At 71.9% G+C, this 57,069-nt stretch carries 48 protein-coding genes (1 of these 48 cut by a window edge); 22 read left to right on the forward strand and 26 right to left on the reverse strand.

Annotation, left to right across the window (positions count from 1 at the left end; all coding sequences use genetic code 11):
• On the forward strand, positions 1 to 2,333 hold the 3' portion of the coding sequence (locus tag ABZ851_RS11030) for an ATP-binding protein (protein WP_361124788.1). It extends 304 nt beyond the left edge of the window; 2,333 of the gene's 2,637 nt are visible here — the last part of the coding sequence; the start codon falls outside the window, past its left edge; it ends in the stop codon at positions 2,331 to 2,333.
• A 121-nt stretch (positions 2,334 to 2,454) separates the two neighbouring features.
• On the opposite strand, the gene nucS is transcribed toward ABZ851_RS11030, so the two are convergent.
• The gene (gene nucS, locus ABZ851_RS11035) at positions 2,455 to 3,117 is read right to left on the reverse strand and encodes an endonuclease NucS (protein ID WP_042148800.1); all 663 of its coding nucleotides are present in this window, start codon (positions 3,115 to 3,117) and stop codon (positions 2,455 to 2,457) included.
• 249 nt (positions 3,118 to 3,366) lie between these two features.
• Between nucS and ABZ851_RS11040 the strand changes: the two genes are divergently transcribed.
• A complete protein-coding gene (locus ABZ851_RS11040; RefSeq protein WP_361124790.1) occupies positions 3,367 to 3,759 on the forward strand; it encodes an SCO5389 family protein in 393 nt (130 codons plus the stop codon).
• 192 nt (positions 3,760 to 3,951) lie between these two features.
• On the opposite strand, the gene ABZ851_RS11045 is transcribed toward ABZ851_RS11040, so the two are convergent.
• Complete coding sequence (locus ABZ851_RS11045) at positions 3,952 to 5,001, reverse strand: LLM class flavin-dependent oxidoreductase (protein WP_361124792.1); 1,050 nt, start codon at positions 4,999 to 5,001, stop codon at positions 3,952 to 3,954.
• Positions 5,002 to 5,187: 186 nt separating this feature from the next.
• Between ABZ851_RS11045 and ABZ851_RS11050 the strand changes: the two genes are divergently transcribed.
• On the forward strand, positions 5,188 to 5,535 hold the full coding sequence (locus tag ABZ851_RS11050; RefSeq protein WP_336050223.1) for an ATP/GTP-binding protein: 348 nt from the start codon (positions 5,188 to 5,190) through the stop codon (positions 5,533 to 5,535).
• An 80-nt stretch (positions 5,536 to 5,615) separates the two neighbouring features.
• Here ABZ851_RS11050 and ABZ851_RS11055 read toward each other — a convergent pair whose 3' ends face one another.
• The 7 genes from ABZ851_RS11055 to mce all read right to left on the reverse strand — a co-directional run bounded on the left by ABZ851_RS11055 (position 5,616) and on the right by mce (position 16,495).
• Positions 5,616 to 6,986, reverse strand: a complete 1,371-nt coding sequence (locus ABZ851_RS11055; protein WP_361124794.1) for an ABC transporter permease — start codon at positions 6,984 to 6,986, stop codon at positions 5,616 to 5,618.
• The gene (locus ABZ851_RS11060) at positions 6,983 to 8,254 is read right to left on the reverse strand and encodes an ATP-binding cassette domain-containing protein (protein WP_361124796.1); all 1,272 of its coding nucleotides are present in this window, start codon (positions 8,252 to 8,254) and stop codon (positions 6,983 to 6,985) included. The genes ABZ851_RS11055 and ABZ851_RS11060 overlap by 4 nt, the downstream gene beginning before the upstream one ends.
• Before the next feature lie 277 nt (positions 8,255 to 8,531).
• Positions 8,532 to 9,305 (reverse strand): ABC transporter permease, encoded by a 774-nt coding sequence (locus ABZ851_RS11065; RefSeq protein WP_336050228.1) that lies wholly within the window; start codon positions 9,303 to 9,305, stop codon positions 8,532 to 8,534.
• 3 nt (positions 9,306 to 9,308) lie between these two features.
• Complete coding sequence (locus ABZ851_RS11070; protein WP_361124799.1) at positions 9,309 to 10,352, reverse strand: ATP-binding cassette domain-containing protein; 1,044 nt, start codon at positions 10,350 to 10,352, stop codon at positions 9,309 to 9,311.
• A 192-nt stretch (positions 10,353 to 10,544) separates the two neighbouring features.
• Complete coding sequence (locus ABZ851_RS11075; protein ID WP_088800086.1) at positions 10,545 to 11,483, reverse strand: cellulose-binding protein; 939 nt, start codon at positions 11,481 to 11,483, stop codon at positions 10,545 to 10,547.
• Between the two features lie 113 nt (positions 11,484 to 11,596).
• Positions 11,597 to 15,847 (reverse strand): polarized growth protein Scy, encoded by a 4,251-nt coding sequence (scy, locus tag ABZ851_RS11080; protein ID WP_361124801.1) that lies wholly within the window; start codon positions 15,845 to 15,847, stop codon positions 11,597 to 11,599.
• Positions 15,848 to 16,054: 207 nt separating this feature from the next.
• The gene (gene mce, locus ABZ851_RS11085; protein ID WP_088800090.1) at positions 16,055 to 16,495 is read right to left on the reverse strand and encodes a methylmalonyl-CoA epimerase; all 441 of its coding nucleotides are present in this window, start codon (positions 16,493 to 16,495) and stop codon (positions 16,055 to 16,057) included.
• Between the two features lie 174 nt (positions 16,496 to 16,669).
• On the opposite strand from mce, the gene ABZ851_RS11090 reads away from it, so the two are divergent.
• Positions 16,670 to 17,845 carry an acetyl-CoA C-acetyltransferase gene (locus ABZ851_RS11090; protein WP_088802353.1) on the forward strand — a complete coding sequence of 392 codons (1,176 nt, stop codon included), beginning with the start codon at positions 16,670 to 16,672 and terminating at the stop codon, positions 17,843 to 17,845.
• 72 nt (positions 17,846 to 17,917) lie between these two features.
• Complete coding sequence (gene meaB, locus ABZ851_RS11095) at positions 17,918 to 18,877, forward strand: methylmalonyl Co-A mutase-associated GTPase MeaB (RefSeq protein WP_361124803.1); 960 nt, start codon at positions 17,918 to 17,920, stop codon at positions 18,875 to 18,877.
• Between the two features lie 269 nt (positions 18,878 to 19,146).
• Here meaB and ABZ851_RS11100 read toward each other — a convergent pair whose 3' ends face one another.
• On the reverse strand, positions 19,147 to 19,857 hold the full coding sequence (locus ABZ851_RS11100; protein ID WP_361124805.1) for a PepSY domain-containing protein: 711 nt from the start codon (positions 19,855 to 19,857) through the stop codon (positions 19,147 to 19,149).
• Between the two features lie 110 nt (positions 19,858 to 19,967).
• Here ABZ851_RS11100 and ABZ851_RS11105 point away from each other — a divergent pair, with 110 nt between their 5' ends.
• Together ABZ851_RS11105 and ABZ851_RS11110 are read left to right on the forward strand one after the other, a co-directional pair.
• Entirely contained in the window at positions 19,968 to 20,681 is a 714-nt protein-coding gene (locus ABZ851_RS11105; RefSeq protein WP_361124807.1) for a response regulator transcription factor, read from the forward strand.
• A gap of 4 nt (positions 20,682 to 20,685) precedes the next feature.
• The gene (locus ABZ851_RS11110) at positions 20,686 to 22,089 is read left to right on the forward strand and encodes a HAMP domain-containing sensor histidine kinase (RefSeq protein ID WP_361124971.1); all 1,404 of its coding nucleotides are present in this window, start codon (positions 20,686 to 20,688) and stop codon (positions 22,087 to 22,089) included.
• Between the two features lie 57 nt (positions 22,090 to 22,146).
• Here the strand turns inward: ABZ851_RS11110 and ABZ851_RS11115 are convergent, their stop codons facing one another.
• The 4 genes from ABZ851_RS11115 to ABZ851_RS11130 all read right to left on the reverse strand — a co-directional run bounded on the left by ABZ851_RS11115 (position 22,147) and on the right by ABZ851_RS11130 (position 24,832).
• Entirely contained in the window at positions 22,147 to 22,623 is a 477-nt protein-coding gene (locus ABZ851_RS11115; RefSeq protein WP_088800097.1) for a MarR family transcriptional regulator, read from the reverse strand.
• Positions 22,624 to 22,740: 117 nt separating this feature from the next.
• Positions 22,741 to 23,514, reverse strand: coding sequence for an AIM24 family protein (locus tag ABZ851_RS11120; protein ID WP_088800099.1), 774 nt, complete (start codon positions 23,512 to 23,514; stop codon positions 22,741 to 22,743).
• The gene (locus ABZ851_RS11125) at positions 23,511 to 24,194 is read right to left on the reverse strand and encodes an AIM24 family protein (protein ID WP_361124810.1); all 684 of its coding nucleotides are present in this window, start codon (positions 24,192 to 24,194) and stop codon (positions 23,511 to 23,513) included. Before ABZ851_RS11125 ends, ABZ851_RS11120 begins: the two co-directional genes overlap by 4 nt.
• Positions 24,194 to 24,832 carry an AIM24 family protein gene (locus tag ABZ851_RS11130; RefSeq protein ID WP_088800102.1) on the reverse strand — a complete coding sequence of 213 codons (639 nt, stop codon included), beginning with the start codon at positions 24,830 to 24,832 and terminating at the stop codon, positions 24,194 to 24,196. Before ABZ851_RS11130 ends, ABZ851_RS11125 begins: the two co-directional genes overlap by 1 nt.
• Before the next feature lie 252 nt (positions 24,833 to 25,084).
• Between ABZ851_RS11130 and ABZ851_RS11135 the strand changes: the two genes are divergently transcribed.
• The gene (locus ABZ851_RS11135; RefSeq protein WP_361124812.1) at positions 25,085 to 25,435 is read left to right on the forward strand and encodes a DUF3817 domain-containing protein; all 351 of its coding nucleotides are present in this window, start codon (positions 25,085 to 25,087) and stop codon (positions 25,433 to 25,435) included.
• A complete protein-coding gene (locus ABZ851_RS11140; protein WP_129294148.1) occupies positions 25,432 to 25,743 on the forward strand; it encodes an MTH1187 family thiamine-binding protein in 312 nt (103 codons plus the stop codon). Before ABZ851_RS11135 ends, ABZ851_RS11140 begins: the two co-directional genes overlap by 4 nt.
• Before the next feature lie 53 nt (positions 25,744 to 25,796).
• Here the strand turns inward: ABZ851_RS11140 and ABZ851_RS11145 are convergent, their stop codons facing one another.
• Positions 25,797 to 26,777 (reverse strand): DUF5937 family protein, encoded by a 981-nt coding sequence (locus ABZ851_RS11145; RefSeq protein WP_361124815.1) that lies wholly within the window; start codon positions 26,775 to 26,777, stop codon positions 25,797 to 25,799.
• Between the two features lie 78 nt (positions 26,778 to 26,855).
• Here ABZ851_RS11145 and ABZ851_RS11150 point away from each other — a divergent pair, with 78 nt between their 5' ends.
• The 5 genes from ABZ851_RS11150 to ABZ851_RS11170 all read left to right on the forward strand — a co-directional run bounded on the left by ABZ851_RS11150 (position 26,856) and on the right by ABZ851_RS11170 (position 32,643).
• On the forward strand, positions 26,856 to 28,160 hold the full coding sequence (locus tag ABZ851_RS11150) for an MFS transporter (protein ID WP_361124817.1): 1,305 nt from the start codon (positions 26,856 to 26,858) through the stop codon (positions 28,158 to 28,160).
• A gap of 46 nt (positions 28,161 to 28,206) precedes the next feature.
• Positions 28,207 to 29,730 (forward strand): hypothetical protein, encoded by a 1,524-nt coding sequence (locus ABZ851_RS11155; protein WP_361124819.1) that lies wholly within the window; start codon positions 28,207 to 28,209, stop codon positions 29,728 to 29,730.
• A 70-nt stretch (positions 29,731 to 29,800) separates the two neighbouring features.
• Positions 29,801 to 30,310: a MarR family transcriptional regulator gene (locus ABZ851_RS11160; protein ID WP_336050247.1), complete on the forward strand. Its 510-nt coding sequence runs from the start codon at positions 29,801 to 29,803 to the stop codon at positions 30,308 to 30,310.
• Between the two features lie 85 nt (positions 30,311 to 30,395).
• Complete coding sequence (locus ABZ851_RS11165; protein WP_336050249.1) at positions 30,396 to 30,728, forward strand: DUF3817 domain-containing protein; 333 nt, start codon at positions 30,396 to 30,398, stop codon at positions 30,726 to 30,728.
• A 214-nt stretch (positions 30,729 to 30,942) separates the two neighbouring features.
• Positions 30,943 to 32,643, forward strand: a complete 1,701-nt coding sequence (locus tag ABZ851_RS11170) for a methylmalonyl-CoA mutase family protein (protein ID WP_336050250.1) — start codon at positions 30,943 to 30,945, stop codon at positions 32,641 to 32,643.
• Between the two features lie 42 nt (positions 32,644 to 32,685).
• Here the strand turns inward: ABZ851_RS11170 and ABZ851_RS11175 are convergent, their stop codons facing one another.
• Complete coding sequence (locus ABZ851_RS11175; protein WP_361124822.1) at positions 32,686 to 34,089, reverse strand: HAMP domain-containing sensor histidine kinase; 1,404 nt, start codon at positions 34,087 to 34,089, stop codon at positions 32,686 to 32,688.
• Entirely contained in the window at positions 34,086 to 34,808 is a 723-nt protein-coding gene (locus tag ABZ851_RS11180) for a response regulator transcription factor (protein ID WP_361124824.1), read from the reverse strand. The genes ABZ851_RS11175 and ABZ851_RS11180 overlap by 4 nt, the downstream gene beginning before the upstream one ends.
• Positions 34,809 to 34,865: 57 nt before the next feature.
• On the opposite strand from ABZ851_RS11180, the gene ABZ851_RS11185 reads away from it, so the two are divergent.
• Both ABZ851_RS11185 and ABZ851_RS11190 read left to right on the forward strand, forming a co-directional pair.
• Positions 34,866 to 36,029: a UDP-N-acetylglucosamine--N-acetylmuramyl-(pentapeptide) pyrophosphoryl-undecaprenol N-acetylglucosamine transferase gene (locus ABZ851_RS11185; protein ID WP_361124826.1), complete on the forward strand. Its 1,164-nt coding sequence runs from the start codon at positions 34,866 to 34,868 to the stop codon at positions 36,027 to 36,029.
• Positions 36,026 to 37,027: an SDR family NAD(P)-dependent oxidoreductase gene (locus ABZ851_RS11190; RefSeq protein WP_361124828.1), complete on the forward strand. Its 1,002-nt coding sequence runs from the start codon at positions 36,026 to 36,028 to the stop codon at positions 37,025 to 37,027. The genes ABZ851_RS11185 and ABZ851_RS11190 overlap by 4 nt, the downstream gene beginning before the upstream one ends.
• Positions 37,028 to 37,085: 58 nt before the next feature.
• Here the strand turns inward: ABZ851_RS11190 and ABZ851_RS11195 are convergent, their stop codons facing one another.
• A complete protein-coding gene (locus ABZ851_RS11195; RefSeq protein ID WP_336050256.1) occupies positions 37,086 to 37,730 on the reverse strand; it encodes a TetR/AcrR family transcriptional regulator in 645 nt (214 codons plus the stop codon).
• Positions 37,731 to 38,134: 404 nt separating this feature from the next.
• On the opposite strand from ABZ851_RS11195, the gene ABZ851_RS11200 reads away from it, so the two are divergent.
• The 4 genes from ABZ851_RS11200 (at position 38,135) to ABZ851_RS11215 (ending at position 42,309) form a co-directional block, all read left to right on the forward strand.
• The gene (locus ABZ851_RS11200; RefSeq protein ID WP_361124830.1) at positions 38,135 to 39,109 is read left to right on the forward strand and encodes a tetratricopeptide repeat protein; all 975 of its coding nucleotides are present in this window, start codon (positions 38,135 to 38,137) and stop codon (positions 39,107 to 39,109) included.
• 611 nt (positions 39,110 to 39,720) lie between these two features.
• Entirely contained in the window at positions 39,721 to 40,338 is a 618-nt protein-coding gene (locus ABZ851_RS11205) for a DUF6230 family protein (RefSeq protein ID WP_086716891.1), read from the forward strand.
• Between the two features lie 131 nt (positions 40,339 to 40,469).
• Positions 40,470 to 41,036, forward strand: coding sequence for a DUF6114 domain-containing protein (locus ABZ851_RS11210; protein WP_361124832.1), 567 nt, complete (start codon positions 40,470 to 40,472; stop codon positions 41,034 to 41,036).
• The gene (locus ABZ851_RS11215) at positions 41,026 to 42,309 is read left to right on the forward strand and encodes a hypothetical protein (RefSeq protein ID WP_361124834.1); all 1,284 of its coding nucleotides are present in this window, start codon (positions 41,026 to 41,028) and stop codon (positions 42,307 to 42,309) included. The genes ABZ851_RS11210 and ABZ851_RS11215 overlap by 11 nt, the downstream gene beginning before the upstream one ends.
• Before the next feature lie 110 nt (positions 42,310 to 42,419).
• Here ABZ851_RS11215 and pyk read toward each other — a convergent pair whose 3' ends face one another.
• The 3 genes from pyk to pta all read right to left on the reverse strand — a co-directional run bounded on the left by pyk (position 42,420) and on the right by pta (position 47,284).
• Positions 42,420 to 43,847 (reverse strand): pyruvate kinase, encoded by a 1,428-nt coding sequence (gene pyk / locus ABZ851_RS11220; RefSeq protein WP_336054829.1) that lies wholly within the window; start codon positions 43,845 to 43,847, stop codon positions 42,420 to 42,422.
• A 61-nt stretch (positions 43,848 to 43,908) separates the two neighbouring features.
• Positions 43,909 to 45,144, reverse strand: a complete 1,236-nt coding sequence (locus ABZ851_RS11225; protein ID WP_361124836.1) for an acetate kinase — start codon at positions 45,142 to 45,144, stop codon at positions 43,909 to 43,911.
• Positions 45,145 to 45,187: 43 nt separating this feature from the next.
• Positions 45,188 to 47,284, reverse strand: a complete 2,097-nt coding sequence (gene pta, locus ABZ851_RS11230; RefSeq protein WP_361124838.1) for a phosphate acetyltransferase — start codon at positions 47,282 to 47,284, stop codon at positions 45,188 to 45,190.
• A 230-nt stretch (positions 47,285 to 47,514) separates the two neighbouring features.
• Here pta and ABZ851_RS11235 point away from each other — a divergent pair, with 230 nt between their 5' ends.
• Positions 47,515 to 48,540 carry an ATP-dependent 6-phosphofructokinase gene (locus ABZ851_RS11235; protein WP_361124840.1) on the forward strand — a complete coding sequence of 342 codons (1,026 nt, stop codon included), beginning with the start codon at positions 47,515 to 47,517 and terminating at the stop codon, positions 48,538 to 48,540.
• 91 nt (positions 48,541 to 48,631) lie between these two features.
• Here the strand turns inward: ABZ851_RS11235 and ABZ851_RS11240 are convergent, their stop codons facing one another.
• The 5 genes from ABZ851_RS11240 to ABZ851_RS11260 form a co-directional block, all read right to left on the reverse strand.
• Positions 48,632 to 51,178 (reverse strand): ABC transporter permease, encoded by a 2,547-nt coding sequence (locus ABZ851_RS11240; protein ID WP_361124842.1) that lies wholly within the window; start codon positions 51,176 to 51,178, stop codon positions 48,632 to 48,634.
• A gap of 81 nt (positions 51,179 to 51,259) precedes the next feature.
• Positions 51,260 to 52,060, reverse strand: coding sequence for an ABC transporter ATP-binding protein (locus ABZ851_RS11245; RefSeq protein WP_361124844.1), 801 nt, complete (start codon positions 52,058 to 52,060; stop codon positions 51,260 to 51,262).
• Positions 52,061 to 52,305: 245 nt separating this feature from the next.
• Entirely contained in the window at positions 52,306 to 53,016 is a 711-nt protein-coding gene (locus tag ABZ851_RS11250; RefSeq protein WP_361124846.1) for a helix-turn-helix transcriptional regulator, read from the reverse strand.
• Positions 53,017 to 53,098: 82 nt separating this feature from the next.
• Entirely contained in the window at positions 53,099 to 53,779 is a 681-nt protein-coding gene (locus tag ABZ851_RS11255) for a response regulator (RefSeq protein ID WP_361124848.1), read from the reverse strand.
• 46 nt (positions 53,780 to 53,825) lie between these two features.
• Entirely contained in the window at positions 53,826 to 55,487 is a 1,662-nt protein-coding gene (locus ABZ851_RS11260; protein WP_361124850.1) for a sensor histidine kinase, read from the reverse strand.
• A gap of 166 nt (positions 55,488 to 55,653) precedes the next feature.
• On the opposite strand from ABZ851_RS11260, the gene ABZ851_RS11265 reads away from it, so the two are divergent.
• Positions 55,654 to 57,060, forward strand: a complete 1,407-nt coding sequence (locus ABZ851_RS11265) for a cation:dicarboxylase symporter family transporter (RefSeq protein WP_361124852.1) — start codon at positions 55,654 to 55,656, stop codon at positions 57,058 to 57,060.
• Positions 57,061 to 57,069 lie beyond the last annotated feature (9 nt).

The following is a 57,069-nucleotide window of genomic DNA, read 5'->3' on the forward strand; positions in this document are numbered from 1 at the left end:
GCGTGCTCGAAGAGCGCACCGAGGACACCGAACGCCTGGTCCGGCTGCTCTCCCGCGGCCGCTCGGTCCGCGTCACCGGCCCCTCCGGCTCGGGCCGCACCCGGCTGCTGGACGCCGTCGCCACCGCCTGCGCCGACCTCGCCCCCGACGGCGTCATCCGGCTCTCCGGTTACCACCGCACCGTCACCGACCTGCTGTACGCGCTGTTCGCCGCCGTGTACCGGGCCCCGCAGCACCGCCCCGACCGGCCCGAACTGCTGCGTATGATCGCCGAGATCGGTGCCATCGTGGTCCTGGACGACCTGGAGTTCGGCGGCGCCGCGCTCGACGAACTGCTCGACGCCACCCCCGAATGCGCCTTCCTGATCGCCGCCACTCCCGACGTCGCGGCGCCCAGCCCCCGCTCGCACCTCGAAGAGGTCTTCCTCAGCGGTCTCGGCCGGGCCGGCTGCGCCCGGCTGCTGGAGCGCGCCGTGGACCGGCCGCTCACCGACGACGAGGAGGCCTGGTCCGCCGACCTCTGGTTCGAGTCCGAGGGGCTGCCGCTGCGCTTCGTGCAGGCCGCCGCCCTGCTGCGGCAGCGTGACCGGATGCGGGGGGCGCCGGGTGCCCTCGACGACGGCTACGGCCTCTTCCCCGAGGAGGGGGCGGCCCACACCGGCACCGGCACCGACACCGGCACCGGCACCGCGGCCGATACCCCCACCGCCGCCACCGACGGTGACGCCGAGCCCGGCGAGCAGGCCGACGTGCCCCTGCCCTCCCTCGGCGAGGCCGCCGCGCCCGCCCCGCTGCTCGCGTCCCGGCTGGGCGACGCCGCCAGGGAGACGCTGCGCTTCGCCGTCGCGCTCGGCGGTGAGCTGCCCCACCAGGCGCATCTGCCCGCCCTCACCCAGGACACCCACGCCGACGCCGCCCTCGGCGAACTGCTGGCCTGCGGCCTGATCACCCCGGTCGGCAGCCACTACCGGCTCGCCGCCACCGTCCAGGAGCAGTTGGAGGCGGCCGGCTACGCGGAGGGCGCGGCCGCACGGGCGCACACCGCCGCTCAGCACTACGCCTGGTGGGCCGGCCACCCCTCGGTCACGCCCGAGCGGGCCGCCGCCGAATCCGATGTGGCACTGGCGGCCATGGGCGCACTGACCGGAAGCCGGGAGAGCGGGCACGCCAGCGCGGCCGTACTGCTCGCCCGCACGGCCGCCCCGGCGTTCGCCGCCGCCCTGCGGTGGAACGCGTGGGAGCGCACCCTGCGGCACGGCCAGGAAGCCGCGCGGCTGGCCGGGGAGGTCGCCGAAGAGGCCTACTTCCACCACGAGCTGGGCGTCCTGGCGCTCTGCACGGGCAGCCTGGACCGGGCGCGCGCCGAGCTGGAGGCGTCCATCGGGCTGCGCGGGGTGCTCTCCGACCGCAATGGTGCGGTGGCCGGACGGCGGGCCCTGGCCCTGGTCACCGACCGTTCGCGGGCCGATGCGGCCGCGGCGGCCACCACGGTGCTCCCGCAAGCCCTCGCCGCGGCCTCCACGGCGTCACCGGACGCACGGAAGAAGCCGGCGGCCACACCGCGCGACGGTGCCTCGACCGCCAAGCTGCGGGCGGCGCGGGCCGAGGGGACCGCGGGCACGAGCACCGCCCGGGGCGCCTCCGCGACCGCCGCCACCACGGCCGTCCCTGCCGTGGCCGGGAGCGGCACCAAGACCGGCGGCAAGGGCGCCCTGCGGGTGTTCGGCGGGGCGCGCCGCAATGTCGTGGCCGCGGGTGCCGGCGCGCTGCTGGCGGCCGTCCTCGGCACCGTCGTCACCCTCGGGGCGACCGGTGGTGACCACCCGCACGACGACAAGGTCAGCACCGAGCAGACCACGGACGACGGCGACAGCAACGACCTGCCGGCCGAGCAGCCCGCTACGGGCTCCAGCCTGCCGCCCACCGGCCCCGGCACCTCCCGGCCCGGCACCCCCGCCCGGTCGCAGAGCCCGTCGCCGTCCGCGAGCGACCCCGCCACCAGCGGTTCGCCCACCGATGCCGGCACCGGGCCGACGAGCCCGGCGGGCGACCCGACCGAGCCGACCGGGCGGCCCACCTCGCCCAGCGGCCCGCCGACCCATACGCGTCCGCCGACCGCCGACCCGACGGACCCGACGCCGACGGACGACCCGACGGATTCGTCGCCGGACCCGACGCCCAGTGACGACCCCAGCTCGGGCAAGCCCACGACCCAGAGCCCGTCGCAGTCGGCCGCCAACCCCTCCGGCAGCTCCTCCAGTGGCAGTGGCACCACGCCGTCGGACGGAACGGCCCCCTCCGGCTCCGGTACGCAGAGCGTGCCGGCCGGCTGACGGCCCGCGCCGTCCCGGCCGGCTGACGGGCGCGGCAGACAGCACGAGGGCCCGGTACGTGCGTACCGGGCCCTCGCGCTGCGCGCTTACTGTGCGGGCCGCCGCTCCCGGGGCCGCGGGGTCAGAACAGACGCAGCTTGTCGTCCTCGATGCCACGCAGCGCGTCATAGTCCAGGACGACGCAGCCGATACCGCGGTCGGTGGCCAGCACCCGCGCCTGCGGCTTGATCTCCTGGGCCGCGAAGATGCCCTTCACCGGCGCCAAGTGCGGGTCGCGGTTGAGGAGTTCGAGATAGCGGGTGAGCTGCTCGACCCCGTCGATCTCACCACGCCGCTTGATCTCGACGGCGACGGTCTGGTTGTCGGCGTCCCGGCACAAGATATCCACCGGGCCGATGGCAGTGGGGTATTCACGCCGAATCAGCGAGTATCCCTCGCCCAAGGTTTCGATCCGGTCCGCCAGCAGCTCCTGGAGGTGCGCCTCCACGCCGTCCTTGATGAGCCCCGGGTCGACGCCGAGCTCGTGCGAGGAGTCGTGCATGACCTCCTCGAGGGTGATGATCAGCTTCTCGCCCCCCTTGTTCTCGACGGTCCACACCTCCCCGTCGCCCTCCTTGAGAGTGCAGGGCGGCGACATCCAGTTGAGGGGTTTGTAGGCCCGGTCGTCCGCGTGAATGGAGACGGAGCCGTCCGCTTTCACCAGGATGAGGCGAGGGGCCGAGGGGAGATGGGCGGTGAGCCGGCCCGCGTAGTCCACGGAGCAGCGGGCGATGACGAGACGCATGGGGCGAAACGCTACTCGACCGGAGGCCCCGCACGCGATTCGCCCTGGGTCACCGGGCCTTTACGGCGGAAATCCCCGCACCCCCGACGCTCACCAATGGCCGGTTGTATGTGCAATCTCCTGGTGCGGGCCTGTTGTGCGGCATACCGTTACAGCGGGGGGTTGTGAACCGAACACGCTCCGTCGCAAAGCCCCCAGTCCCGTCCCTAGGCCCCGTCCGTCCCGGCGGGTCCGCGAGAGGAGAACCTCATGTCGCTCGACGTCTCACCGGCCCTCCTCGAACAGGCCGAGCGAGGCGAGGTCGACGAAGCCGCATTTGTCGACTGCGTCCGGACCTCCCTGCCCTACGCATGGGGGATGATCAGCTCTCTGGTGGCCCAGCTGAAGGTGGACGGCGGAGAGTTCGCCGACAATCAGACGCCGCCGCCGGACGAGCAGGCGCGCGGCCAGCTGCTGCGCGCGCTGGCGAGTGACGCCATCCGTGGTTCCCTTGAGCGCCACTTCGGTGTGCGGCTCGCCTTTCAGAACTGCCACCGTGTCGCGGTTTTCCCGCTCGACCCGGTGGTGGACGCGCGACTGGCCCGCTTCACGTCCATCCGGGGCCAGCTGCTGAACCAGTCGCCCGAACTCCGCGACTGCTGAACGACGTTGCTGCCGCTGCGCACACGGTGGTGACCCGCACCGTGCCGTGCGCCAGCGGCAGCACCACTTACAGCAGGGCGACCGCTGCCTCGTACCGCTCCGTTGTACGGCGCCCTTACACCGGCGCTTCGCAGGCAACATCACGGTTACCCGCTCACGACCTGCGCATGCCGTCCGCCGTACCGGGCCCGGTCACGCCAGCTGCGACAGCACCTCCGTGCCCAGCCGGCGGACGTTCTCCTCCGTCGCCGCAAGATCGCCGGAGCCCTCGACGAGCAGCGCGAAGCGGGTGATGCCCGTACGCTCCGAGGTCGCCGCCAGCCGGTCCGCGCACCACTGCGGCGGTCCGACGGGGTGCAGCCCGCACAGCAACTCCGTATAAGCATGCGGATCACGCATCGCGCGATAGCGGCCGTCGACCGTGACATGGGCGCCCAGGCCCTGCCGCAGCCAGCCGGGCATCGCCTTCGTCAGGGTCTCCCGCGCGGCCTCGCGGTCGTCGGCGATCTGCACCACCCCGGCCGAGACATGCGCCGCCGCGGCCACCTCGTCGCCGTCCAGCCCGGCCTCCCGCGCGGCCGTCCGCCACAGCGCGATCATCTCCGCCTTCTCCTCGTCGCCGCAGTGCATGCCCAGCAGCATCGGCAGCCCGCGCGCGGCAGCCGTGCGCACCGACGAGGGGGAGGTGCAGGCGACCACGACCGGCGGGCCCGGAGGCCCGGCGCCCGGGTCGTCCGGAGCGGTCAGCGCCTCGGCCGGACGCGGTACCACCGCCACTTCGCGGAACGTATAGCGCTCGCCCTGCGCGCCGACCCGGGGCTCCCGCAGCCAGCGCATCAGCAGATCGAGCGATTCCGGGAAGCCGTGGTCATACGCTTCGAGTCCGGAACCGAACACCTCCAGATCGACCCACGGACCGCCGCGGCCGACGCCGAGCGTGAACCGCCCGTCGGAGGTGAGATGCAGCAGCGCCGCCTGTTCACCGAGTGCCACCGGATGCTGGGTCGGCAGCACACTCACCGCCGTCCCGACGCCGATCCTGCGGGTCCGGCCCAGCAGCAGCCCGGCCAGCGTCGCCGCGTTCGGGCAGACGCCGTAGGGTACGAAGTGGTGTTCCGCCAGCCAGACATCGTCGAGTCCGGCCTCCTCCGCGACCTCCGCGGAGCGCACCGCGCGGTGCAGTGCTTCCCCCTGTCCCTGACCGGGGAATTGAGCGGCCAGGATGAAAGCCCCAACGCGCATCGCTCTCTGCCTCCTCGCAGCCGACGCGACTCCCCCTTACAGGCAACAACGTGTGACACGTGCCAAGGGCACGGCCTGACGCGAAATTTCCTGATGATCGCAGAATCCTGCCGAGCGGCGTCCACCCCTGACCGCGCCGCGTACGCTGGTGACAGCCCGTGACTCCGTACATATCCGAGGTGTTCTGTGTCCCCGCGCCGAAACCGCCAGCACGGCGGTGCGAAGCCCACCGACCGCACGGGCGGAGACCCCTACGGCCGGATGGGGGCGCCTCCCGGCAGCGGCGGCTGGGAGACCACCGAGGAGTGGCGCGGCGAGGACTGGGTCGTGCGGCCCGTCGGGGGCGGCGGCGCGGCCAAGCGCTACCGCTGCCCCGGCTGCGACCAGGAGATTCCGCCCGGGGTCCCGCACGTGGTCGCCTGGCCGCAGCACGGTGACGTCGATGACCGCCGGCACTGGCACAAGGCGTGCTGGAACGCACGGGACCGCCGGAGCGCGCGGCTCCAGCGGTCCCGTAACGCGCCCCGTTACTAGGGCGGATACTCCCTTTCAGGGCTCAGGGCGATGTCCTGGCCGCTCCTCGGCGCCCGGGGCGCCGGTGCGGCCGGACCGTCTCAGACGTCGCGCTTGTTGATGACCGCGTAGGCGGCACCGAGAGTGACGGCCGTCAGGCCCGTGACGATCCACAGGGGGTCCCAGCCGGACGGGCCGGTGTTGACGAGGTTGCTGCTGAACATCACGCCGAGCTGGCTGGGGAGCGCGTACTCCAGCAGCCAGATCTGGATGTCCTTGAGGCTTTCCGCCTGCATGAAGATCGCCAGCACCAACGGCAGCAGATAGACGCCGATCATGAGCGTGATCGCGCCCGCGGAGTGCCGCAGCAGGGCGCCGACGGCCAGCGAGAGCAGCCCGATCATGGCGACGAAGAGGCTCACCCCGACCGTGGCCTTGAACCAGTCCGCTCCGGTCGGTACGTTCTTGATCTCCAGGCCGCTGACCATGGAGTACTGCGCGAGGGCCACCACCGTCGTGGTCACCAGGGCGAGGACGAAGCTCAGGACGAAGAAGACGATCGCCTTGGCGGTCAGGATCCGGGCACGGGGCGGGCAGGCCGTGAGGGTGGTGCGGATCATTCCGGTGCCGTACTCGGAGGAGATCACCAGCACGCCCAGCGTGATCAGGGGGATCAGGCCCATCATCATCCCGAAGGTGCCGTAGCTCAGGGGTGAGTCGGGGCCGAGCGTGTCGCTGTGCCCGGCGATGACCGAGCCCGTCAGCAGGCCGATGCCCACCGTCAGGAGGATCATCACGCCCACCGTCCAGAGCGTCGACTGCACGGAGCGGATCTTTGTCCACTCGGAGAGCAGCGCATGGCCGAGGTGGGTGGGGCGCACCGGGATGGACGAGACATAGCCGCCCGGTCCGCCGGCGTAGGCCTGCTGGGGGTGCGGCTGGGCGGGAGGCTGCGGGGCCTGACCCTGGGCCTGGGCCGGAGCCTGACCTTGGGCCTGGGCCGGAGCCTGGGCCTGGAGCATCATCGTGCCCGCGTCCTTGCCCGGTCCGTGCGCGGCGAGCGGCTGCGGTACGGGCGGCTGCTGGGCCTGCTGGGCCTGCTGGGGCTGCGGAGCCTGCTGGGCCTGGAGGGTCATGGTGCCCGCCTCTTGGGCGGGTGCGGGCTGCCCCGGAGCCTGTTGGGCCTGGAGCATCATCGTGCCCGCTTCCTTGGCGGGTGCGGGCTGCCCGGGGGGCTGCTGGGCCTGGAGCATCATCGTGCCGGCCTCCTTGGCGGGCGCGTGCTGCTGCGGCGCCGGCTGCTGCGCGGGCTGCTCCGGACCGGCCGGCTGCCCCTGGGGCGGGGTGCCCTGCTGCGGTGCGGCGCCCTGCGGGGTGGCGGGCGGCATCGGGGGCGCGGCCGGCATCGGCTGCTGCTGCGCGCCGGTGTCGTGGGGTCCGCGCTCAGGCTGCGGCTGCTGAGGGCTGGTCATCGGGCGTCCTCGTGGTGCGGCGTGGGCTGGTCGGCGGGGGCGGCGGGCGGCATCGGCGCGGCGGGCTGCTGCCCGTACGGGTGGGGTGCGCCGTAGGACTCGGGTCCCCCGTACGGGTGACCTTGCGCCTGCGCCGGCGGCGGATAGCCCGGCCCCGGAGCCGCCCCGGCCGCCTGCTGGGCGTACGGATCCTGCTGGGTGTACGGGTTCGGCTGCCCCTGGCCGGGAACTCCGGCCGGTGCCTGGCCGGGCTGCCCGGCCGCGTATCCGGGTCCGCCCGCGAACCCCTGCGGTGCGGCGCCCTGCGGGCCGTACCCGGCCGGGGCACCCTGCAGACCGGCCCGCTGGTCGTGTGTCGAGCGGTAGTCCACGGCGCCCTGCGTCAGCTGCATATACGCCTCTTCCAGCGACGCCTGGTGCGGCGACAGCTCCCACAGCCGGACCTCGGCCCGGTGCGCGACATCGCTGATACGGGGGAGCGGCAGCCCGGTCACCCGCAGCGCGCCGTCCGGCTCGGGCACGGCCTGCCCGCCGGCCTCACCGATCGCGGCGATCAGCTTCTCGCGCTGCTCCGGCTCGGTGTCCGGCGTACGCACCTTGGCGAAATCGGCGGAGTTGGCCGAGATGAAGTCCTTGACCGGCATGTCCGCCATCAGCTGTCCACGGCCGATCACGATCAAGTGCTCGGCGGTCAGCGCCATTTCGCTCATCAGGTGCGAGGAGACGAAGACCGTACGGCCCTCGGACGCCAGCTGCTTCATCAGATTGCGCACCCACAGGATGCCCTCGGGGTCGAGGCCGTTGACCGGCTCGTCGAAGAGCAGCACCTGCGGATCGCCGAGCAGCGCCGCGGCGATGCCCAGCCGCTGGCCCATACCGAGCGAGAAACCCTTGGAACGCCGCCCCGCGACGTCCTGCAGACCGACCACCCCCAGCACCTCGTCGACCCGGCGGGCGGGAATACCGGACAGCTGGGCGAGCGAGAGCAGGTGCTGGCGCGCGCTGCGGCCGCCGTGCACGGCCTTGGCGTCGAGCAGCGCGCCCACCTGGCGCGGAGCGTTGGGGAGGCTGCGGAAGGGCCGGCCGGCGATGGTGGCCTGCCCCGAGGTCGGTGCGTCCAGGCCCAGAATCATGCGCATGGTGGTCGACTTACCGGAGCCGTTGGGCCCCAGGAAGCCGGTCACCGTGCCCGGCCTTACCTGGAACGACAGGTTGTACACGGCCGTCTTGGCGCCGTAGCGCTTCGTCAGGCCGACTGCCTCGATCAATTCTCCGCCCCTCGCGAGATGGTCGGGGCAGAGGCGCCCTCGTGCCCCCGTGAGGGTTAGGAGGCTATCCGGCCGTTGACGGTTCCCGTCAATTCCTCATGTCCCCGACTGCCCTGCGGAGCTCCGGATTTGGCGTCTCGCGGCTCGGCGGCTGGTCGGCTTCGGGGCTCGGCGGCTGCGCGCTCCCGCCATGGCGGCTGCGGACGGGGAGGGACGCCGGGGCGCGCCCGCGCTGCTCAGGACGGACGGGACGGAACGGAATGGAACGCGGAATCCGTTATGCGTCGCGCTTTTTCAGAAGGACGAATCCGCCGACGAGTGCCGCGGCCGTCCAGGCGATCATGATTCCCAGCCCGCCCCACGGGCCGTACGGCACATCGCTGTTGGCGGGCGTCACCACTTGCATGATCTTTGAACCCGCCTGGTCCGGCAGAAAGCGGCCGATTTTCCGGGTCGCCGTGACATTTCCGAGGATATTGGAAATGAGGAAGAAGAACGGCATCAGAATGCCCAGCGAAAGCATCGGGCTGCGCAGCATGGTGGCCACCGCCATCGAGAACAGCGCGATCAGCGTCATATAGAGCCCGCCGCCGATCACCGCGCGCAGCACGCCCGGATCCCCGATGTGCGCCCGGAGATCGCCCAGCACCGACTGCCCCGCGAAGAACGTCACAAAGCTGGTCGCCAGGCCGACGACGAAGACCAGCGCGGTGGCCACCAGCAGCTTGCAGAACAGGAAGGTGCCGCGCTGCGGTACGGCCGCCAGCGAGGCGCGGATCATGCCGGTGCTGTACTCGTTCGACACCACCAGCACCCCGAAGACGATCATCGCCAGCTGGCCCAGCCCCATCCCGGCGAAGCTGATGTTGGTGGCATCGAACGCCAGCCGGGCCCTGGCCGGCATCGAGTTGAAGTCGCTGCTGGTCAGGCTGCAGATCACCACACCCAGCCCCACGGTGACCACGACGGCGATGCCCAGCGTCCACACCGTGGACCGCACCGACCTGATCTTGGTCCATTCCGACCGAATGACCTGCCCGAGCGCCGCCATCCGTCAGCTCCTCTTCTTCTTCTGCCAGTTTGCGCCCCAGCCGGTCGGCTGCGGTTCGCCCGGCCGTGCCCCGGCCGTCTGCGGCTCTCCCGGGGGCCGTGCCGCCGGCGACCACCCGCCGGCCTGCGCCGGCACCGGTTCGCCGCCGTGTGCGTGGTACTCCACCGACTCCGCCGTCAGCTGCATGAAGGCCTCCTCCAGGGACGCCTGCTGGGGGCTCAGCTCATGGAGCACCAGCTGGTGTGCGGCGGCCAGTTCGCCCAGCCGCTCCGCGGGCACCCCGTCGACCTCCAGCGAGCCGTTGGCGGCCGCCACCGCCCGCATGCCCTCGGCGTGCAGCAGATCCAGCAGCTTCTCCTGCTCCGGGGACCGCATCCGGACGTAGGACCGCGAGTTCTGGTGGATGAAGTCCTTCATCGAGGTGTCCGCCATCAGCCGGCCCTGCCCGATCACGATCAGGTGCTCGGCGGTCAGTGCCATCTCGCTCATCAGGTGCGAGGAGACGAAAACGGTGCGGCCCTGGGCGGCGAGGTTCTGCATGAGCGTGCGGATCCAGTGGATGCCCTCGGGGTCGAGGCCGTTGACCGGCTCGTCGAAGAGCAGCACCTGCGGGTCGCCCAGCAGCGCCGCGGCGATGCCCAGCCGCTGGCTCATCCCGAGCGAGAACCCCTTCGTCCGCTTCTTGGCGACGGCGCTCAGCCCCACGGTGTCCAGCACCTCGCCGACCCGCCTGCGGGGGATGCCGTTGCTCTGCGCCAGACACAGCAGATGGTGGGCGGCGCTCCGGCCGCCGTGCACCGACTTCGCCTCCAGCAGGGCACCGATGTACGTCAGTGGATCCTGCAGCTGGCGGTAGTGCCGGCCGTTGATCCGGACCGTGCCCGACGTCGGGTTGTCCAGGTCGAGCATCATCCGCATGGTCGTCGACTTGCCCGCGCCGTTGGGGCCGAGGAAGCCGGTGACGATGCCGGGCCGCACTGTGAAGGTGAGGTCGTCCACGGCGACCTTGTCGCCGTAATGCTTGGTCAGCCCCTCGAGCTCGATCATGTACAGCACGCTAGGCCCGCTCCGGGCCCCCTGCCACCGGTGCGGGGCCGCCCGGCTGACCCCCCGTACGCACCGCGCCCCCGTACCGCCACAGGAGGCGGTACGGGGGCGCGGCCCGGAACGGTGCGGAACCTGCCGGGGCACCATCCAGCGTCAGCCGGTGGAGGGCCGGCGGGCCGGCGGTCCGCCGGGTCAGCGGGTCTGCTGAGCGGGAACGCCGTGCGAGGCGGTCTCGTCCTCGCCGGGGGCGCCGGCCGCGGCCACCGCCGCACCGGTCAGCGTCGCCAGCATCTCGCGGACGTTGGTCAGCTGGGCGTTGATCGAGTCGCGGCGGTTGGTCAGCGCCGCCAGCTCGCGCTCGGATTCGCTGCGGATACGATCCGCCTTGGCATTGGCGTCCGCCACGATGTCCTCGGCCTGGCGCTGCGCGGTCTCCACCGTCTGGCGGGCCCGGCGCTCCGCGTCCGTCCGCAGCTTCTCGGCCTCCAGGCGGAGCTGTTCGGCGCGGTGCTCGATCTCCGCGAGCCGCTTCTCGGCCTTGGCCTGACGCGAGGCCAGGTCGCGCTCGGACTGCTCACGGCGCTTGGCGAGGTTGGTCTCGAAGTCCGCAGCGGCCTGCGCGGCCTTGGCGCGGGTCTCCTCGAAGAGGGAGTCCGCCTCCTCGCGCTTGGACTGCGCGTCCTTCTGCGCCTCGGCGCGCAGCGTGGCCGCCTCGCCCTTGGCCTTCTCGACGATCCGGGCGCCCTCGTCCTCCGCCTTCGCCTTCCGGTCGGTGGCGAACTGCTCGGCGTCGTTACGAACCTGCTGGGCGGCCGACTCGGCCAGCTCGCGGTGCTGCTCGGCGGCCCGACGGGCCTCTTCACGCAGATCCTTCGCTTCCTCTTCGGCGAGGCGGAGGATCTTCTCCACGCGCGCACCGAGGCCCGCGTAGGACGGTTCGGCGTCATTGACCTGCGCCTGGGCGTTCTGCGTTTCGAGGTGCAGCTCCTCGATCCGCTTTTCCAGCGACGTGATGCGGGCCAGCGCGCTGTCGCGGTCGGCGACGAGCTTCGTAATGCGGTCATCCACCTGACCGCGGTCGTACCCACGCCGCACGAGCTCGAAGCCGAAGGGGGAGGAAGTGTCGCTCATGGGGTTCCTGTCGAAGAGACCGGTGAGGTGATAAGGAGAATCCTAGGGGTCATCACGGCGTGTCATCGAGTCATTGCGGGTTTGATCTGGAGAATGACCCCTCATTTGAGTGGCTACCCTTCAGACTGCTTGCCACTCGAACGAGTTGCCCCCGCACCCGCGGCCGCCTTCACCCCGCCGCCCTTGCCTTCGCCGTTTCCGCCGGGTGACTCGAACGACTCCAGGGCCTCCAGAACGTCCTGAACGCGGCTGATTTCGGCGTTGATGTCCTCGCGCCGGCGCACCAGGACCTCCAGCTCCCGCTTGCCCTCGTCCACGATCCGGCCGGCCTCCGCCTCGGCCTCGCTGCGCATCCGCTCCGCGTCGCGCACCGCCTCGGCCTTCTTGTTCTCGGCCTCCTTGATCAGGCTCTCGGCCTTCTTCACCGCCGAGATCCGGACCTTGCTCGCCTCGCTGTTGGCGTCCGCCACCATCCGGTCGGCCTTCTCCTCGGCCTCCACCTGCTGGGCGGTGGCCTGCGCGATGAGCTTGTCGACCCGTTCGCCGGCGTTCTTCATCGTCTCCGCGGACTCCCGGCGGGCCCGCTCGTGCAGCTCCTCGACCTCGGACTCGATCCGCCGGCGCAGCTCCTCGGCACGCTCCCGGATGCCCGTGGCGTCGCGGCGGGCCTCTTCCAGCAGCGTGTTCGCGTCCGTACGGGCCTTCTCCACCCGGGCATTGCCGTCGGACGTCGCCTCCGCGATGAGCCGGTCGGCCTCCTTGCGGGCCGCGCCGACCATCGTGTCGGCCTGCTCCTCGGCGGCGGTGGCGGCCTTCAGGGCCTCCTCCTGGGCCTTGGCGACGAGCTGGTCCGCCTGCTCGGCCGCGTCCCCGCGGCGCTTGGCGGCGTCCTTGCGCGCCTCGTCGACGAGCCGGTCCGCCTCCTGCTGCGCTTCTGTCCGGGTCCGCTCGGCCGCCGCCTCGGCGTCCTCCTTGACCTGCGCGGACTCGCTGCGGGTGCGGGTGGCGTGCTCCTGGGCGGCGGTGACCGTCTCGGCCGCTTCCGTGCGCAGCCGGTCCGCCTCCGCGGTGGCCGTCGCGATCATGCGGTCCGCCTGCTCGCGGGCATCGGCCCGGGTGCGGTCCGCGTCCCGTTCGGCGTCCGCGGTCGTCTCCGCCGCTTCCGTGCGCAGCCGCTCCGCCTCGGTCGCCGCCTCCGACATCAGCTGGTCGGCCTGCTCGGCGGCGTCCGAGCGGGTCTTGTTGGCCGCCTCGCGCGCCTGGTCGCCGGTGTGCTCGGCGTCGAGACGGGCCTTCTCCAGCGCCTCGGCCGCCTCCGTCCGCAGCCGCTCGGCCGCCTCGGTCGCCTCCGCCACCAGGGCCTGCGCCTGCTGCTCGCCCTCGGCCCGCAGCCGCTCGGCGTTCTGCTGGGCCTCCTGGACCGTACGGTCCGCGTCGTCCTGCGCCGACGAGGTCAGCTCGGTCGCCTCGGTGACGATCCGTTCGGCCTCCGTGCGGGCCTCGGTGATCAGGCGGTCGGCCTGCTCGGCGGCGTCCGAGCGCATCCGGTTCGCGTCGTTGCGCGCCTCCGCACGGGCCCGCGCCGCGTCCTGCTCGCCCGCGGCCAGCGCGTCCGAGGCGTCGGTACGCAGCTGCTGCGCCTTCGCCGTGGCGTCCGCGACCAGCTTCTCGGCCTGCGCGGTCGCCTCCGACACCAGCCGGTCGGCCTGCTCGGCGGCCTCGGACCGGGCCGCATCGGCGTCCCGGCGCGCCGCGTCCAGGACACCGGCCGCCTCCGTACGGAGCGCGTCGGCCTCCTCGATGGCCTCGGAAACCGCCCGCTCCGCCAGGACCTTGGCGGCCTCCTGGGCCTCCTGGGCCTCCTGCCGCGCCCGTGCGGCGTCCTGCGAGGCGCGCTCCCGCTCGTCGTAGGCGTCCTTGCGGACCCGGTCCGCCTCGTCCTGTGCCTCGGCCTTGGTGCGCTCCGCGGCGTGCTCGGCCGCCGAACGCAGTCCGGCGATCTCCTCACCGGCCTGCTCGTGCAGCCCCGCGACCGCGTCCCGCACCTGCTGTGCGGTCTGCTCGGCCGCCGCCACCAACTCGCCCGCACGCCGGTCCGCTTCCTCGACCAGCCGCTCGGCTTCCTCCTGCGCCTCGCCCACCCGGGTACGGGCCGACGCCAGCAGCTCCTCGCTCTGCTCGCGCGCCGCGGTGCGCTCCTGGTGGGCCTCCTCGCGGGCCTCGCCCAGCAGCTGCTCGGCCTCCCGGCGCCGCCGCGCGGCCTCCTCCTGGGCCGCGGCCAGCGCCTGCGCCGCCTCCGCGCCGGTGCGCTCCGCGGCCGTCGCGGCCTCGGCACGCACCCGGTCCGCGGTCTCCTGGGCCTCCGACTTCAGCCGCTCCGCCTCGGCCGCCGCCTCGCTGCGCAGCCGCGTCGCCACCGCCTCGGCCTCGGCGCGGGCCGACGAGGCGTCGGACGCGGCCTCGTCGCGCAGCCGCTCGGCCTCCTCCTCGGCCTGCTGCTGCAGCATCCGGCGCCGTTCCGCCGACTCCGCCTTGAGCCGGGCCGCGTCCTCCTGGGTCTCCCGGCGCAGCCGCTCCGCCTCCGCGCGGGCATCGCGCAGCGTCCGCTCGGCGGCGGTGACCTTCTCCTCCGCCTCGCCGTGCAGGCGGTCCAGCTCGGCCTGCGCTTCGCTCCGCAGCTCCTCCGCGGCCTCTTCGGCCGCCGCACGCAGCCGCGCGGCGGACTCCTCGGCCTCGGCGGTCACCATCTCCGCGGCCTGGGCGCCCTCGGTCAGCAGCTCCTCGCCCTCCGACCGGGCCCGCTCCAGCGCCTCTTCGGCCTGCCGGCGCAGCGCGGTGGCCCGCTCGATGGCCTCCGTCCGCACCCGCTCGCTCTCCGCGACGGCGCCCGAACGGGTCTCCTCGGCATCGGCCTTGGCCTTGGCCAGCAGCTCCTCGGCGGACCCGGCCGCCTCCTCGATCTGCTGGACCGCTTCCCGGCGGGCCTCGCTGCGGATCCGCTCGCCCTCGGCGACCGCGTCCGCGCGCAGCTGCTCGGCCTCACCGCGCAGCCGCCGTGCCTCCTCCTGGAGTTCGGCGGTCTTGGCGCGGTACTCCTTGGTGTCGTCCTTCGCCGCGCCCTTGAGCTGGGCCGCGGTGTCATGCGCCTCTTCGCGCAGCCGGTCCGCCTCGGCCTCGGCCTCGCTGCGCAGCCGTTCGGCCTCCTCCGCGGCCGCCTTGGTGGTGGCCTTGGCGTCCTCCGAGGCCTTGTTCAGCACCTCCTCGGCGGTGCGGGCGGCCTTCGCCAGCTGGGCCGCGGCGTCCTCCGACGCCTTGGACCGGGCGGTCTCCTCCGCCTCGGCGATCAGCCGGTCGGCCTCCGTGCGGGCGTCCTCGCGCAGTTGCTCGGCCTCGGCCTTGAGCGCTTCGGCCTCCTTGGTGGCCTCGCCGACCAGCCGGGCGATCTCCGCCTTGGCCGTACGGGTGCGCTGCTCGTTGTCCGACTCGGCCGCCGTCAGCCGCTTGGTGGCGCTCTGCTGCGCCTCGTCGACCAGCTTCTCGGCCTCGGCGCGCGCCTCGCGCAGCGCCTTGTCCGCCTCCTGGAGGCGTGCCTCGGCGGTACGGGTCAGCTCCGCGGCCTGGCGGCGGGCCTCCTCCGACTCGGTGCCGACGCTGGTGCGCAGCTGCTCGGCCTGATCGGTGGCCTCCTGGGCCTGGTTGGAGGCGGCGTTCAGCAGCCGCTCGGCGTCGGTCCGGGCGCGGCGCAAAATGCTTTCCGCTTCGGCACGGGCCTCTTCGGCCTCGGTGCCGAGCCGTTCACGGGCGCGTTCGGCCAGCCGCTGGGCCTCGGCCCGTGCGGCCGACAGCGCCTGCTCGGCCTCCCGGCGGGACTCCTCCATCAGCCGGCGGGCCTGCGACTCCGTCCGGGCGCGCAGCTGTTCGGCCCAGGCGACGTTCTCGTTGACGTGCGACTCGACGGTCTGCCGGCGCTCGTTGAGCTCTTCATCGAGCCGCTGGCGCCGGGTGACCGCCTCGGCGTGCAGCTCGGCCTCCAGCCGGGACTGCCGCTCCGCCTGCTCCTGCAGCAGCCGCTGGGTCTGCGCCCGGGCCTCGCGCAGCTCGCGCTCGGCGTCCGTACGCAGTTGGTCCGCCTGGATCTGCGCATTGCGCAGCATCTGCTCGGCCTGATGACTGACGTTGTCGTAGGCAGGACGGGTCGCGAGGTTGCGGCGCGCCTCATGGAGCTTGGCGCGCAGCACCTCGACCTGATAGCCGAGGTCGTCGGCGTGCTGGACGGCCTTGTCCCGCTCGCTCTTCAGCCGCTCCATCTCGGCCTCGAACTGCGAGAGGTGGTCGTCAGCCTCGTAGCGGTCGTTGCCCCGCACTGCGCGGTCCCATCCGTCCCCTGGTCATGGTGGCGGCCGTCTCCGTCCTGCGGTGCTCGTCCCGTACACGTCACGTCGTACCGGAGTCGCGCCCCTCGGAGCTGACCCTTCCGAAGAAATGGTGTCAGATCATCGGCAGAGTATGGACCGAGCCCCACTCCCTTACCCCGGCCGAAGCTGCACTCTACCGGCCGGGGAAGGTGATGGTCAGTGGTCTTCGGAGGTGGCGGGCGCCGCGGTGACGAGTTCGGTGAGCACTCCGTGACAATCCTTGGGGTGCAGGAAGGTGATCCGAGACCCCATCGAACCCGTCCTGGGCTCGTCGTAGAGGACCCGGACGCCCTTGCCGCGGATGGCCTCGGAGTCGCCGTCCACGTCCGCGGTGCCGAAGGCGATGTGATGGACGCCCTCGCCGTTCTTGGCAAGCCACTTGCCCACCGCGGAGTCCTCGCGGGTGGGTTCCAGGAGCTGCAGATACGAGGCGCCGCCGTCCGACGTCCCATTGATTTTGATCATGGCTTCCCGGACTCCCTGCTCCTCGTTGACCTCGGTGTGGAACACCTCGAAGCCATACGTGGCACGGTAGAACTCGACAGTCTTGTCGAGGTCGAAACAGGCGATCCCGATGTGGTCGATTCGCGTCAGCATGGCTCCAGTGCACCCCTCGCATGGCTGGTTACGCAACGTGCGCGCGATCACACCCGCTTGCCGGTGACCCGGCGCGTACCGCTCAGTACATTGACGGGTAACCCTCGTTAACTTCCCTGCAAAGGAAGGCCGCACCGCATGTCTGCAACGAACGGCACGAATGGCAGCACCTCAGTGATCGTGGCGGGAGCGCGCACCCCCATGGGGCGGCTCCTGGGATCCCTGCGGACCTTCTCCGGCGCGGACCTGGGCGCCGTCGCCATCAAGGCGGCACTGGATCGGGCGGGCATCGGCGGTGACCAGGTGCAGTACGTGATCATGGGCCAGGTGCTCCAGGCCGGGGCGGGGCAGATCCCGGCGCGTCAGGCGGCCGTGAAGGCCGGCATCCCCATGAACGTCCCCGCGCTGACCGTCAACAAGGTCTGCCTCTCCGGCCTCGACGCCATCGCGCTGGCCGACCAGCTCATCCGCGCGGGTGAGTTCGACGTCATCGTTGCCGGTGGCCAGGAGTCCATGACCAACGCCCCGCACCTGCTTCCGAAGTCCCGCGAGGGCTTCAAGTACGGCGCCGTCGAGATGCTCGACGCGATGGCCCACGACGGCCTCACCGACGCCTACGAAGGCATCGCGATGGGCGAGTCGACGGAGAAGCACAACACCCGTTTGGGCATCGCCCGACCGGAGCAGGACGAGGTCGCCGCGCGCTCCCACCAGCGGGCCGCCGCCGCCCAGAAGAACGGGCTCTTCGAGGCCGAGATCACCCCCGTGGAGATCCCGCAGCGCAAGGGCGAGCCGGTCGTCTTCAGCAAGGACGAGGGCATCCGCGGCGAAACCACCACGGAATCGCTCGGCAAGCTCCGCCCGGCCTTCGCCAAGGACGGCACGATCACCGCCGGCACCTCCTCGCAGATCTCCGACGGCGCCGCCGCCGTGGTGGTCATGAGCAAGGCCAAGGCCGAGGAACTCGGGCTCGAATGGATCGCGGAGATCGGCGCCCACGGCAATGTCGCCGGCCCCGACAACTCGCTCCAGTCCCAGCCCTCCAACGCGATCAACCACGCGCTGGGCAAGGACGGACTGACCGTCGCCGATCTTGACCTGATCGAGATCAACGAGGCGTTCGCGGCCGTCGCCGTGCAGTCGATGAAGGACCTCGGGGTGTCCCCGGAAAAGGTGAATGTCAACGGCGGCGCCATTGCGCTGGGTCACCCGATCGGGATGTCCGGAGCCCGCATCGTGCTGCATCTCGCGCTGGAGCTGCGCCGGCGGGGCGGTGGCGTGGGTGCCGCCGCGCTCTGTGGTGGCGGCGGTCAGGGCGACGCGCTGATCATTCGCGTACCGGGTAAGTAACCGAGTACCCGTACGCACGCGCGTACGGGCGGGCCGATTCGCATACCAGCGAACCGAAGGAGCCGAGCGGCGATGGTGGACGTCCCACAGCTGGTGGAGCAGGCACGGCAGGGCCGGCCGAGGGCCGTGGCCCGGCTGATCTCCCTCGTCGAGGGGGCGTCACCGGAGCTGCGCGAGGTGATGGCGGCCCTGGCGCCGCTCACCGGCAATGCCTATGTGGTCGGGCTGACCGGCTCACCTGGCGTCGGCAAGTCCACCACCACCTCCGCGCTGGTGACGGCCTACCGCAAGACGGGCAAACGGGTCGGCGTGCTCGCCGTCGACCCGTCCTCGCCGTTCTCCGGCGGCGCGCTCCTCGGCGACCGCGTACGGATGAGCGAGCACGCCTCCGATCCCGGCGTCTACATCCGTTCGATGGCCACCCGCGGCCATCTGGGCGGCCTGGCCTGGGCCGCGCCCCAGGCGATCCGGGTCCTGGACGCGGCGGGCTGCGACGTGGTCCTCGTCGAGACGGTCGGTGTCGGCCAGTCCGAGGTCGAGATCGCCTCGCAGGCCGACACCAGCGTGGTGCTGCTCGCGCCCGGCATGGGCGACGGCATCCAGGCGGCCAAGGCCGGAATCCTGGAGATCGGTGACGTCTACGTCGTCAACAAGGCCGACCGGGACGGCGCGGACGCCACCGCGCGCGAGCTCAACCACATGCTGGGGCTGGGCGAATCCCGTGCGCCCGGCGACTGGCGGCCGCCGATCGTCAAGACGGTCGCGGCGCGAAGCGAGGGTGTCGACGAGGTCGTCGAGGCGCTGGAGAAGCACCGGGCCTGGATGGAGGAGCACGGCGTCCTGGCCGAGCGGCGGCGGTCCCGGGCGGCGCATGAGGTCGAGACGATCGCGGTCACGGCGCTGCGGGAGCGGATCGGTGATCTGCGGGGGGACCAGCGGTTGGACGCGCTCGCGGAGCGGATTGTCTCCGGCGAGACGGATCCGTATCGGGCGGCGGATGAGTTGGTCGAGGGGCTGACCAACGGGGGCTGACGGGCCCGCGTTGTCTGTCTGCGGGCCCGGTTGTGGCTGGGCGCGCAGTTCCCCGCGCCCCTTTGGGGGCGCCGGTGGGCCGGCCTCGGTGAGGTCGCTTGCGCTGGGGGGGCCGGCGCCTTTGCGAGGACGGGGTACCGGGCGTCTCTCCGGCCCGCCACCCGCAATGAAAGGGCGCACGGGCCCCAGCCACTGGCGACCGGTGACGTCACGCCGGCGGCCCCCGCCCACAACAGCGTGGACGGGGGCCGGGTTGAGCAGGGCGTGGCTCAGTCGTCCGCGCTGTCGTTGTCGTCGTCGTCCGAGTCATGCGCCGGAGCGATGGTCACGTTGCCGGACTGCGGGTCGACCAGGAGCTTGTGCTCCTTGCCGTTCTTGGTGATCGTCTCGACCTCCCAGACGGCCTTGCCCCGGTGGTCGTCGTCCAGCTCGACGGAGGTCACCTTGCCGTGCGGGGCAGCGCTGCGGGCGGCGGCCGCGGCGTCGGTCCCGGCGTGTTCGGCGGCGGCACGCTCCTGGGCGTCGTCGTCCTCGTCGTGATCGATGTGCTGGTTCAGCACCCGCGCGTTGCCGGCGTCGAGGGTGATCTCGTGCCACTTGCCGTCCTTGCCCAGTACGTCCGCGTCCCAGACCAGGCCGGGGCGGTCCGCGTCCAGGTCGAGACCGGTCACGGTGCCGGGGACGGCCTTCAGCGCGGCGGCCGCGGCGTCCGGCGCGCTCACCTTGGCGGCGTGGGCCTCGCGGATCTCCTCCTGGCCGTTCGCGTCGTCGTCCCGCATCGGGATGCTGGAGCGGCCGTCCTGCACCCGGGCCGTGCCCGAGGCCTGCGCACCCGCATCGTGGGCGGCCGTCGTCGCCGGGAGCTGCCCGCCGGAGGCGGTGGGGGCGGAGCCGCCGTTGCTGACGGCGACGGCGGTGACCGTGCCGCCGGCGACGAGGGCGGCGGCCGCGGCGGTGGCGATGATCAGATGGCGCTTCATGTGTGTTCTCCCCTTGCGATCGGCTGTGTCCACACACTCGCTGAACGAAGCTGAAGGGGACCTGAAGGTGCCTGAAGGAGGCTTCAGGAAAGGGATGGCATGGTGAGCGCATGCACCCGCCTGTCACCCGCCACCGCCCGCCCGGAGGCGCGCGCCGCCCGTTCCGTCTGCTGATCGTGGAGGACGAGAAACGGCTGGCCCTGTCGCTGGCCAAGGGACTGATGGCCGAGGGGTACGCGGTGGACGTGGTGCACGACGGACGGGAGGGGCTGCGCCGGGCGACGGAGGACGGCTATGACCTGATCGTGCTCGACATCATGCTGCCGGGGATGAACGGCTACCGGGTGTGCGGGGCGCTGCGGGCCGCGGGCCACGACGTGCCGGTGCTGATGCTGACGGCCAAGGACGGCGAGTACGACGAGGCCGAGGGGCTGGACACCGGGGCCGATGACTACCTGACCAAGCCGTTCTCGTATGTGGTGCTGGTGGCGCGGGTGAAGGCGCTGCTGCGCCGGCACGGCCGCAGCGCGCTGCCGGTGCTGCGGGTGGGGGCGCTGACCATCGACCAGGGCGCGCAGCGGGTGGAGCGGGACGGTGCGGAAGTGGCGCTGACGGCGAAGGAGTTCGCGGTGCTGGAGCAGCTGGCGCTGCGGGCGGGCGAGGTGGTCTCCAAGGCGGAGATCCTGGAGCACGTCTGGGACTTCGCCTACGAGGGCGACGTCAACATCATCGAGGTGTATGTGAGCGCACTGCGGCGCAAGCTCGGCGCCGGGTACATCGTGACGGTGCGCGGTGCCGGATACCGGCTGGTGGCGGGTGAGTAGGGTGCTGGGCTCCGTACGGGCCAGGGCGGCGGCCGGCGCGACCGTGGTGGTGGCCCTGGCGCTGATCGCGGCGGGGACGGCCGTGCTGCTGGTGCTGCGCGGCAATCTGCAGGAGCAGGCCGGGCTGCAGGCCGAGGTCGCGGCGCGGGAGGTGGCCGCGCAGATCGCGACGGGCACGCCGTATGCCGGGCTGGATCTGCCGGATGGCGAGGACCATCCGGTGGTGGTGGCCGATGACGACGGACGGGTGCTGGCGGCCGGTGAGGACGTGCGTGCCGTCGACGGGAAGCCGGTGGGCGGCGCGCGGCACGGGGCGCAGGGCCCCGGGCCGGGTACGTCCGGGGACGACGATGACGACGACCGCAGCGGGCTCAAGCCCGGTGAGGTCGATGACGATGTGGCCCGCCGGGACGGTACCGCGAATGTCGACGGGAAGGTGGCCGACTACCGGTTCGCGGTGGTCGAGGCCAAGGACGCCCGCGGCGGGACGGCCACGGTGCGGGCGGGGGCGGCGCTGGCGCCGGAGCAGGAGGCCGTGGGGTCGGTGCGGACGGCCATGCTGACCGGGCTGCCGCTGCTGTGCGTGGTGGTGGCGGGGGTGACCTGGCTGGTGACCCGGCGGGCGCTGCGGCCGGTGGAGGGGATCCGCGGGGAGATGGCCGCCATCACGGCGAGTACGGATCTGAGCCGCCGGGTGCCGGTGCCGTCGTCGCAGGACGAGGTGGGCCGGCTGGCGCGGACGACCAACGAGACGCTGGCGGCGCTGGAGTCGTCCGTGGAGCGGCAGCGGCGGTTCGTCGCGGACGCCTCGCACGAGCTGCGCAGCCCGATCGCGAGTCTGCGGACCCAGCTCGAAGTGGGCGTGGCGCATCCGGAGTTGCTGGATGTGCCGGGTGCGGTGGAGGACACCGTGCGGCTGCAGCGGCTGGCGGCGGATCTGCTGTTGCTGGCGCGCCTGGACGCGGGGGAGCGGCCGGCGGACGCCCGGGTCGATCTGGCGGCGATGGTGCGCGAGGAGAGCTCGCAGCGGGTCGCGGACCGGATCCCGGTGCACGTCGGGGAGCTGGCGGGCGCGGAAGTGGCCGGGTCGCGCAGTCAGTTGGCGCGGGTGCTGGGGAACCTGCTCGACAACGCGCAGCGGCATGCCGCGGGGTCCGTGCGGGTGGCCGTGGTGCGCGAGGGGGAGTGGGTGGCGCTGCGGGTCGAGGACGACGGGCCCGGGGTGCCGGAGGGCGAGCGGGAGCGGATCTTCGAGCGGTTCGTACGGCTCGATGACGCGCGGGCGCGGGACGACGGCGGGGCCGGTCTGGGGCTGGCCATCGCGCGGGACGTGGCGGTGCGGCACGGCGGCTCGCTGGGCGTGCGCACGGGGTCGGTGTTCGAACTGCGGCTGCCGGTGGCCGGCTGATCCGGCGGGGCCCTGGCCGCCCGGCCCCGGCCCGGTCAGGGGGCCGAGGCCGGCCGGTCAGAGGCCGCCGCGCTCCTTGCGGAGGTGTTCGGCGACGGGGCCGAGGGAGCTGCGGAGCGCCTGGAGGTCGTCGGCGGTGAACAGGTCGATGAAGTGCTTGCGGACCGAGGCGACATGGTGCGGGGCCACCCGGCGCATGGTGTCCCAGCCTTCGTCGGTGAGGACGGCGTAGAGGCCACGGCGGTCCGACTCGCAGCTTTCGCGGCGCACCAGGCCGGCGTTCTCCATCCGGGTGATCTGGTGGGAGAGACGGCTCTTGGACTGCAGCGTGCTGGCCGCCAGGTCGCTCATCCGGAGCCGTCGGTCCTCGGCCTCGGAGAGGTTGACCAGGATTTCGTAGTCGTTGTTGGTCAGGCCGAACGGCTGCAGATCCCGCTCGAGTTGGTGCATCAGCAGCCTGCTGACGTCCAGGTGGGTGCGCCAGGCACACTGCTCCTGGTCGGTCAGCCAGGGGGTGTCACTGTCGGTCGTCATGGAATGATTCTACCCGTAAAAGTTGAATAGTGAATTAATCCGGTGGGGGTCGGTGACGTCGGCGGCCGGGGCCGGACGTTGGTCAGACGTTCGAGGTCACCGTCCGCAGAGTATCGCTCACAGCCCGAAGCGGCGTTGGAGGCTCCCGAGGTTGCCGGGGAGCTGGGGCAGTTGTGAGCCACTTTGCGGAACGTGTCCGCCCCCGCCCGGAACGCCCGCCTCGGTGGGCACCGCGCCGGTTGCCAGCTCCGGCATCAGCTGCTCGGTGGACTGCAGCAGGACCGTGCCGGCGCCGACGAACTCGAACTGGTGCTCCTCGCCGGAGGCTCCGCCGATGCCGGTGTGGGCCCGCAGCCCGCCCAGGAATCCCCGCAGGTACTGGTGGTCGTAGTGGTGGCAGGGGGAGGGGCAGTCGGCCCAGCCGACGAGCGCCTGCGGGTCGACCCGGATCGGCGGTTCCATGAAGACCACCGGGCCGTTGGAAGCGGCCACGAACTTGCCGGTCCCGATGAGCGTGAGGAAGCCCGGGATGATCGACTGCTTCAGCGCCAGAGATGGCTGAAACGCGAGCAGATTGCCGGAGCGAATCGTCAGGTTGCCGTCCTCCAGATCGAAGGAGTTCACGTCGAAGGCACGGTCCGCGAGCAGCATTTTTCCGCGGCCCTCGGCGACCACCCAGTCCGCGGCGTGCAGTGGCGAATGGAAACTTCCGGCGATCAGGCGGTCCAGGCGGCCGTGTCCGATGCCGTGGAAGTCGATCTGCCCGTAGTAGGCGATCATCTTCCCCTTCTGCAGGAACCACTGGCCGTTCAGGTCGACGCTGAAGGCGTACGCGTTGACGTTGTCGTCGGCGGGGAGCGACGAGGCGTCGTGGACGACGGGACCGGTCACAGCTTTTCCTCCGACGCCTGGACGTAGACGGTGCCCTGGCCCGACAGCTCCAGCTGGAAGGCCTCGCCCGAGCCGCGGCCGACCATGTCGCGCCAGCCGAGCGCCGTGGACAGTTTGTTGCGGACGTCGCCGCGGTGGGCGACATAGGCCTGCGGGTCGACATGGACCGGGCGCTGGGGCGTGATCGGCAGTTCGATCACGCCGCCGTGCGCCATCACCGCGGCCGAGCCGACGCCCTTGAGGGTCGTGGTGAACAGGCCCTGGCCGGTGACCTGGCCGCGCACCATGCCCATCACGCCGCCCTGCGAGCCCATGAACATCGTGCCCTGCTGGAGCGAGCCGTCGAAGGCCAGCAGCCGGTCGGCCTCGACGTACAGCGTCTCGCCGGTCAGGTCGACGACATGGACGTGATGGCCGCCGTGGCCGAACATGACGGTGGCGATGGGGGCACCTCCCTGGCCATTAAGGCCTTGGGGGACTTCCACGGTCATCAAGGGCGTGGCCTCGCCGGCGATCCGGCGGCCGATCATGGATCCGACGCCGCCCTGGCCGCCCTGGATGCTGGGCGTGAACGTGACCTCGCCGCGGTAGGCGAGCATCGCGCCGCGCTGGCTGAAGAGCCGCTGGCCCGGGCCGATCCGGGCCTCCACCATGCGGGAGTTGAGCGCCGTGAACGGCATCAGACCTCACCCCCCACCGTGTTGCGCTCGCTGGGCTGTACGTAGACCAGGCCCTCGCCCTCGAAGCGGATCTGGAAGGACTCGCCGGAGCCCTCTCCGAGGACGGTGCGGAAGTTCACCCCGGTCTGGAAGTGCTGCTTGAGGTCGCCGGTGTGCGCCACATAGGCGCCCGGGTCGACCTGGAGGGGGTACTGCTTGGTGACCCGCAGCACCACCGCGGGGCCGTCGGAGGTGATCGCCGCCTGGCCGCTGCCCTCGACGGTGGTGGTGAACAGGCCGTTGCCCTGGGAGGCGCCGCGCAGGCCGGTGAAGGTCGTGCCCGTCCGCAGCGCGGCGTCCGTGCACAGCAGATTGCTCGCCTCGACGTACAGCTTCTCGCCCTGCAGCTGCACCAGGTTGATCTCGCCGGCGCGGTCCGCGAAGTAGCAGGTGCCGTGGCCCTTCACCTCCATCACGGCCATCTGCTCACCCGTCAGCCGCCGGGTGACCATGCCCCGCAGGCCCTCGCCGCCACCGGACATCTTCTTGAAGGACATCTGGCCGTCGTACGCGACCATCGCACCGTTTTTCGCCTTGACGGCATCGCCCGTCATATCGACGGCGAGCACCTTGCTCCCCTGGAGCCGAAACTGAGCCACGGATCAGACGGTAGTCGGCCGCGGCCGCCCGGGGCAGGTCCTTCGGCCCTGATATCGCCCTGATACGCCCGGAATTTCGCCGGGGGCCGGCCCGGGGGCGCCCCGCACCTCCCCCCGGCGCGGTGATCGCCGAGGCGGCTGTAACAATGGGGCGAAGCTTGTGAACTCTTGCACAAGCCGGACCGCCCGACCTCCACCCCCAGAAGACGGCGCTGCGCGCCGACGCCCATCTGCCACCCGAACGAGGTTCCCGTGGACATCAAGACCGCCGCCGCGCTGCACCGACTGCGCCTGGCATCCATCCCGGAGGCGCTTTCCTTCCCGGCGCTGCTGATCTTCGGCACCGGCTTCCGCCTGGCCTTCGACTACGACTCCCTGGTGATGCCGCTCGGTCTGATCCACGGGCTGCTGTTCATCACGTATGTGGTGCTGCTGCTGGACGTGTGGAACCGCACCAAGTGGCCCTTCAAGCGCGTCGCCTTCTTCTTCGTGCTGGCGATCGTGCCGTTCGGCGGCCTCTACGGGGACAAGGTGCTCAAGCGCGAGGAAGAGGCCGGTGTGATCGCGGCCCGCGCCCGCAAGGAAGGCGTCCTGAACACATGATCGTCGCCTTCTCCGTGAGCCCCCTGGGGGTCGGCGAGGACGTCGGCGAGTACGTCGCCGACGCGGTCCGGGTCGTCCGCGAGTCGGGGCTGCCGCACCGTACGGACGCGATGTTCACCTCCCTCGAAGGGGAGTGGGACGAGGTCATGGACGTCGTCAAGCGCGCGGTCGCGGCCGTCGAGGCGCGCTCCGGCCGGGTCTCCCTGGTGCTCAAGGCCGATATCCGGCCCGGCGTCACGGACGGACTGACCTCGAAGGTGGAGACCGTGGAGCGGTACCTCGCCGAGGGCGACGCCCGCCGCTCCTGAGCGGTGGCCCCCGGGCCGGGGCCCCCGTGGCGCCCGGAGCGGCCGGGCGGGCCTCACCCTCCCGCCGCCAGCGTGATCCCCAGCGGGGTGCGCTCGTAGAGCACCTGGTGTCCGTGCCGGCGGGAGGCCAGCAGGCCGGCGTCGCGCAGTACGGACAGATGCCCCGAGACGGAGGACGGCGCCAGACCGAGCCGGTGGGCCAGGGCCGTCGTGGTCGCCGGGGCGTCCAGGGCGGCCAGTACGGCGGCCCGGTTCGCTCCCAGCAGCCGCGCCAGCGCCGGGCCGGTCTCCGGCTCGGTCCACAGCCCGCCGACCCCGCGCGCCGGATAGATGACGGTGGGCTGCCAGGGCGGCTTGAATCCGCTGACCACGTCCGGCCAGACGAAGACGCTGGGCAGCAGCAGCACCCCGCGGCCTGCCAGATCCTGCATCCGGGCGACCTCGGTGCGGGTACGGACGGTGAGGGTGCCGCCCGACCAGGACACCCGCGGATGCAGATCGGCGAACAGCCGCTGCAGCCCGCCGCCCGCCAACTGGCGAGAGCGGTAGGCGATCTCGGCCTCCAGCAGCGCCCGCAGCCGGGGCCAGTCCGCGGCGATCAGCGTCCGCCAGGCCCGCTCGGTGACCTCGGCCAGCTCCTGGACGGCGCCCGCCGGGTCCGCCAGCGCCGCCCGGCCGCGCTCCGACCGTGCACCACCCGGCGTGCACGCCAGCGACGCGGCCATCTCGGCGCGGGCCAGGGCGGGGTCGGTGGCCCGCAGCCGGGCCAGCTCCTCGTCGAAGCCGGTCATCGGGGTGTCCGGCGGGCGGCCCAGGAAGTCCGGTGTGTAACCCGACGACGGCATGAACCGCCACAGCGGTGTCAGGTCCAGGCCGGCCAGCTTCTCGCGCATCCGGCGCAGCCACGGCGTGTGGTAGCCGTGCCGGTCGGCGTGGCGCAGGGTCCGTACGGCCTCATGGGTCTCGCACAGCGGTGAGACGGCGAACCGGATGCGGAGCAGATCGTCGGCGCCGAAGTGCAGATTGACCGGCATGCCCGTGCCCCCCACGCCCAGGATTCGGCTGTGGTCGAAAGAGTACGGGCCACCACCGGGCTCCGGCAGGCTGCGGACATGTCGTCGCCGCCTTCCGGGCCCGCTTCGCCGGGCCGTTCCGCCCGCCCCGACGGCGGAGCCACCGCCGGACCGAGTGCCGAGGGGGCCCGCCCGGCCGGCTATCGCGCCGTCTTCGCCGTCCCGGAGTTCCGGTACGTCTTCGCCGCGCATCTGCTGTCCTCGCTCGGCGTGGTCGTCTGCGAGCTCGCCCTGTCCGTCCTGGTCTTCGAGCGCACCGCGTCGCCGCTGCTGAGCGCCCTGACCTTCGCGCTGGGCCTGCTGCCGTACGTCATCGGCGGGACGCTGCTGTCCGCGGTCGCCGACCGGTATCCGGCCCGGCGGGTGCTGGTCGGCTGCGATGCGCTGTGCGCGCTGGCGGCGGCGGGGATGGTGGCGCCGGGCGTGCCGGTCGCGGTCCTGCTGGTGCTGCGCTGTGTGCTCGCGGCCATCGCGCCGGTCTTCGCCGGGACCCGCGCGGCGACGCTGGGGGAGATCCTGGGTGAGGGGGAGCTGTTCGTGCTGGGGCGGTCGGTGATCCGCCTCGTCAACCAGAGCGCGCAGCTCGCCGGGTTCGGGGCCGGGGGCCTGCTGCTCGTCGCGGTGGCGCCGAGAGGGGTACTGGCGCTCACCGCCGGTACGTTCCTCGGGTCGGCCCTGCTGCTGCGGCTGGGAACCCTGGCGCGGCCGGCCCGTGACGGGGCCCGGGGCCCGGGGCGCGGCGCGCTGCTGGGGGCCTCGCTGGACGGCGGCCGGCGGCTGCTGGCCGACCGCCGGGTACGGGCGCTGCTGTTGCTGACGTGGCTGCCGCCGGCCTTCGTCGTGATCCCCGAGGCGCTGCTGGTCGCCTACGGGGGCCTGCTCGGCGCCGGCCCGGCCGGCACGGGGCTGCTGATGTGCAGCATGCCCGTCGGGGCGGTGCTGGCCGAGACCGTGGCGGGCTCCTTCCTCACCCCGCACGCCCGCACCCGGCTCACTTTCCCCGTGGGGCTCTTCGCCGTGCTGCCCTCGCTCGGCTTCGCCGCGCAGCCCTCCCTCGGCTGGGCGGTGCTGCTGCTCGTACTGACCGGCACCGGGATCTCGTACAACTTCGGGGTCGACCGCTGGTTCGTCGACGCGGTCCCCGAAAGGCTGCTGGGGCAGGCGATGACCGTGATGCAGGCCGGGCGGATGACGGTGATGGGGCTGGCGATGGGGCTGGCCGGCGCCGCCGCGGAGGTCGCCCCGCTGCGGGTCGTGATGCCGGCGGCCGGAGTGGTGGGGGCGGGGTGCGTCCTGCTGGTGATCCGGGAGGTGCGGCGTACGGGCGCAGACCGTCGGGGATAATCCGGTGCGTCAACCGGGCGAGAAGCCGAAACACGGGGGAGAGGTAGTGACCGGCGGGGAATTCGACCGGCGGGTGCGGATGGTCGTGGAGTTCCACGGGGACGCGACGGACCGGGAATTGCTCGACGAGTCGCTGGCGGAACGGCGCTGGCCGGTCGTTCGTGATCTCGCGCCGGAGGAGCGCACGCACTTTGCCCAGGCCACGGCGCCCGGGACGTTCTTGTTGGTCGAGGCGCGTCTCAAGGGCGCGCGCCGAGGGGCGGAGCGTGCCGCTGCTCTGGAACTGACGGCGTGGCGGTCACTCCGCGCGCTCGATGTCCGGGTCCACCACGCCCAGGCGTACACGGTCGGCGAGGACAACCGTCCCTTGTGGGCGGTCCACCGCGCCCCCGCACGCCAGGGCCTACGCGATCGTCTTGCGGTGCTGGCCGGTATCCGTGACACCGGCCCCGTGGTGGGGGCGGCCACTCGGGACCGGGCGCGGGAGGCCGCGCGAGCCGTGCCTGCCCCGGAAGGGTCCGGCTCCACCGCGGCGCCCATGGACGTCAGGCTGGGGTGGGCAGCCGCCGAGCCAACGACGGTCCCGCCGACGCCCGGGGCGGCGCCGGGGGCCGCGCCTTTGGTCATCACGACGCTGGTGGCGCTGTTCGCCGGTGTGGCACTGAGCGCCGTGGGGCCGATGTCGGTCTATGGTGCCCTCGCTGCGGTGACGGCCTGCGGGACGGCTGCACTCTCGGGGTGGCTGCTGCACCGGGTCGCCCATCCGGAGCGACAGCGCGGTGCCAGGGTCACCGGAAGTGTGGCGTCCGCCGCGTCGACACTGACGGGATGGCTGGTCAGCACCGTCTCCGGAGATCACACAAGGGTTTGGTGGGTGTCCCTGCTCCTCGCCATTGCGGCCTTTTTGGCGGGCGGCATCCGGGCGCTGGTCCGGCAGTGGACCAGTCTGCGCGAGGCGCTGCAGTGGGTAGTGCCCCTGGTCGCCTCCGCGGTCTTGACCCTGACGCCCGCACTGGGCGGCGTGGTCCACTGGCTCTACCTCGCCCCGTTCGGCCTGACGCCCGACGATGTCGACGTGCCCGCCGTCTGGCGCGTGATCGCGGCACTCAGCTTCCTGCCGGTGCTGCCTGCCTGGCTCCTGGTGGCCGCCGGGTGGGGTTACGCCAAACACTTCCACCAGGTGGTCACGCACCGGTGGATACCCGTCACGGCGATCGCCCTGACGGGCGTCTTCTGCACGCTGCTACCGCTGCTCCAGGTGTCGCTCCACGCGGCGCGGGCGGGGGAACACGCCTGGCACCGGGCCGCCGGCCACCAGGCTCCGGGCTCCTACTACGGCATTGAGCCCCAGCTGACCTGTATCGAGCCGCTCAAGCCCCGGATCGCTGCGGAGGGCGGTGTGCTCGTACCCCGCCGGCCGTATCTGCTGCTCGGGAGCGCGGGCGGGACGCTCGCGCTGTGGGACGTCCACCGCCGTCAGCCGCTGAAGGTACCTTCGGGTGAGGTGACGTCGGTGCCCGTGGGAGACCACACCTCCCGGTGCTCCGAGGCGGGCCGGGCTACCGGCTGACCATCCCGGATGCTGCTCAGTTGGCGAGACACGGCTGACCACCATATGACCGCCCGGTAGGGTCACAAGCGTGCCGAAGCCGCTCAGCCTTGCTTTCGATCCCATCGCGCGCGCCGACGAACTGTGGCAGCAGCGATGGGGCGCCGTGCCCTCGATGGCCGCCATCACCTCGATCATGCGCGCCCATCAGATCCTGCTGGCCGAGGTGGACGCGGTGGTCAAGCCGTACGGGCTGACCTTCGCGCGCTACGAGGCGCTGGTGCTGCTGACCTTCTCCAAGGCCGGTGAGCTGCCGATGTCCAAGATCGGTGAGCGGCTGATGGTGCATCCGACCTCGGTGACCAACACCGTCGACCGGCTGGTGAAGTCCGGTCTCGTGGCCAAGCGGCCGAACCCGAACGACGGGCGGGGCACGCTCGCCAGCATCACGGACAAGGGCCGTGAGGTCTGCGACGCGGCGACCCGCGACCTGATGGCGATGGACTTCGGGCTCGGGGCGTACGACGCCGAGGAGTGCGGGGAGATCTTCGCGATGCTGCGGCCGTTGCGGGTGGCGGCGGAGGACTTCCAGGACGAGTAGCGGGCGCCGCCGCCCGGTCCGGCGGGCCCCGTGTGAGCCGGGGGGCGGCGAAGATCGCCCCGGAACGGGCCGTTACGCTCGGGGCATGAAGCGAAGCGTCCTGACCCGTTACCGGGCGATGGCCTACATCACCGCCGTGATGCTGCTGGTGCTCTGCACGTGCATGGTTTTCAAGTACGGCTTCGGGATGGGCAAGGACCTCACCCTCGTCGTCTCGCAGATCCACGGCGTGCTCTACATCATCTACCTGGTGTTCGCCTTCGACCTGGGCTCCAAGGCCAAGTGGAAGTTCGGCAAGCTGCTGTGGGTGCTGATCGCGGGCACCATCCCCACCGCCGCCTTCTTCGTGGAGCGCCAGGTGGCGCGGGAGGTCGAGCCGCTGATCGCCGATGACGCTCCGGAGCCGGTGAAGGCCTGACCGCCGCCGGGTGAAGGCCTGACCGCACCCGGACCGCCCCGGCGTGGTGCGCCGCACCCCTGCCGACCTGCTCATACGCGCCTGTCCCGGTATCGGGCGGGCGCGTTTGTGCTGGCGCGAAGTCCGTTACGGAATGTGACCCGCGTGACGCGTGGGGCAACTCGTGGCGCTCTCCCGTCGACAAGTACTAGGACGTCCAAGTAAATTCGGGGGTATGGACGCTGACGCGATCGATGAGGGCCGCCGCCGCTGGCAGGCTCGGTACGACTCCGCCCGGAAGCGGGACGCGGACTTCACCACGCTTTCGGGTGATCCCGTCGAGCCGGCGTACGGGCCCCGGCCCGGAGACTCGGTCGAGGGGTTCGAGCGGATCGGGTGGCCGGGCGAGTACCCCTTCACGCGGGGGCTGTACCCGACCGGCTACCGCGGGCGGACCTGGACGATCCGCCAGTTCGCCGGTTTCGGCAACGCCGAGCAGACCAACGAGCGCTACAAGATGATCCTCAAGGCGGGCGGCGGCGGCCTCTCCGTCGCGTTCGACATGCCCACCCTCATGGGCCGGGACTCCGACGACCCGCGCTCGCTGGGCGAGGTCGGCCACTGCGGTGTCGCCATCGACTCGGCGGCCGACATGGAGGTCCTGTTCAAGGACATCCCGCTGGGGGACGTCACGACGTCCATGACGATCAGCGGGCCCGCCGTCCCGGTCTTCTGCATGTACCTGGTGGCCGCCGAACGGCAGGGCATCGACCCGGGCGTCCTCAACGGCACCCTGCAGACGGACATCTTCAAGGAGTACATCGCCCAGAAGGAATGGCTCTTCCAGCCCGAGCCGCATCTGCGCCTGATCGGCGACCTGATGGAGCACTGCGCGCGCGGCATCCCCGCGTACAAGCCGCTCTCGGTCTCCGGCTACCACATCCGCGAGGCGGGCGCGACGGCCGCACAGGAGCTGGCGTACACGCTCGCCGACGGCTTCGGGTACGTGGAGCTCGGCCTCTCCCGCGGCCTGGACGTCAACACCTTCGCCCCCGGCCTGTCCTTCTTCTTCGACGCGCACCTGGACTTCTTCGAGGAGATCGCCAAGTTCCGCGCCGCGCGCCGGATCTGGGCCCGCTGGATGCGGGACGTCTACGGCGCGACGAGCGAGAAGGCGCAGTGGCTGCGCTTCCACACCCAGACCGCCGGGGTCTCGCTGACCGCCCAGCAGCCGTACAACAACGTCGTACGGACCGCCGTGGAGGCGCTGGCGGCCGTGCTCGGCGGCACCAACTCGCTGCACACCAACGCGCTGGACGAGACCCTGGCGCTGCCCAGTGAGCAGGCCGCGGAGATCGCGCTGCGCACCCAGCAGGTGCTGATGGAGGAGACCGGCGTCGCCAACGTGGCGGACCCGCTCGGCGGCTCGTGGTTCATCGAGTCGCTGACCGACCGGATCGAGGCGGACGCCGAGAAGATCTTCGAGCAGATCAAGGAGCGCGGCCGGCGGGCGGTCCCCCACGGCGAGCACCCGATCGGCCCGATGACCTCCGGCATCCTGCGCGGCATCGAGGACGGCTGGTTCACCGGCGAGATCGCCGAATCCGCCTTCCGCTACCAGCAGGCGCTGGAGAAGGGCGACAAGAAGGTCGTCGGCGTCAACTGCCACCACGGCTCGGTCACCGGCGATCTGGAGATCCTGCGGGTCAGCCACGAGGTCGAGCGCGAGCAGGTGCGGGTGCTCGCGGCCCGCAAGGAGGCCCGTGACGACGCCCGGGTCCAGGCCTCCCTCAAGGCGATGCTGGAAGCCGCCCGGGCCGGCGGCAACATGATCGAGCCGATGCTGGACGCCGTACGGGCCGAGGCGACGCTCGGCGAGATCTGCGGTGTGCTGCGGGACGAGTGGGGGGTCTACACGGAACCGGCAGGGTTCTGAGCCGGCCGTCCGCCCTGCTGCCGACGGCCGTTGGCGGCAGGGCTACGGCGCCGCGAGGGGCATCCGCAGGCGGAACAGCGCCCCGCCCCCCGGCGCCCGCTCGGCGGTGAGTTCGGCGTCGTGGGCGCGGGCGATCTGGCGGGCCATGGCCAGGCCCAGGCCGGAGCCGGGCAGGGCGCGGGCCGCCTCGGCGCGGTAGAAGCGGTCGAAGACATGGGGGAGGTCGGCCTCGGCGATGCCGGGGCCGTGGTCGCGGACCGTCAGGTCCAACTCGCCTGAGGAGAAGGTGAGTTCGGTGTCGACCGGGCCGCCCGGCGGGGAGAACTTCGCGGCGTTGTCGAGGAGGTTGGACAGCAGCCGGGACAGCCGGGGCGGCACACCGGGGATCGCGACACCGGCCGCGGCGGGCTCGATCGCGGTGGTGAAGGTGATCTCCGGCCAGTGTTCGCGGGCCACGCCCACCGCGTGCTCCAGGAGGGCGGCCGGGCGCACCTGCTCCACCAGGGGCTGCGGCTCCTCGTCACGGGCCAGTTCGATCAGGTCGTTGACCAGGGTGGTGACCTCGCGCAGCTGGCGGCCCAGCGCTGCCGAGGCACGGTCGCGCTGGGCATCGGTCAGCCGGCCGGCGCGGGCCAGGAGTTCGGCGTTGGTGCGCAGCGCCGTCAGCGGGGTGCGCAGCTCGTGGGAGGCGTCGGCGACCAGGCGGCGCTGCGCGGTGACGGACTGTTCGAGCTCGCCGAGCATGGTGTTGAAGCTGGTGGCCAGGCGGGTGATCTCGTCCTCCCGGGCGGGCGGGCCCGGGGGCAGTTCGATGCGGTGGCGGGCGTCGCGGGTGGCGGCGATGCGTTCCGCGGTGGAGGTGAGCCGGGCGACCGGCGCCAGGCCCGTACGGGACACCCAGTAGCCGAGTGCGCCGGCCAGCAGGACGCCGGCGCCGCCGACCGCGGACAGCGCCAGGGCGGCCTGCTCCACGCTCCGGTCGACGGAGTCGGAGCGCAGGGCGACCTGCACCGCCTCGTCCTTGCCCGTCAGGCGCGTGGTGAACATCCGGACCGGCTGCCCGGCGACGGTCAGCTCGCTGTAGAACGCCGCGTGCCGGCCGGCGGCGACCTTCCGGGTGGCGTCGGAGACGGGCAGTCCATAGGGCTTGCGCGGATCCTTGGCGGGGTCGGCGGGCACGATCTGGAAGCAGGACGAGGCCGGGTACTGGCAGAGGGTGTCGCTCGGCGTGGGGCCCCAGTCCTGGCGCTCGCGCATGACCTCGGTGGACGTCAGGGCCAGATTGCGCTCGAGCTGGCGGGTCATCTGGTAGTCGATGAGGACGAACGCGGCCGCACAGACGCCGACCGCCACCAGTGCCACCGCGGACGAGGCGGCCAGCGCCAGCCGGGCGCGGAGCGGGCGGCGGCGCCGCCAGCGGGACCCCAGGCCGCGGGTGCCGGTCACGCGCCCTCCGCATGGTCCAGGCGGTAGCCCACGCCGTGCACGGTGTGGACGAGGCGGGGCTCGCCGCCCGCCTCCAGTTTGCGGCGCAGGTAACCGATGTAGACCGCCAGGGAGTTGGAGTCGGGGCCGAAGTCACGGCCCCAGACGCGTTCCAGGATCACCTCGCGCGGCAGCACCTGCCGCGGGTGCAGCAACAGCAGCTCCAGCAGCGCCCATTCGGTGCGGCTGAACTCCAGGGGCCGGCCGGCCCGGTGGCCGGTGCGGGTCAGCGGGTCGACGACCAGATCGTCGAAGGAGAGCCGGGCGTCCTCGACGGCCGTGGTGGCGGCCCGGCGCAGCAGGGCCCGGACGCGGGCCACCAGCTCGTCCAGGGCGAACGGTTTGACGAGGTAGTCATCGGCGCCGGCGTCGAGCCCGTCGACCCGTTCGCTGACCGAGTCCAGCGCGGTCAGCACGAGGATCGGGGTGCGGTCGTCCAGGGCGCGCAGCCGGCGGCAGACGGCCAGGCCGTCCAGGACGGGCATCATCACGTCCAGGACGAGGACGTCCGGCTGCCAGCCGGCGACCTCCGAGAGGGCGGCCAGTCCGTCGGCGGCGCCCCGCACCGTATAGCCCTCCACGGCGAGGCCGTCCTCGACGGCGGCACGGACCTCCGGTTGGTCGTCGACGACGAGGATCTTGGGGGCTGGGGAGTTCCCGGGCGTGGGCGGCATGGACATAGGCTGCCAAACACCTCTCTTAGAAGCTTCTTAGGGCGTATCGCGAGCGTGGCGGCCATGCGCACACCACTCTCCGTCGTGATCGGTGCGGGCGGCACCGGCGGCCACATCTATCCGGGACTCGCTCTCGCCGACGCGCTGCGCCGGGCCGTGCCCGATGCGGTGATCTCCTTCGTCGGGACCGAACGCGGCCTGGAGACAGAGCTGATCCCCCGGGCCGGATACCGGCTGCACACCGTCGACATGATCCCCTTCGACCCCTCGCTCGGCGCCCGACGCTATCTGCTGCCGGCCGCGCTGCTGCGCTCGGGTGCCCAGTGCCGGGCCCTTCTCAAGGAACAGAAAGCCCAGGTCGCGGTCGGTATGGGCGGTTATCCCAGCGCCCCGGTGATCGTCGGGGCCAAGCTGGCCGGGCTGCCGAGCCTGGTCCATGAGTCCAACGCGGTGCCCGGCCGGGCCAACAAGTTCGCGGCCCGGCTCACCCCGCACCTCGCCCTCGCCTTCGACCGCAGCCGCGCGCACCTGGCCGGCGGCGAGCGGGCCGAGACGGTCGGCATGCCGCTGGTGGGGCCGCTGGCCGAGCTGGACCGGGCGGGAGCGCGGCCCACCGCCCGCCGGGCCCTGGGCGTACCGGACGGCGCGCGGCTGCTGCTGGTCAACGGCGGGAGCCTGGGGGCCGCCCGGCTGACCGAGGCGGCGGTGGGGCTGGCCGGCCGCTACCGGGCGCGCGGTGACCTGCGGCTGCTGATCAAGACCGGGCCCGCGGCCCTGGAGCGGACCCGGGCCCTTCTGGCGGCGAACGGCGGGGACGCGGTCGCCGAGGCCGTGCCGTACCTGGACCGGATGGATCTGGCGTACGCCGCCGCCGATCTCGTGGTGTGCCGGGCCGGTTCGGCGACCGTCGCCGAGCTGGCCACCATCGGGATGCCGGCCGTCCTCGTCCCGTATCCGCATGCGCCGGGCGACCACCAGACCCATAACGCCCGGGTGCTCTCGGACGCCGGGGCGGCGCTGTTGCTGCCCGACCCGCAGACCACGGCGGAGCGGCTGGACGCCCTGGTCACCCCGCTTCTCGACGATCCCGCCCGGCTCGCCGCGATGGCCGCGGCCGCCGACCCGGGCACCCATGCGCGGGCCGCCGGCCTGCTGGCCGACAAGGTGCTGGCGCTCGCCGGTCACCCGCAGGTCCACCACCACCCCACGATGAAGGAGTCAGCATGAACAGCACGCAGCAGTGGACGGGCCGCCGGGTCCTGGTCACCGGGGCCGAGGGGTTCATCGGCTCGACCCTGGTCGACATGCTGGTGGCGGCGGGCGCCGAGGTGCGCGCGTTCGTCCACTACAAGCCCTATGCCGAAAAGGGAAATCTGGCGCACTGTTTCGTGCCGGGCGGCCCGGTCGAGATGGTCGCGGGCGATGTGCGCGACGCGGGCCGGGTGACGGACGCCGTCGAGGGCTGCGACACGGTCTTCCACCTGGCCGCGCTGATCGGGATTCCGTACAGCTACGACTCGCCCGGCGCGTATGTGCAGACGAACGTCGTCGGGACGGAGAACGTCGCCCAGGCCTGCCGGCGGCATGCGGTGCGGCGGCTGGTGCACACCTCCACCAGTGAGGTCTACGGGACCGCGCTGACCGCGCCGATCGGCGAGGACCATCCGCTGCAGCCGCAGTCGCCGTACTCCGCCTCGAAGATCGGCGCGGACATGATGGCGCTGTCATACCGGCACGCCTTCGAGCTGCCGGTGACGGTGGTGCGGCCGTTCAACACCTACGGTCCCCGGCAGTCCGCGCGCGCCGTGATCCCCACGATCCTGGCCCAGCTCCACGCGGGCGCCCGGCAGATCAAGCTGGGCTCGCTCACCCCGACCCGCGACTTCACCTACGTCACGGACACCGCGGCCGGCTTCCTGGCGCTGGCCGACTGCGACCGGGCGCTGGGCGAGGTCGTCAACCTCGGCACCGGGCGGGAGATCGCCATCGGGGCGCTCGCCGAGGCACTGATAGCGGCATCGGGACGGGACGCCGAGGTGGTGGTGGACCCCGCGCGGCTGCGGCCGGCCGGCAGCGAGGTCGAGCGGCTGCTCTCGGACAACTCCCGGGCCCGGGAGTGGGCTTCGTGGCGGCCGGAGGTGTCCCTGGAGCAGGGGCTGAAGCGGACGTCGGAGTGGGTGGCCGGGAACCTGCACCTGTTCGCGGCGGACCGCTACCAGGTCTGACGGCGGAGCGGCGGGGCGCCCCGGTGCCGCGCCGCGGCCGGCGCCGGCCCGGCCGGGCTCAGCCCCGGTCGCCCAGACCGGAGAGCCCGGTGAGGAAGAGGGCCGTGAAGTCGCGCCCCCACGCGGCGTCCACGGGCTCCCCGCTGACCAGCGTGCGGTGCACGATCGCCCCGGCGATCACATCGAAGATCAGGTCCATGTTGCGGGTGGCGGCCCGCTCGCCGTCCGCGCCGGGGCCGTCCGGAGGCAGCTCGCCGCGGGCCTGGGCGCGCGAGCGGCCGAGCAGGACCAGCCGCTTCTGGCGGTCGACGATCGCCGAGCGGATCCGTTCGCGCAGCGCCTCGTCGGCGGTGGACTCGGCCACCACGGCCATCAGCGCCGTCTTGGTCTCCGGCCGCGCGAGCAGCGCCCCGAACTGCAGCACCACGCCCTCGATGTCGGACTGCAAGGAGCCCCGGTCGGGGAGTTCGAGCTCGTCGAAGAGGACCGCCACGGCGTCCACGACGAGCTCGTTCTTGTTGGCCCAGCGGCGGTAGAGCGTCGTCTTGGCGACACCGGCGCGGGCCGCCACATCGCTCATGGTCAGCCGCCCCCAGCCCAGATCGACGAGTGCGGCCCGGGTCGCGTCCAGGATCGCGAAATCGGTCTCGGCGCTGCGCGGGCGGCCCGTGCGGCCCTTCCGGGAACTGGCGGAGTGGTGCATGCGGGCGACCATACCGGGCAGTACGGGAGGTGCCGCCCGTGAGGCAGATCACGCCGTGCGGGGCCGGACCCGGTGGTGATGCGGGACCGGCGGCGAGTTACGCTACGGGTCGTAGCGTAAGAGTGACAGCCACTGGCCGTGGGTGGGGACCCGCGGCCGCGCACGACGGTCCTTCCTCGGGACCGCACACCGGCCCTCCTCGGGGCCACCACGGGCAGCGGCCCTGGACGTACGCCGGCATTCCGGCGGGGCGTACGGGCGGGGTGCGGCGCCCGGCACACGGCCCCCGGTGGCGGCACCGGACCGGCTCTTCGCAGCACCGCCGCACGACCGATCGCATCGCAGACCGCAGCGCTTTCCGGATCGCTTTCCGGAACGGCCCGCCCAGGGGGGAGGATGGACCCATGCAGCCACGCAATATGTCCATGAGTGGAGTCGTCGACCTCGCAGCGGTGAAGTCGGCGGGGGAAGCGAAGCAGAAGGCGGAGCAGGCACGTGCCGAGGCCGCCCGTACGGGGCGGGCGCCCGCGAGCGGTGCCCGCCTGGTGTTCGACGTCGACGAGGCGGGGTTCCAGCAGGACGTCCTGCAGCGCTCGACCGAGGTCCCGGTCGTCATTGACTTCTGGGCCGAGTGGTGCGAGCCGTGCAAGCAGCTGGGTCCGCTGCTGGAGCGCCTCGCGGGGGAGTACGCCGGCAAGTTCGTGCTGGCCAAGATCGACGTCGATGCCAACCAGATGCTGTTCCAGCAGTTCGGGGTGCAGGGCATCCCGGCGGTCTTCGCGGTCGTCGCGGGGCAGCCGATCCCGCTCTTCCAGGGCGCGGCCCCGGAGTCGCAGATCCGCCAGGTGCTCGACCAGCTGGTGCAGGCCGCCGAGCAGCAGTTCGGCATCGTGGGGGCGCCCGTCGACCCGCAGGCCGCGGGCGAGGCGGAGCAGGAGGCCGAGGCCCCGGTGCCGGCCGGTCCCTATGACGCACTGCTGGAGGCCGCGAACCAGGCGCTGGACTCCGGCGACCTGGGCGGTGCCGTCCAGGCGTACAAGAACGTGCTCAACGACGACCCGGCCAACCCGGAGGCCAAGCTCGGTCTGGCGCAGGCCGAACTCCTGCGCCGCGTGCAGGATCTCGACCCGCAGGCGGTGCGCAAGGAGGCCGCGGAGAACCCGGCGGATGTGCCGGCGCAGATCCGCGCCGCGGACCTGGACCTGGTCGGCGGCCACGTCGAGGACGCGTTCGGCCGGCTGGTCGACGCGGTGAAGCGCTCGGCGGGTGACGACCGGGAGGCCGCGCGGGTACGGCTGCTGGAGCTCTTCGAGGTCATCGGCGCGGAGGATCCGCGGGTGACGGCGGCGCGTACCGCGCTCGCCCGGGTGCTGTTCTGACCGCAGTCTTCGGACTCGCCCGCTTCTGACCAGTACGACCTCCGCGAGTTGCCCGAACAAACGACACAGCGGCCACGTTTTACCAAAACTTGGTAATCGTGGCCGCTGTTACTTCAAGTAAGCCCGAGCGGCCTCCTTGCGGCACTGTGTCCGCAATTGCCCAATGTCCCCTCACCGTTAGTGGCGACGTTGTGTGCCCAGTTGATTTCGGTGTGTCGTGGCGTGTTTATCGGGTCGTTACCCGCAAGTAACGAGCCCCTTGTGCCGCGGCTCCGAATGGACCACGATCGGCCACGCTCGGTCCATTCCCGCAGCCCGGCATCCGGTCGGTGTCGCGGGGCACTTGGGTCCCCACCGAGTGGTCGGCGGCAGGTGTCGCCGGCGGTGGACAGGGGGGTCTCTGCCCCACCCGGCAGGGCCTGTCCAAGAGGTTGCGCGAGAGCGTGGCCAGTGGTTGTCGCTCGGGGGTGATCGCCGGTGTTCGGAACACGATGTGCCTCCGAGACAGGCGCTCTCCTTCCCGAGGACGTAGCACTTCTCCCATCCCAGGCACGGCTGTCCCAACGGGGGCGGCCCGTACCGGAGATGTACGTCCGAGAAGGAGGAAAGTCATGGAGTCCCTGGCTCGTGGCGGGACCAGATGGAAGCGGTTCGCCGTCGTCATGGTGCCGAGCGTCGCGGCGACCGCCGCGATCGGTGTCGCCCTCTCGCAGGGTGCGCTCGCGGCATCGTTCAGCGTGTCCGGCCAGCAGTTCAAGGTCGCTACCGACCGGCTGGACGGCACCGGGTTTGTTCAGTACGGAGCCATTGACGCCCAGAAGGGCGGCAAGCAGGTCCCGGTGGCGGTCTCGGGGTTCTCGAACGCCAAGATCAAGAACCTGTGCCAGTCGGTAGTCGTGCCGGTGCCGGTCTTCGGCGATGTGTCGATGAAGCTGTCGGCCGGTGGCGGTGACACGCCCGTCGAGGCGAAGAACCTCTACATCGACCTGGACCAGCTGTCCGCGGACGCGACCTTCAACAACATCGACATCGGTGTTGCTGCGGGCTCGACGACCAAGGGCCCTGGCATGCACAAGGGCGACAAGGCCGACCCCGGCTCGTTCGCCCAGCAGGCCGAGTCGGCCACGCTGACCCACGTCAGGCAGCAGGCATGGGCCACGACGGCCGGAACGTTCAAGCTCAGCGGCCTGAAGATGAGCGTCGCCAAGGGCAAGAGCGAGTGCTACTGACGCACTGAGCGTGCGGGCGCGGGGCGAGCTGTGCGGCGTTCGCCGTTCCCCGTGCCCGTACGCCGGGTAGCGCCCAGTAGGACACCTCAGCACAGAACCACCGATTTGCCAGTCCCGAGGAGCTGTACGACATGAGCGCCGACACGCGACCACGGCTGATCGAGACCATCGGCCGGAAGCGGCTTTCGTTCCGGGAGTGGCGCGGACACCGCCCGTTCTGGGGCGGCATGCTGACTCTGCTGGCCGGCATCCCGATCATGTACATCCCTTACGCGAATCTCACGATCGGTTCCCTGACCGTCCGCATGGCGACCACCGCCGGCGCCGGCTCGCTGATCATCGGCGTACTGCTGGTCGTGCTCGGCCTGACCATGTGGTTCCAGCCCGCTTCGCGCGTTTTCGCGGGTGTGGCGGCGATTCTGCTCTCCCTCGTCTCCCTGGTCGTCTCGAACTTCGGCGCCTTCCTGATCGGCTTCCTCCTGGGGCTGATCGGCGGTGCGCTGGGAGTCTCCTGGGCGCCGGGCAAGGCCGAGCGGAGCGCTGACGACGCCGAGGAGCCGGCCCGTAAGACGGTCGCCGGACCGGTGGTCGCCACGCACCCCGCGCCGGCCGACGGTCCCGGGCCGGTCAACGGACTGGACGACCTGTCAGGAACGAGCCCGACCAACGGAACGAACGGGAGGCACCGTGCCGGGTGACGAGCTGCACGACAGCGCAGCTGCCGGGGCGAGAACCGGGCCGAGGCACGCGGCGCCGAGGAAGCCGCTGCTGACTCGGCTCCACGTGCCCGCGGGCAAGGCGATAGCCATTGCCGCCATGCCGTCCGCCGTGCTCATGGGCATGGGGCTGACGCCCCAGATGGCGATAGCCAAGCCGGCGCCCAAGAGCCCCTTCAAGGACGGCCCGTGCGTCACCGCTCCGGACAAGGTGGACGACAAGGACGCCAAGTCCAAGGACGGTACGGCGGACAAGAAGGACGACGCACAGGGCAAGGACGACGCCAAGCCGTCCGGCGAGCCCTCCGCCTCGCCCTCGGCCGGCAAGGACGCCGGCAAGGCGCCCGAGCCCGCGCCGTCCGGTTCCTCGAAGACCGATGAGCCTTCGGGCTCCGCGACCCCGTCGCCGTCGTCCTCCGAGGAGAAGAAGGACGACGGGGGGCTGCTGGGCGGCATCGGTGACGCCCTCGGCGGTCTCGTCGGCGACAAGCCGGAGGACGACGACTCCTCGGCGTCGCCGAGCCCGTCGGCCTCCGAGCCGGCCTCGCCGAGCCCTTCGCCGTCCGCGTCCGAGGACTCCGGATCCGCCACCGACAAGGTCACCAAGCCGGTCACGGACACGGTCAACGGCCTCAAGGACGGTGCGGACAAGGCCGGGGACGCCGTCAAGAACGGGTCGAAGACGGTCAACGACACCGTCCACGGCGCGGTGGGCGCGGCGGACAACGCCCTGCCCGGCGGCGGCCTGGACGGCAAGGACGCCGACGGGAAGAAGTCCTTCCCCTGCGTCGTCGAGAACAAGCAGAAGGGCAAGGCCGAGCAGACCCCCGCCACCCTGCCCGACGACCCCTGGCACCTGGAGTCCAGCGCGCTCACCCTGCGCGGCCTGAACTACGAGGGTGTCGTCAACGTCCAGACGCAGAACGGCCACACCAAGCAGGCCCTGAAGTTCACCGCCGACAGCGTCGACATCGGCGATCTGCACCAGATCGTCGACGACCCGACGTCCGGCAAGCACTACCACGTCCAGGGCGCCCCGGGCTCGACGTCCACGATCCGCGGCGGCAAGGTGACGATGTACACCGAGCGGCTGCAGGGCAACCTCTTCGGGCTGATCCCGATCGTCTTCGACCCCGAGCACCCGCCGCCGATCAACGTCCCGTTCGCCTACTTCACCAAGGTGAAGATCGACCAGGCGGGCCAGTTCGGCGGCAATCTCCACATCCCGGGTCTGCACCAGTCGATCACGGACTGAGGACCACCCGCGCGGGCCGGGAGCACCGGCCCTGCCGGGAGCCGCAGAAAACGGCGGTGGGCCGTCCCCTTCCGGGGGCGGCCCACCGCCGTTTCGTGTGCCGGGGGGCGTCAGGCCTGCTCGCCGCCGAGGTGGTGCACCCGGACCATGTTGGTGGTGCCGGGGACGCCGGGGGGCGAACCGGCGGTGATCAGCATGGTGTCGCCCTCGCTGTAGCGCTTGAGCTTGAGCAGTTCGGCGTCCACCAGGTCGACCATCGCGTCGGTGTTGTCGACGTGCGGTACGACGAAGGCGTCGACGCCCCAGCTCAGCGTGAGCTGGTTGCGGGTGGACGCCTCGGTGGTGAAGGCCAGGATGGGCTGGGCCGCGCGGTAGCGGGAGAGGCGGCGGGCGGTGTCACCGGACTTGGTGAAGGCGATCAGTGCCTTGCCGTCCAGGAAGTCCGCCATCTCGCACGCCGCGCGGGCCACCGAACCGCCCTGCGTACGCGGCTTCTTGCCGGGCACCAGCGGCTGCAGGCCCTTGGAGAGCAGTTCCTCCTCGGCCGCCTCGACGATCTTCGACATCGTCTTGACGGTCTCGATCGGATAGGCGCCGACGGACGACTCGGCGGAGAGCATCACCGCGTCGGCGCCGTCGAGGATGGCGTTGGCGACATCGGACGCCTCGGCGCGGGTCGGCCGGGAGTTGGTGATCATGGACTCCATCATCTGGGTCGCCACGATCACCGGCTTGGCGTTCCTGCGGCACAGCTCCACCAGGCGCTTCTGCACCATCGGGACCTTCTCCAGCGGGTACTCCACCGCCAGGTCACCACGGGCGACCATGACGGCGTCGAAGGCCATCACGACCTCCTGCATGTTGGCGACCGCCTGCGGCTTCTCGACCTTGGCGATGACCGGGACCCGGCGGCCCACCTCGTCCATGACGCGGTGCACGTCCTGGACGTCCTTGGCGTCCCGCACGAAGGACAGCGCGACCATGTCGCAGCCCATCCGCAGGGCGAACTTGAGGTCTTCGATGTCCTTCTCGGACAGCGCGGGGACGTTCACCGCGGCGCCGGGCAGGTTGATGCCCTTGTGGTCGGAGATGACCCCGCCCTCGATGACGATGGTGCGCACCCGCGGGCCGTCGACCTCGACGACCTGGAGGGCGACATTGCCGTCGTTGATCAGGACCGGGTCGCCCTTGGACACATCGCCGGGCAGGCCCTTGTAGGTCGTGCCGCAGATGGTCCGGTCGCCGGGTACGTCCTCGGTGGTGATGACGAACTCGTCGCCGCGCACCAGCTCCACCGGGCCGTCGGCGAAGGTCTCCAGACGGATCTTGGGGCCCTGCAGGTCGGCCAGCACGCCGACCGCGCGGCCGGTCTCCTCGGAGGCCTTGCGGAGGCGGTGGTACCGCTCCTCGTGCTCCGGCTGGGTCCCGTGGCTCATGTTGAAACGGGCCACATTCATGCCGGCCTCGATCAGCGTCTTCAGCTGGTCGAAGGAGTCGACGGCGGGGCCCAGGGTGCAGACGATTTTGGAACGGCGCATGGGCGGAATCCTATCGGTTTGTTTAGCGGCGGAATATTTCGGTAGGCGGAAACACCGAGACCTAGGCGCTGACCAGGGCATATGTCTGCTGGGCGATCTCCAGCTCCTCGTCCGTGGGTACCACGGCGACCGCAACCCGGGCGTACTCCGGCGAGATCAGCCGGGGCTCGTCGGACCGTACGGCGTTGAGCGTGGCGTCCACGGCCATCCCCATCTCCTCCAGACCGGCGACGGCGGCCTCGCGCACCGGGGCGGCGTTCTCCCCGACGCCCGCCGTGAACGCCACCGCGTCGACCCGGCCGAGCACCGCGCTGTAGGCGCCGATGTACTTCTTCAGCCGGTGGATGTAGATGTCGAAGGCGAGCGCGGCACGCTCGTCACCCTCGTCGATCCGGCGCCGGATCTCCCGCATGTCGTTGTCGCCGCACAGCCCGATCAGCCCGCTCTTCTTGTTGAGCAGCACGTCGACCTCGTCCTCCGACATCCCCGCCACCCGCTTGAGGTGGAAGGTGACCGCCGGGTCGATGTCGCCCGAGCGGGTGCCCATGACCAGGCCCTCCAGCGGGGTCAGCCCCATCGAGGTGTCCACGCAGCGGCCGCCGGCCACCGCCGAGGCGGAGGCGCCGTTGCCCAGGTGGAGCACGATGACATTGACCTCGGAGGGGTCCTTGCCCAGCAGCGCCGCGGTCTTGCGGGAGACATAGGCGTGCGAGGTGCCGTGGAAGCCGTAGCGGCGGATGCGGTGCGCGTCGGCGGTCGCCACGTCGAGGGCGTAGCGGGCCGCGTACTCCGGCATCGTGGTGTGGAAGGCGGTGTCGAAGACCGCGACCTGCGGCAGGTCGGGGCGCAGCGCGCGGGCGGTGCGGATGCCGGTGATGTTGGCCGGGTTGTGCAGCGGGGCGACCGGCACCAGCCGCTCGATCTCCTTCAGCACCGCGTCGTCGATCACGGTCGGCTCGGTGAACCGCAGCCCGCCGTGCACCACCCGGTGCCCGATCGCGGCCAGCTGCGGCGAGTCGAGGCCGAGGCCGTCGGCGGACAGCTCCGCGGCGACGGCCTTCAGCGCGGCCTCGTGGTCGGCGATCGGGCCTTCCGTCTCGCGCTTGTCGCCCCCGGCGGCCAGCGGGGTGTGGACCAGACGGGAGGTCTCCTCGCCGATCCGCTCGACCAGGCCGACGGCGAGCCGGCCCGCGGCACAGCCGCCGGCCGACTGCGGGCCGGCCATGTCGAGCAGCTGGTACTTCAATGACGAGGAGCCGGAATTGAGGACGAGGACGCGGGTGCCGGTGGCAGTCATGGAGCGCTTTCCGATGGGGGGCGGGGACGGGGGAGCGGCCGGGTCAGGCGGTGGCGCCGGCGCCGGGACGGGCGCCCTGGGCCTGGATGGCGGTGATGGCCACGGTGTTCACGATGTCCTGGACCAGGGCGCCGCGCGAGAGGTCGTTGACCGGCTTGCGCAGCCCCTGCAGGACCGGGCCGACGGCGACCGCACCGGCCGAGCGCTGCACGGCCTTGTAGGTGTTGTTGCCGGTGTTGAGGTCCGGGAAGATCAGCACGGTGGCCTTGCCGGCCACGTCGGAGTCGGGGAGCTTGGTCCGGGCGACCGCCGCGTCCACCGCCGCGTCGTACTGGATCGGGCCCTCGACCAGCAGGTCGGGGCGCAGCTCGCGGACGATCTCGGTGGCCTTGCGGACCTTGTCGACGTCCGCGCCGGAGCCGGAGGTGCCGGTGGAGTACGAGAGCATCGCGATCCGCGGCTCGACGCCGAACTGGGCGGCGGTGGCGGCCGACTGGATGGCGATGTCCGCCAGCTGTTCGGCGTCCGGGTCCGGGTTGACGGCGCAGTCGCCGTAGACCAGGACCCGGTCGGCCAGGCACATGAAGAACACCGAGGACACGATCTGGGCGCCCGGCTTCGTCTTGATGATCTCGAATGCCGGACGGATGGTGGCCGCGGTGGAGTGCACCGCGCCGGAGACCATCCCGTCGGCCAGGCCCTCCTGGACCATCAGGGTGCCGAAGTACGAGACGTCCGCGACCACGTCGAAGGCCAGCTCGATGCTGACGCCCTTGTGGGCGCGCAGCGCGGCATAACGCTCGGCGAACCGCTCGCGCAGCCCGGAGGTCTGCGGATCGATGATCTGGGCGCCCGACAGGTCGATGGCGAGATCGGCGGCGCGCTTGAGGATCGCCTCCTCCTCGCCCAGCAGGGTCAGATCGCAGACATCCCGGCGCAGCAGCACATCGGCGGCCCGCAGCACCCGCTCCTCGCTCCCCTCCGGGAGGACCACCCGGCGGCGGCCGGAGCGGGAGCGCTCGATCAGCTCGTGCTCGAACATCATCGGCGTGACGCGGCCGGAGCGGGCGACGGAGATGCGGTTCGTCAGCTCCACGGTGTCCACATGCCGCTCGAACAGGCCGAGCGCGGTCTCCGCCTTGCGCGGCGAGGCGGCGTTCAGCTTGCCCTCGATCGCGAACAGCTCGCCGGCGGTCGGGAAGGACCCGCCGGGCACGGAGATGACCGGGGTGCCGGGGGCGAGGCGGCCCGCCAGCGCCATGATGTCGGGGCCGGGCCGCTCGTCCAGGGTGAGCAGCACACCGGCGATCGGCGGGGCACCGGCGCTGTGCGCGGCGAGCGAGCCGATGACCAGGTCCGCCCGGTCTCCGGGGGTCACCACGAGCGCGCCGGGGGTCAGCGCCTTGAGGAAGGTCGGCAGCATGGCGCCGCCGAAGACGAAGTCCCTGGCGTCCCTGGCGAGGCCCGAGTCGTCGCCGAGCAGCACCTCGGCGCCCAGGGTGTGCACGATCTGGCCGACGGTCGGCGCGGAGAGCGAGCCGTCCTCGGGGAGCGCGTAGCAGGGCACGGGGAGCCGGGCGGCGAGCCGGTCGACGACCGCCTCGCGGTGCTCGGGGGCCACCCGGTTGACGACCACGGCCACGACGTCGCAGCCCAGCGAGTGGTAGGCGCCGTAAGCGTTGCGGGCCTCGGCGCGTACGGACTCCGCCTCCTGGCCCTGGCCGCCCACGACGGCCAGCACGGCGGCGCCGAATTCGTTGGCGAGCCGGGCGTTGAGGTTCAGCTCGGCCGGGAGGTTGGTGGCGGCGAAGTCCGAGCCGAGGACCAGGACGTACTCGTAGTCCCTGGCCACGGCGTGAAAGCGGTCGACGAGCCGGGAGACCAGTTCGTCGGTGCCGCGTTCGGCCTGGAGGGCGGAGGCCTCCTCGTAGCTGAGGCCGTAGACGGTGTCGGGGGACTGGGTGAGCCGGTAGCGGGACCGCAGCAGGTCGAACAATCGGTCGGGCCCGTCGCCGTGGGTCAGCGGGCGGAAGACCCCCACCCGGTCGACATGGCGGGTCAGCAGCTCCATGACCCCCAGCTCGACGACCTGGCGGCCGTCGCCGCGGTCGATACCGGTCACGTACACGCTCCGCGTCACGTGCGCTCTCCGATCCAATCGATGGCCACAAGGTCAAAATTAGTCGTTATTGTGGGCGTGCCCCTCTTGACAATACCTATGTGTGTAGATAGGTCGCTCTCCCAGTTTCCCTTGCGGAGTCCGTGCGAGGACAGTGGGGGTGAGGTCCGTGGAGGAGGAGGGCGGGCCGTCCCGTGAAACAATCGGACCGGCTCACACGAACCGACAGCGAGCACAGGAGACCCAGCACGATGCGTATCGGAGTCCTCACCGCAGGCGGCGACTGTCCTGGTCTGAACGCTGTGATCCGGTCTGTTGTCCACCGTGCCCTCACCGGGCACGGCGACGAGGTCATCGGCTTCGAGGACGGCTTCAAGGGGCTGCTCGAAGGCCGCTACCGCAAGCTCGACCTCGAGGCGGTCAGCGGCATCCTGGCCCGCGGTGGCACCATCCTCGGCTCGTCCCGGCTGGAGCGCAACCGGCTCCGGGAGGCCTGCGAGAAGTCCAAGGACCTCTCCAAGGACTACGGCATCGACGTCCTGGTCCCGATCGGCGGCGAGGGCACCCTCACCGCCGCCCGGATGCTGGCGGACGCCGGGATGCCGGTCGTCGGCGTCCCCAAGACCATCGACAACGACATCTCCTCCACCGACCGCACCTTCGGCTTCGACACCGCCGTCGGCGTCGCGACGGAGGCGATCGACCGCCTCAAGACCACCGCGGAGTCGCACCAGCGCGTCATGGTCGTCGAGGTGATGGGCCGGCACGCCGGCTGGATCGCGCTGGAGTCCGGGATGGCCGGCGGCGCCCACGGCATCTGCCTGCCGGAGCGCCCCTTCGATGTGAACGACCTGGTCAAGATGGTCGAGGAGCGCTTCGCCCGGGGCAAGAAGTTCGCGGTGGTCTGTGTCGCCGAGGGGGCCCACCCGGCCGAGGAGACCATGGACTACAAGAAGGGCGCGATCGACCAGTTCGGCCACGAGCGGTTCACCGGCATCGGCAACCACCTCGCCGTCGAACTGGAGAAGCGCCTCGGCAAGGAGGCCCGCCCGGTCATCCTCGGCCACGTCCAGCGCGGCGGCACCCCCACCGCGTACGACCGGGTGCTCGCCACCCGCTTCGGCTGGCACGCCGTCGAGGCCGCGCACCGCGGCGACTTCGGCCGGATGACCGCGCTGCGCGGCACCGACATCACGATGGTGCCGCTGCACGAGGCGGTCACCGAACTCAAGACGGTGCCCGAGTGGCGGATGGACGAGGCCGAGTCGGTCTTCTGAGCCCGCTGCGTCCCGCACACACCAACGGCGGCGCGCCTGTCCTCGGCTGAGGGCAGGCGCGCCGCCTGTGTGGGGGGTGGCGGTCAGGTGGTCACTCGGCGCCGATGGCCTGGAGCATGTTCAGCCGGGCCGCCCGGCGGGCCGGCCAGAGCGCGGCCAGCACCCCCACGGCCGCCGCGATCAGTACGAACAGCGCGAGCCGGCCCCAGGGCAGCATCAGCTCGTAGGTGGGCAGGCCCTCGCTGACCAGGGTGCCGACGGCCCAGGAGCAGAAGACACCCACCGCGATGCCCAGGCCCGCGCCGAACAGCGCGATGACCACCGACTCCAGCCGGACCATCTGCTTGATGCCGCTGCGGGCCAGGCCGATCGCCCGCAGCATCCCGATCTCGCGGGTCCGCTCGAAGACCGACATGGCGAGGGTGTTGACGACGCCCACCACCGCGATGAGGACGGCCATGCCCAGCAGCCCGTAGGAGATGTTGAGCACCATCTCGATGCTTGCGGCGTTCTCCTTGCGCAGGTCGTCGTGGTTCTGGACCTTCAGCAGCGGGCTGTCGCCGAGGGCGTGCCGGATCTGCTTCGCCAGTCCCTCCGACGGGCCGTCCTGGGCCTTCACCAGCAGGGACTCGACCATCGGCACGATCTGGTGCGGTGCCGCCAGCGAGGTGGCGCCCACCGAGTCGCCGAGCACCTGGTTGTCCGCGTAGATTCCGACGATCTTGAGCTTCGCCTTCTTCTTGTCGTAGAAGGTGGCGTCCAGGGTGTCGCCGGTCTGCCAGCCCTTCATCTTGGCCATCTTCTGGGAGACCGCGATGTCGTTGCCTCCGGCGCCCTTCAACGAACCGCTGATGAAGTCCAGTTGGATGACCTTGCCGATCGTGCGGAGGTCGGTGCCCATCAGGCCCATGGAGGAATCAGGGGTCGAGAAGCCCGTATTGCGCAGCGGAGCAGCCGCCTCGACGCCCGGGACGTCCGCCACCTTCTGCGACAGCTCGGGGTCCAGACCGGAGGAGGCCCCGACCTTGTAGTCGGCCTTCAGCCCCTGGGCCGTCATCTTGTCCATGGCCTGCCCGGCCGAGTTCCCGACGACCGTCATACCGGTGATCAGGGTGAGGCCGATCATCAGCGCCGAGGCGGTCGCCGCCGTACGGCGGGGGTTGCGCAGCGTGTTCTCCGTGGACAGCTTGCCGCTGATGCCGAAGAGCCGGGTGGTGACGACGCCCGCCAGCGAGACCAGCGGCCGGGACAGCAACGGCGCGAGGATGATGACGCCGGTCAGCGTCAGCATGCCGCCCACCATCGCGATCGGCAGATCGTCGGCCTTCTTCAGCGTGGAGACGTAGCACATGGTCGCGATGCCGAGGCCGGTGATGACCGCGCCGAGGGAGTTGCGGAGCACCAGGCTGCGCAGTGCCGGCGGTGCCTCGACGGTGTTGAGTGCCTCCACCGGGGCGATCTTCGCCGCCTTGCGGGACGGCAGCCAGGCGGCCAGTACGGTCACCACGACGCCCACACCCAGCGCGGAGAGCACCGCGGCCGGGCTGATGACGACCGGTCCGTCCGGGAAACCCGCGCCATTCGCTTCGAGCACCGCCCGCAGGCCCACGGCGAGGCCGATGCCCAGCGCGAAGCCGACGGCCGACGAGATCAGACCCAGCAGGGCCGCCTCCGCGAGGACCGAGCGCACGACCTGACGGCGGGAGGCACCGATCGCGCGCATCAGGGCGATCTCCCGGCTGCGCTGGGAGATCAGCATGGTGAAGGTGTTGGCGATGATGAAGACGCCGACGAACAGCGCGATCCCGGCGAAGGTCAGCAGCGTCTGGGACAGGGCCTTGTTCTGGCTGGCGACCATACGGGACTGCTCCGCGGCGAGATCGGTGCCGCTGGTCGCCGTGGCACGGTCCTTGGGCAGCACCTCGCTGACCTTGCCGGTCAGTGCCTCCTGATCGGCGCCGGGCGCGGCACCGATCACCAGCTCGTCGAACTGGCCGGGGTGCAGGAACAGCTTCTGCGCGGTGGCGGTGTCGAAGAGCGTCAGGCTGCCGCCCGCGGTGACCTGCGGGTCGTCGGTGGAGACGATGCCGACCAGCCGCTTCGTCAGCACCGGGCCGTCGGTGGCGAGCCGCACGGCGTCACCGATCTTGTGGCCGGACGCCTTCGCGGTCGCCTCGTCCAGCGCGATCTCGTCGTCGGCGGCCGGTCCGCGGCCCTGCAGCAGCGGGTAGCGGGGGTCGTGACCGTCCTTGTCCGGCTGGAAGTTGGTGGCGAGGTTCTGCCACTCGTGGCCGAGCGGCACATTGTCCGGGCCGGCGACGGTGGCCGTGCCGTTGACGTTGCGGCGTACGGACTGCACGCCGGGCAGTGCGTGGATTTTGTCCGCCAGCTTGTCGTCGACAAGGGTCGTCCGCTTGCGGTCCTTGCCGATGTCCGGGGAGCTGTCGCCGGCCTCGGCCTGGACGGAGACGGCCACCCCGTCGAGGTTCTTCTCGGACGCCTTCTTGACGGCCGAGCCGACGGTGTCGCTGAAGATCAGGGTGCCGGCGACGAAGGCGACGCCGAGCAGGACCGCGAGTGCGGTCATCATCAATCGGGCTTTGTGCGCAAGCACGTTGCGCAGGGCGGTTCGCAGCATGGTGGTGGTGTCAGTCCTGGTCCGGTGGCTCGGGGTGAGGGGCGGCGCGCCGGGGAGCGCGGGGGTGCGGTGTGCCGGGCGTCAGCTCGTACGGCCCTTGGAGTCGAACAGCCGCATCCGGTCCAGGACGGCGTCCGGGGTCGGCTCGTACAGCTCCTCGACGATCCGGCCGTCCGCGAGGAAGATCACCCGGTCCGCATAGCCCGCGGCGACCGGGTCATGGGTGACCATCACGACCGTCTGCTGCATCGCCTGCACCGACTCCCGCAGGAAGCCCAGCACTTCGGCGCCCGAGCGGGAGTCGAGGTTGCCGGTCGGCTCGTCCGCGAAGATGATCTCCGGCTGGGCGGCCAGCGCACGGGCGACCGCGACGCGCTGCTGCTGGCCGCCGGAGAGCTGGGCCGGCCGGTGCGCGAGCCGGCCGGACAGGCCGACGGTCTCGATCACGGCGTTGAGCCATTCCTTGTCGGGCTTGCGGCCCGCGATGTCCATCGGCAGGGTGATGTTCTCCAGCGCGCTCAGCGTCGGCAGCAGGTTGAACGCCTGGAAAATGAAGCCGATCTTGTCCCGGCGCAGCCGCGTCAGCTGCTTGTCGCCCAGCGAGGACAGCTCCACGTCGCCGATCCGGGCCGAGCCGGACGAGATCGCGTCCAGTCCGGCCATGCAGTGCATCAGCGTCGACTTGCCGGAGCCGGACGGACCCATGATCGCGGTGAATTTGGCCTTGCCGAATTCGACCGAGACGGAGTCCAGCGCGACCACACGGGTCTCCCCCTGGCCGTAGACCTTGCTCAGATCCGTGGCACGGGCGGCGACGGCACCGTCGGCGCGAGTGGGGGCGGGGGAACCGGGAAAACCCGGAAGGGCGGCCGGGTGGGACACGGGGAACTCCTGGAGAGGGACGGACGTTTCGATGTCCCCATTCTCGAATGCGCAGGTCGGCCCGCACCTCGGCCGCAAGGACCGAAAGCCGCACCGGCCGGAAGTCCCATCCGCGGGCCCGGCGTCATTCTCTGGACGGACACCCGTCCGACCTGGGGCCGACGGGGCGTCTCGGGGTAACCCTGACCTCTCGGTGTCATCGGGGCGTTCCGTCGGTACCGGGCGCCCGGCGAGGAGGGAAGACCTCAGGGTCGCGGCTCGCCGGCCCGGGCCCAGAATTCCGCCAGGATGCCGTCGAGGAACGCGCGTCCCGCCCGGCCGGATTCCCCGGCGCTGTCCGAGCCGCCCCAGTGGAGCGTAGCGGCCATGGTCGCCTGATACACGCCGTGCAAATCCTGCAGGACGGCCCGGAGCTGCTGCCGGGACAGCGGTACGACCTGGCCGACCGGCCGGACGTAGGCCTGCCAGCGGGTGGTGGTGGCGCTGGTCAGCAGCTCGGTCAACTGGCCGTCCCGGCCGGTGAAGCGGACCAGGGCGGGCAGTGGCAGGGCCAGCGCCTCGGCGAGCGCCGCGGCCTGCCGGTCGCTGCCGCGCCACGTCCCGTCGGCCTCCAGGCGCTCGTACGCGGCCCGGTCCATGCCGATCCGCAGTGCGAGGTCCGCCGGGGCGAGGCCGTGCGCCAGACGGTACTCGCGCAGGGTGCCCGGTGCGCCGAGCAGCTCGCCCGGCGCGCACCACAGGGCACCGGCCAGCGCGGTCAGTTCGGCCTCCGTGGGGGCGCTCTCGCCCCGTTCCCAGGAGGCCACCGCCGCCGGCGGAACCGGTATGCCGAAGGCGGCGCGGATTCCGTAGGCGACATGGGCGGGCGTCATCCCCAGCGCCTCGCGGAGCCGGCGGGCGGCCTCGGCGTCGAAAGGGGGTCTGCGGGGCTCCCCGTCTTGCGTATGCACCGGCACACGGTAGGTGACGGCCCGGCCGCGCACCTATCGTGCGGATGCCCAAGGACGAGGCTCGTAGGAAACCACCGGTCACGGTCGGTCAGTGGCCCGACCACCGGTAGCGCAACTCGGGGCGGCCGACGTGGCCGTACTGGGGGGCGCGGGCGGCCCGGCCGCTCTCCACCAGATGTTCGAGGTAACGGCGGGCGGTGATCCGGGAGATGCCCACATCGGCGGCGGCCTCGGTCGCCGTCAGCCCGCTTCCGGCGGCCCGCAGCACATCGGTCACCGCCCGCAGGGTGGCCGCGGTCAGCCCCTTGGGCAGTGCGGCCGGACGCGGTGCGCGCAGCGCCGCGATCGCCCGGTCCACCTCGTCCTGCCCGCTGGCCTCGCCGGTGGTGGCGCGGAACTCCGCATAGCGGGTGAGCCGGTCGCGCAGGGTGGCGAAGGTGAACGGCTTCAGCACGTACTGCACCACGCCGAGCGAGACGCCCTCGCGCACCATCGCCAGATCCCGGGCGGAGGTGACCGCGATGATGTCGGCGGTGTGGCCGGCCGCGCGCAGCGTCCGCACCAGCTGCAGCCCGTGGCCGTCCGGCAGATAGAGGTCGAGCAGCAGCAGATCGACGGGGTGCGCGTCGAGATGGCGGCGGGCGTCGGCGCCGGAGTGCACGGTGCCGGAGACCGTGAAGCCGGGCACCCGTGCCACGTACAGGGCGTGTGCGTCGGCGGCGACCGGATCGTCCTCGACGACGAGGACCCGGATGGCGGAGGGGGTCACCGGGCGCCTCCTCTCGCGCCGGGGCGGGCCGCGTTCCTCGCCCCGTTCATGCCGGCGCGCCCGTCCGCAGCGGCAGCCGTACGGTGAACCGCGCGCCGCCTTCGGATGCCCGGTCCAGGGTGACGGTGCCGCCGTTGCGGCGGACCGCCTGCTGGACCAGGGCCAGGCCCAGACCGCGGCCCCGGGCGGGCGCGGCCGTGCCCTGCTTGGTGCTCCAGCCCCGCCGGAAGATCTCCTCGGCGGCGTCCGCGGACACCCCGGGGCCGCTGTCGGCCACCCGCAACAACAGCTCGCCGCCGTCCGCCCGCGCGGTGACGCGCACCCGCGGCGGCCCGGCGGCGGTGTGCTCCGGGGTGGGGGCGGCGGCGTCCAGGGCGTTGTCGAGGAGGTTGCCCAGCACCGTCACCAGGTCGCGGGCCGGCAGGCCGGGCGGCAGCAGCCCGTCGTCGATCCGGCTGTCGGCGGTCAGGGTCAGTTCGACGCCCCGCTCGTTGGCCTGCGTGGCCTTGCCGAGCAGCAGCGCGGCGAGCACCGGTTCGGCGACCGCGCCGACGACCTGATCGGTCAGCGCCTGCGCCAGCTCCAGCTCCGCGGTCGCGAACTCCACGGCCTCCTCGGCGCGCCCCAGCTCGATCAGCGAGACCACCGCGTGCAGCCGGTTGGCGGCCTCGTGGGCCTGTGAGCGCAGCGCCTCGGTGAAGCCGCGCACCGAGTCCAACTCCCCGGACAGCGCCTGGAGTTCGGTGTGATCGCGCAGGGTGACCACGCTGCCGCGCCGCTCCCCGCCGGAGACCGGTGCTGAGTTGACCACCAGCACCCGCTCGGGGGTCAGCTGCAGCTCGTCGACGCGGGGGCCGGGTGCCAGCAGCGCCTCGGTCAGCGGCTCCGGCAGCCCCAGCTCCGTGACGTGGCGGCCCACCGCGTCGTCCGACAGCCCCAGCAGCTCCCGCCCGCCGTCATTGATCAGGGCGACCCGGCGCTGCCCGTCGAGCATCAGCAGCCCCTCGCGCACGGCGTGCAGCGCGGCCTGGTGGTACTCGTGCATCCGGCCGAGCTCCGCCGCGTTCATCCCGTGGGTGTGCCGGCGCAGCCGGGCATTGATCACATACGTCCCCAGACCGCCGAGCGCCAGCGCCCCCGCGGCCACCCCCACCAGCGCCAGGACCTGGTTGCGCAGCTGCTCACTGATCGTCTCGATGGTGATCCCGGAGCTGACCAGGGCCGTGATCCGGCCGCCGCGCTGTGGATCACGGACCGGTGCGACGACCCGTACGGAGGGTCCGAGCACCCCCATATGCGTCTCGGGGAAGACCCTGCCGTGCAGCGCCGGGCCGATGTGCCCCAGGTACTTCTTGCCGATCGCGGACGGCTCGGGGTGCGTCCAGCGGGTCCCGTCCGGGGCCATCACCACCACGAAGTCGACTCCGGAGTCGTGCCGCAGCCGCTCGCTGTACGGCTGGAGCGCGGCCGTCGGGTCCTTGGTGCGCGCGGCGGCCACCACCGCGGGGGAGTCGGCGACGGCGGTGGCGGCGGCCGTCGCCTGCCGCCGTGCGGTCTCCTCCGCCTGCCGTCCCGCGCTGAGGTACGCGAAGAGCACACAGCCCACGACGACCACCGCCACCAGCACCACCTGCATGGCGAAGAGCTGCCCGGCGAGGCTGCGCGGGCCGCGCAGGTGCCGGGACGGGCGGGGGCGGGGGAGTCGCATACAGAACAGTCTGCACGGTCACTTTCACAACAGTCCGTGCGGTCACTTTTACGTGAACGAAATGTACGTAAGGGTGACGGGCGCCACAGCGGCGTGCATAGTCGCCGGAACTTGTTGTGTGACAGAGCCGCAGATCAGCGCACAGCCGTAGACCGAGGAGACAGCCGTGGCTGCACAGACCCCGTTGTCCGGGGGCACCACCGAGGAGACCGCGCCGGCGAAGCGGGACCGGACCCACTTCCTCTACATCGCCGTGATCGGGGCGGTACTGCTCGGCATCATCGTGGGCTTCGCCGCCCCCGGTGTCGCCGTCCAGCTCAAGCCGCTCGGCACCGGGTTCGTGAACCTGATCAAGATGATGATCGCGCCGGTCGTCTTCTGCACCATCGTGCTGGGCGTCGGCTCGGTGCGGAAGGCCGCCAAGGTCGGCGCGGTCGGCGGACTGGCCCTCGGCTACTTCATGGTGATGTCCACCGTGGCGCTGGCCATCGGCCTGGTCGTCGGCAACCTGCTGGACCCCGGGTCCGGCCTCCATCTGACCGAGTCCGTCCGGCACGCGGGCCACGCCCAGGCCGGGGGCGGCGCGGAGTCGCTGTCCGACTTCCTGCTCGGCATGATCCCCACCACCCTGGTCTCCGCCTTCACCCAGGAGCAGGTCCTCCAGACGCTGCTGGTGGCGCTGCTGGTCGGCTTCGGCCTGCAGGCGCTGGGTGCGGCGGGTGAGCCGGTGCTGCGCGGGGTGGGGCACCTCCAGAAGCTGGTCTTCCGGGTGCTGTCCATGATCATGTGGGCGGCGCCGGTGGGTGCCTTCGGTGCCATCGCGGCGGTGGTCGGCGAGACCGGTGTGGACGCGCTGAAGTCCCTGGCCGTCATCATGATCGGCTTCTACACCACCTGTGTGCTGTTCGTGATCGTGGTGCTCGGCACGCTGCTCCGGCTGATCGCCAAGGTCAACGTCTTCCAGCTGCTGAAGTACCTCGGCCGGGAGTTCCTGCTGATCCTGTCCACCTCCTCCTCGGAGTCGGCGCTGCCCCGGCTGATCGCGAAGATGGAGCACCTGGGCGTCAGCAAGCCGGTGGTCGGCATCACCGTCCCCACCGGCTACAGCTTCAACCTCGACGGCACCGCCATCTACCTGACGATGTCCTCGCTGTTCGTGGCCGAGGCGATGGGCAAGCCGCTGCCGCTCGGGCAGCAGATCTCGCTGCTGGTGTTCATGGTCATCGCGTCGAAGGGCGCGGCGGGCGTCACCGGCGCGGGACTTGCGACCCTGGCCGGCGGCCTGCAGTCGCACCGCCCCGAACTGGTCGACGGCGTGGGCCTGATCGTCGGCATCGACCGCTTCATGAGCGAGGCGCGCGCCCTGACCAACTTCGCCGGCAACGCGGTGGCCACCATCCTGATCGGCACCTGGACCAAGGAGATCGACAACGCCCGGGTGGCGGAGGTGCTGGCCGGCCGGGCGCCGTTCGACGAGAAGACGATGACCGACGACGACTCCGCGGAGCCGGCCGCCCCCGGGGTCGTCGGGCCGCGGGACGGCGAGGCAACGAAGACGTCCGCCACGGTCTGATCCCGGGCC

It is taken from the genome of Streptomyces sp. NPDC047049 (assembly GCF_040643995.1).
Classification (GTDB): domain Bacteria; phylum Actinomycetota; class Actinomycetes; order Streptomycetales; family Streptomycetaceae; genus Streptomyces; species Streptomyces mooreae.

Bases quoted from the DNA above. Each gene is read 5' to 3' on its own strand.
- nucS (WP_042148800.1), bottom strand. From the start codon at position 3,117: ATGCGTCTCGTCATCGCCCGCTGCTCCGTGGACTACGCGGGCCGGCTC.
- ABZ851_RS11040 (WP_361124790.1), top strand. From the start codon at position 3,367: ATGTCGCTCGACGTCTCACCGGCCCTCCTCGAACAGGCCGAGCGAGGC.
- ABZ851_RS11045 (WP_361124792.1), bottom strand. From the start codon at position 5,001: ATGCGCGTTGGGGCTTTCATCCTGGCCGCTCAATTCCCCGGTCAGGGA.
- ABZ851_RS11055 (WP_361124794.1), bottom strand. From the start codon at position 6,986: ATGACCAGCCCTCAGCAGCCGCAGCCTGAGCGCGGACCCCACGACACC.
- ABZ851_RS11065 (WP_336050228.1), bottom strand. From the start codon at position 9,305: ATGGCGGCGCTCGGGCAGGTCATTCGGTCGGAATGGACCAAGATCAGG.
- ABZ851_RS11070 (WP_361124799.1), bottom strand. From the start codon at position 10,352: ATGATCGAGCTCGAGGGGCTGACCAAGCATTACGGCGACAAGGTCGCC.
- ABZ851_RS11075 (WP_088800086.1), bottom strand. From the start codon at position 11,483: ATGAGCGACACTTCCTCCCCCTTCGGCTTCGAGCTCGTGCGGCGTGGG.
- mce (WP_088800090.1), bottom strand. From the start codon at position 16,495: ATGCTGACGCGAATCGACCACATCGGGATCGCCTGTTTCGACCTCGAC.
- meaB (WP_361124803.1), top strand. From the start codon at position 17,918: ATGGTGGACGTCCCACAGCTGGTGGAGCAGGCACGGCAGGGCCGGCCG.
- ABZ851_RS11100 (WP_361124805.1), bottom strand. From the start codon at position 19,857: ATGAAGCGCCATCTGATCATCGCCACCGCCGCGGCCGCCGCCCTCGTC.
- ABZ851_RS11105 (WP_361124807.1), top strand. From the start codon at position 19,968: ATGCACCCGCCTGTCACCCGCCACCGCCCGCCCGGAGGCGCGCGCCGC.
- ABZ851_RS11115 (WP_088800097.1), bottom strand. From the start codon at position 22,623: ATGACGACCGACAGTGACACCCCCTGGCTGACCGACCAGGAGCAGTGT.
- ABZ851_RS11125 (WP_361124810.1), bottom strand. From the start codon at position 24,194: ATGCCGTTCACGGCGCTCAACTCCCGCATGGTGGAGGCCCGGATCGGC.
- ABZ851_RS11140 (WP_129294148.1), top strand. From the start codon at position 25,432: ATGATCGTCGCCTTCTCCGTGAGCCCCCTGGGGGTCGGCGAGGACGTC.
- ABZ851_RS11145 (WP_361124815.1), bottom strand. From the start codon at position 26,777: ATGCCGGTCAATCTGCACTTCGGCGCCGACGATCTGCTCCGCATCCGG.
- ABZ851_RS11150 (WP_361124817.1), top strand. From the start codon at position 26,856: ATGTCGTCGCCGCCTTCCGGGCCCGCTTCGCCGGGCCGTTCCGCCCGC.
- ABZ851_RS11165 (WP_336050249.1), top strand. From the start codon at position 30,396: ATGAAGCGAAGCGTCCTGACCCGTTACCGGGCGATGGCCTACATCACC.
- ABZ851_RS11170 (WP_336050250.1), top strand. From the start codon at position 30,943: ATGGACGCTGACGCGATCGATGAGGGCCGCCGCCGCTGGCAGGCTCGG.
- ABZ851_RS11180 (WP_361124824.1), bottom strand. From the start codon at position 34,808: ATGTCCATGCCGCCCACGCCCGGGAACTCCCCAGCCCCCAAGATCCTC.
- ABZ851_RS11185 (WP_361124826.1), top strand. From the start codon at position 34,866: ATGCGCACACCACTCTCCGTCGTGATCGGTGCGGGCGGCACCGGCGGC.
- ABZ851_RS11190 (WP_361124828.1), top strand. From the start codon at position 36,026: ATGAACAGCACGCAGCAGTGGACGGGCCGCCGGGTCCTGGTCACCGGG.
- ABZ851_RS11195 (WP_336050256.1), bottom strand. From the start codon at position 37,730: ATGCACCACTCCGCCAGTTCCCGGAAGGGCCGCACGGGCCGCCCGCGC.
- ABZ851_RS11200 (WP_361124830.1), top strand. From the start codon at position 38,135: ATGCAGCCACGCAATATGTCCATGAGTGGAGTCGTCGACCTCGCAGCG.
- ABZ851_RS11205 (WP_086716891.1), top strand. From the start codon at position 39,721: ATGGAGTCCCTGGCTCGTGGCGGGACCAGATGGAAGCGGTTCGCCGTC.
- ABZ851_RS11210 (WP_361124832.1), top strand. From the start codon at position 40,470: ATGAGCGCCGACACGCGACCACGGCTGATCGAGACCATCGGCCGGAAG.
- pyk (WP_336054829.1), bottom strand. From the start codon at position 43,847: ATGCGCCGTTCCAAAATCGTCTGCACCCTGGGCCCCGCCGTCGACTCC.
- ABZ851_RS11225 (WP_361124836.1), bottom strand. From the start codon at position 45,144: ATGACTGCCACCGGCACCCGCGTCCTCGTCCTCAATTCCGGCTCCTCG.
- ABZ851_RS11235 (WP_361124840.1), top strand. From the start codon at position 47,515: ATGCGTATCGGAGTCCTCACCGCAGGCGGCGACTGTCCTGGTCTGAAC.
- ABZ851_RS11240 (WP_361124842.1), bottom strand. From the start codon at position 51,178: ATGCTGCGAACCGCCCTGCGCAACGTGCTTGCGCACAAAGCCCGATTG.
- ABZ851_RS11260 (WP_361124850.1), bottom strand. From the start codon at position 55,487: ATGCGACTCCCCCGCCCCCGCCCGTCCCGGCACCTGCGCGGCCCGCGC.